General features: G+C 76.3%; 55 protein-coding genes and 1 riboswitch (2 of these 56 only partly in view). Of the genes, 35 read left to right on the forward strand and 20 right to left on the reverse strand.

The features are described from left to right. Positions 1-1090: the 3' portion of a GH25 family lysozyme gene (locus ACYVOF_RS07750; protein ID WP_460865315.1), read on the forward strand. The gene continues 209 nt to the left of window position 1, outside the view; the window shows 1090 of its 1299 coding nt (coding positions 210-1299); its start codon lies off the left edge, out of view; its stop codon occupies positions 1088-1090. Between the two features lie 83 nt (positions 1091-1173). Continuing rightward, on the forward strand, positions 1174-2016 hold the full coding sequence (locus tag ACYVOF_RS07755) for an ESX secretion-associated protein EspG (RefSeq protein WP_460865316.1): 843 nt from the start codon (positions 1174-1176) through the stop codon (positions 2014-2016). An 11-nt stretch (positions 2017-2027) separates the two neighbouring features. Here ACYVOF_RS07755 and modA read toward each other — a convergent pair whose 3' ends face one another. Then, on the reverse strand, positions 2028-2771 hold the full coding sequence (gene modA / locus ACYVOF_RS07760) for a molybdate ABC transporter substrate-binding protein (protein WP_460865513.1): 744 nt from the start codon (positions 2769-2771) through the stop codon (positions 2028-2030). A 282-nt stretch (positions 2772-3053) separates the two neighbouring features. Here modA and ACYVOF_RS07765 point away from each other — a divergent pair, with 282 nt between their 5' ends. Genes ACYVOF_RS07765 through ACYVOF_RS07775 form a run of 3 tightly spaced genes read left to right on the forward strand, consistent with a single transcriptional unit; the run spans position 3054 to position 5921 of the window. Continuing rightward, positions 3054-3824 (forward strand): LytR/AlgR family response regulator transcription factor, encoded by a 771-nt coding sequence (locus ACYVOF_RS07765; RefSeq protein ID WP_460865515.1) that lies wholly within the window; start codon positions 3054-3056, stop codon positions 3822-3824. Then, positions 3821-4183 carry a hypothetical protein gene (locus ACYVOF_RS07770; protein WP_460865317.1) on the forward strand — a complete coding sequence of 121 codons (363 nt, stop codon included), beginning with the start codon at positions 3821-3823 and terminating at the stop codon, positions 4181-4183. The genes ACYVOF_RS07765 and ACYVOF_RS07770 overlap by 4 nt, the downstream gene beginning before the upstream one ends. A gap of 37 nt (positions 4184-4220) precedes the next feature. Then, positions 4221-5921 carry a sodium/solute symporter gene (locus ACYVOF_RS07775; RefSeq protein ID WP_460865517.1) on the forward strand — a complete coding sequence of 567 codons (1701 nt, stop codon included), beginning with the start codon at positions 4221-4223 and terminating at the stop codon, positions 5919-5921. Here ACYVOF_RS07775 and ACYVOF_RS07780 read toward each other — a convergent pair. Further along, on the reverse strand, positions 5918-7192 hold the full coding sequence (locus tag ACYVOF_RS07780) for a competence/damage-inducible protein A (protein ID WP_460865319.1): 1275 nt from the start codon (positions 7190-7192) through the stop codon (positions 5918-5920). The genes ACYVOF_RS07775 and ACYVOF_RS07780 overlap by 4 nt on opposite strands. A 137-nt stretch (positions 7193-7329) precedes the next feature. Between ACYVOF_RS07780 and fdhA the strand changes: the two genes are divergently transcribed. The 3 genes from fdhA (at position 7330) to ACYVOF_RS07795 (ending at position 10807) form a co-directional block, all read left to right on the forward strand. After that, on the forward strand, positions 7330-8541 hold the full coding sequence (gene fdhA / locus ACYVOF_RS07785; protein ID WP_460865320.1) for a formaldehyde dehydrogenase, glutathione-independent: 1212 nt from the start codon (positions 7330-7332) through the stop codon (positions 8539-8541). Between the two features lie 251 nt (positions 8542-8792). Beyond that, positions 8793-9191: a DUF485 domain-containing protein gene (locus ACYVOF_RS07790; protein ID WP_460865321.1), complete on the forward strand. Its 399-nt coding sequence runs from the start codon at positions 8793-8795 to the stop codon at positions 9189-9191. Continuing rightward, positions 9188-10807, forward strand: a complete 1620-nt coding sequence (locus ACYVOF_RS07795) for a solute symporter family protein (RefSeq protein WP_460865323.1) — start codon at positions 9188-9190, stop codon at positions 10805-10807. Before ACYVOF_RS07790 ends, ACYVOF_RS07795 begins: the two co-directional genes overlap by 4 nt. Before the next feature lie 56 nt (positions 10808-10863). On the opposite strand, the gene ACYVOF_RS07800 is transcribed toward ACYVOF_RS07795, so the two are convergent. After that, entirely contained in the window at positions 10864-11808 is a 945-nt protein-coding gene (locus tag ACYVOF_RS07800; protein ID WP_460865325.1) for an esterase/lipase family protein, read from the reverse strand. Between the two features lie 82 nt (positions 11809-11890). Further along, the gene (locus ACYVOF_RS07805; RefSeq protein ID WP_460865326.1) at positions 11891-12031 is read right to left on the reverse strand and encodes a hypothetical protein; all 141 of its coding nucleotides are present in this window, start codon (positions 12029-12031) and stop codon (positions 11891-11893) included. 103 nt (positions 12032-12134) lie between these two features. Here ACYVOF_RS07805 and ACYVOF_RS07810 point away from each other — a divergent pair, with 103 nt between their 5' ends. From ACYVOF_RS07810 to ACYVOF_RS07830, 5 genes are all read left to right on the forward strand, one after another. Next, positions 12135-12488: a rhodanese-like domain-containing protein gene (locus tag ACYVOF_RS07810; RefSeq protein WP_460865328.1), complete on the forward strand. Its 354-nt coding sequence runs from the start codon at positions 12135-12137 to the stop codon at positions 12486-12488. A gap of 188 nt (positions 12489-12676) precedes the next feature. Further along, positions 12677-13603: a DUF4328 domain-containing protein gene (locus tag ACYVOF_RS07815; RefSeq protein ID WP_460865329.1), complete on the forward strand. Its 927-nt coding sequence runs from the start codon at positions 12677-12679 to the stop codon at positions 13601-13603. Beyond that, positions 13600-14487, forward strand: coding sequence for a glycerophosphodiester phosphodiesterase family protein (locus tag ACYVOF_RS07820; RefSeq protein ID WP_460865330.1), 888 nt, complete (start codon positions 13600-13602; stop codon positions 14485-14487). The genes ACYVOF_RS07815 and ACYVOF_RS07820 overlap by 4 nt, the downstream gene beginning before the upstream one ends. Positions 14488-14498: 11 nt before the next feature. Next, the gene (locus ACYVOF_RS07825) at positions 14499-15407 is read left to right on the forward strand and encodes a DUF5926 family protein (RefSeq protein WP_460865332.1); all 909 of its coding nucleotides are present in this window, start codon (positions 14499-14501) and stop codon (positions 15405-15407) included. A gap of 14 nt (positions 15408-15421) precedes the next feature. Beyond that, positions 15422-16477 carry a cellulase family glycosylhydrolase gene (locus ACYVOF_RS07830; protein ID WP_460865333.1) on the forward strand — a complete coding sequence of 352 codons (1056 nt, stop codon included), beginning with the start codon at positions 15422-15424 and terminating at the stop codon, positions 16475-16477. 16 nt (positions 16478-16493) lie between these two features. Here the strand turns inward: ACYVOF_RS07830 and ACYVOF_RS07835 are convergent, their stop codons facing one another. From ACYVOF_RS07835 to ACYVOF_RS07855, 5 genes are all read right to left on the reverse strand, one after another. Then, positions 16494-17840, reverse strand: coding sequence for an HNH endonuclease (locus tag ACYVOF_RS07835; RefSeq protein ID WP_460865518.1), 1347 nt, complete (start codon positions 17838-17840; stop codon positions 16494-16496). Positions 17841-17965: 125 nt separating this feature from the next. Then, the gene (locus ACYVOF_RS07840) at positions 17966-18445 is read right to left on the reverse strand and encodes a nucleoside deaminase (RefSeq protein ID WP_460865335.1); all 480 of its coding nucleotides are present in this window, start codon (positions 18443-18445) and stop codon (positions 17966-17968) included. 4 nt (positions 18446-18449) lie between these two features. After that, a complete protein-coding gene (locus ACYVOF_RS07845; RefSeq protein WP_460865336.1) occupies positions 18450-19676 on the reverse strand; it encodes an LCP family protein in 1227 nt (408 codons plus the stop codon). 60 nt (positions 19677-19736) lie between these two features. Continuing rightward, positions 19737-20828: an alkene reductase gene (locus tag ACYVOF_RS07850; protein ID WP_460865338.1), complete on the reverse strand. Its 1092-nt coding sequence runs from the start codon at positions 20826-20828 to the stop codon at positions 19737-19739. A gap of 125 nt (positions 20829-20953) precedes the next feature. Then, a complete protein-coding gene (locus ACYVOF_RS07855; RefSeq protein WP_460865520.1) occupies positions 20954-22147 on the reverse strand; it encodes an arginine deiminase in 1194 nt (397 codons plus the stop codon). Positions 22148-22303: 156 nt separating this feature from the next. On the opposite strand from ACYVOF_RS07855, the gene ACYVOF_RS07860 reads away from it, so the two are divergent. Next, on the forward strand, positions 22304-23329 hold the full coding sequence (locus ACYVOF_RS07860) for an NADPH:quinone reductase (protein ID WP_460865340.1): 1026 nt from the start codon (positions 22304-22306) through the stop codon (positions 23327-23329). A gap of 114 nt (positions 23330-23443) precedes the next feature. Beyond that, positions 23444-23604: riboswitch (cyclic di-AMP (ydaO/yuaA leader) on the forward strand. A 17-nt stretch (positions 23605-23621) separates the two neighbouring features. Then, on the forward strand, positions 23622-24731 hold the full coding sequence (locus ACYVOF_RS07865) for an NlpC/P60 family protein (RefSeq protein WP_460865341.1): 1110 nt from the start codon (positions 23622-23624) through the stop codon (positions 24729-24731). A 78-nt stretch (positions 24732-24809) separates the two neighbouring features. On the opposite strand, the gene ACYVOF_RS07870 is transcribed toward ACYVOF_RS07865, so the two are convergent. Beyond that, on the reverse strand, positions 24810-26333 hold the full coding sequence (locus ACYVOF_RS07870) for a flavin-containing monooxygenase (RefSeq protein ID WP_460865342.1): 1524 nt from the start codon (positions 26331-26333) through the stop codon (positions 24810-24812). Positions 26334-26412: 79 nt separating this feature from the next. Between ACYVOF_RS07870 and ACYVOF_RS07875 the strand changes: the two genes are divergently transcribed. Further along, entirely contained in the window at positions 26413-27747 is a 1335-nt protein-coding gene (locus ACYVOF_RS07875) for a cytochrome P450 (RefSeq protein WP_460865344.1), read from the forward strand. After that, positions 27744-28556, forward strand: a complete 813-nt coding sequence (locus tag ACYVOF_RS07880; RefSeq protein ID WP_460865346.1) for an SDR family NAD(P)-dependent oxidoreductase — start codon at positions 27744-27746, stop codon at positions 28554-28556. The genes ACYVOF_RS07875 and ACYVOF_RS07880 overlap by 4 nt, the downstream gene beginning before the upstream one ends. Positions 28557-28560: 4 nt before the next feature. Here ACYVOF_RS07880 and ACYVOF_RS07885 read toward each other — a convergent pair whose 3' ends face one another. Further along, complete coding sequence (locus tag ACYVOF_RS07885) at positions 28561-29397, reverse strand: CPBP family intramembrane glutamic endopeptidase (RefSeq protein ID WP_460865348.1); 837 nt, start codon at positions 29395-29397, stop codon at positions 28561-28563. 188 nt (positions 29398-29585) lie between these two features. Further along, positions 29586-30380: a DUF2470 domain-containing protein gene (locus tag ACYVOF_RS07890; RefSeq protein WP_460865351.1), complete on the reverse strand. Its 795-nt coding sequence runs from the start codon at positions 30378-30380 to the stop codon at positions 29586-29588. Between the two features lie 26 nt (positions 30381-30406). Between ACYVOF_RS07890 and ACYVOF_RS07895 the strand changes: the two genes are divergently transcribed. Genes ACYVOF_RS07895 through ACYVOF_RS07905 form a run of 3 tightly spaced genes read left to right on the forward strand, consistent with a single transcriptional unit; the run spans position 30407 to position 32778 of the window. Beyond that, entirely contained in the window at positions 30407-31180 is a 774-nt protein-coding gene (locus tag ACYVOF_RS07895; protein WP_460865353.1) for a hypothetical protein, read from the forward strand. Between the two features lie 21 nt (positions 31181-31201). Next, positions 31202-32131, forward strand: a complete 930-nt coding sequence (pheA, locus tag ACYVOF_RS07900; RefSeq protein WP_460865354.1) for a prephenate dehydratase — start codon at positions 31202-31204, stop codon at positions 32129-32131. Beyond that, a complete protein-coding gene (locus ACYVOF_RS07905; protein ID WP_460865357.1) occupies positions 32128-32778 on the forward strand; it encodes a histidine phosphatase family protein in 651 nt (216 codons plus the stop codon). Before pheA ends, ACYVOF_RS07905 begins: the two co-directional genes overlap by 4 nt. Positions 32779-32794: 16 nt before the next feature. Here ACYVOF_RS07905 and ACYVOF_RS07910 read toward each other — a convergent pair whose 3' ends face one another. Further along, the gene (locus ACYVOF_RS07910; protein WP_460865358.1) at positions 32795-33604 is read right to left on the reverse strand and encodes an ESX secretion-associated protein EspG; all 810 of its coding nucleotides are present in this window, start codon (positions 33602-33604) and stop codon (positions 32795-32797) included. Positions 33605-33727: 123 nt separating this feature from the next. Continuing rightward, complete coding sequence (locus tag ACYVOF_RS07915; protein WP_460865360.1) at positions 33728-34051, reverse strand: bifunctional 3-phenylpropionate/cinnamic acid dioxygenase ferredoxin subunit; 324 nt, start codon at positions 34049-34051, stop codon at positions 33728-33730. A gap of 216 nt (positions 34052-34267) precedes the next feature. Here ACYVOF_RS07915 and ACYVOF_RS07920 point away from each other — a divergent pair, with 216 nt between their 5' ends. From ACYVOF_RS07920 to ACYVOF_RS07945, 6 genes are all read left to right on the forward strand, one after another. Beyond that, positions 34268-35080: an IclR family transcriptional regulator gene (locus tag ACYVOF_RS07920; protein ID WP_460865362.1), complete on the forward strand. Its 813-nt coding sequence runs from the start codon at positions 34268-34270 to the stop codon at positions 35078-35080. A 26-nt stretch (positions 35081-35106) separates the two neighbouring features. Beyond that, the gene (locus ACYVOF_RS07925) at positions 35107-36636 is read left to right on the forward strand and encodes a carboxylesterase/lipase family protein (protein ID WP_460865364.1); all 1530 of its coding nucleotides are present in this window, start codon (positions 35107-35109) and stop codon (positions 36634-36636) included. Further along, complete coding sequence (locus ACYVOF_RS07930; protein ID WP_460865366.1) at positions 36633-37055, forward strand: PaaI family thioesterase; 423 nt, start codon at positions 36633-36635, stop codon at positions 37053-37055. Before ACYVOF_RS07925 ends, ACYVOF_RS07930 begins: the two co-directional genes overlap by 4 nt. Positions 37056-37164: 109 nt before the next feature. Continuing rightward, a complete protein-coding gene (locus ACYVOF_RS07935) occupies positions 37165-39561 on the forward strand; it encodes a GcvT family protein (RefSeq protein WP_460865367.1) in 2397 nt (798 codons plus the stop codon). Between the two features lie 41 nt (positions 39562-39602). After that, positions 39603-40736: an N-methyl-L-tryptophan oxidase gene (solA, locus tag ACYVOF_RS07940; protein ID WP_460865521.1), complete on the forward strand. Its 1134-nt coding sequence runs from the start codon at positions 39603-39605 to the stop codon at positions 40734-40736. Then, positions 40733-41872 (forward strand): aromatic ring-hydroxylating oxygenase subunit alpha, encoded by a 1140-nt coding sequence (locus tag ACYVOF_RS07945; protein WP_460865370.1) that lies wholly within the window; start codon positions 40733-40735, stop codon positions 41870-41872. The genes solA and ACYVOF_RS07945 overlap by 4 nt, the downstream gene beginning before the upstream one ends. A 15-nt stretch (positions 41873-41887) precedes the next feature. Here the strand turns inward: ACYVOF_RS07945 and ACYVOF_RS07950 are convergent, their stop codons facing one another. Then, entirely contained in the window at positions 41888-42088 is a 201-nt protein-coding gene (locus tag ACYVOF_RS07950; protein ID WP_460865372.1) for an antitoxin, read from the reverse strand. Between the two features lie 94 nt (positions 42089-42182). Further along, a complete protein-coding gene (locus ACYVOF_RS07955) occupies positions 42183-42347 on the reverse strand; it encodes an antitoxin (RefSeq protein WP_460865523.1) in 165 nt (54 codons plus the stop codon). A gap of 164 nt (positions 42348-42511) precedes the next feature. Between ACYVOF_RS07955 and ACYVOF_RS07960 the strand changes: the two genes are divergently transcribed. Then, positions 42512-43300, forward strand: a complete 789-nt coding sequence (locus ACYVOF_RS07960; protein WP_460865374.1) for an SDR family oxidoreductase — start codon at positions 42512-42514, stop codon at positions 43298-43300. A gap of 13 nt (positions 43301-43313) precedes the next feature. Here ACYVOF_RS07960 and ACYVOF_RS07965 read toward each other — a convergent pair whose 3' ends face one another. The 3 genes from ACYVOF_RS07965 to ACYVOF_RS07975 form a co-directional block, all read right to left on the reverse strand. Beyond that, positions 43314-44138 (reverse strand): ANTAR domain-containing protein, encoded by an 825-nt coding sequence (locus ACYVOF_RS07965; protein WP_460865376.1) that lies wholly within the window; start codon positions 44136-44138, stop codon positions 43314-43316. Between the two features lie 153 nt (positions 44139-44291). Beyond that, positions 44292-44642, reverse strand: coding sequence for a metallopeptidase family protein (locus ACYVOF_RS07970; protein ID WP_460865378.1), 351 nt, complete (start codon positions 44640-44642; stop codon positions 44292-44294). 3 nt (positions 44643-44645) lie between these two features. Further along, entirely contained in the window at positions 44646-45767 is a 1122-nt protein-coding gene (locus tag ACYVOF_RS07975) for a septum formation family protein (RefSeq protein WP_460865380.1), read from the reverse strand. A gap of 246 nt (positions 45768-46013) precedes the next feature. Here ACYVOF_RS07975 and ACYVOF_RS07980 point away from each other — a divergent pair, with 246 nt between their 5' ends. From ACYVOF_RS07980 to ACYVOF_RS08005, 6 genes are all read left to right on the forward strand, one after another. Next, complete coding sequence (locus ACYVOF_RS07980; protein ID WP_460865381.1) at positions 46014-46691, forward strand: hypothetical protein; 678 nt, start codon at positions 46014-46016, stop codon at positions 46689-46691. Positions 46692-46694: 3 nt separating this feature from the next. Beyond that, positions 46695-47861 carry a glutathionylspermidine synthase family protein gene (locus ACYVOF_RS07985; protein ID WP_460865383.1) on the forward strand — a complete coding sequence of 389 codons (1167 nt, stop codon included), beginning with the start codon at positions 46695-46697 and terminating at the stop codon, positions 47859-47861. A gap of 73 nt (positions 47862-47934) precedes the next feature. Continuing rightward, on the forward strand, positions 47935-48390 hold the full coding sequence (locus ACYVOF_RS07990; RefSeq protein WP_460865384.1) for a DUF350 domain-containing protein: 456 nt from the start codon (positions 47935-47937) through the stop codon (positions 48388-48390). An 11-nt stretch (positions 48391-48401) separates the two neighbouring features. Further along, positions 48402-50354, forward strand: coding sequence for a glycoside hydrolase family 15 protein (locus tag ACYVOF_RS07995; RefSeq protein WP_460865386.1), 1953 nt, complete (start codon positions 48402-48404; stop codon positions 50352-50354). 40 nt (positions 50355-50394) lie between these two features. Then, a complete protein-coding gene (locus tag ACYVOF_RS08000; RefSeq protein WP_460865387.1) occupies positions 50395-50691 on the forward strand; it encodes a hypothetical protein in 297 nt (98 codons plus the stop codon). A 31-nt stretch (positions 50692-50722) separates the two neighbouring features. Beyond that, entirely contained in the window at positions 50723-52075 is a 1353-nt protein-coding gene (locus ACYVOF_RS08005) for a class I adenylate-forming enzyme family protein (protein ID WP_460865389.1), read from the forward strand. Between the two features lie 34 nt (positions 52076-52109). On the opposite strand, the gene ACYVOF_RS08010 is transcribed toward ACYVOF_RS08005, so the two are convergent. Next, positions 52110-54239 (reverse strand): putative bifunctional diguanylate cyclase/phosphodiesterase, encoded by a 2130-nt coding sequence (locus ACYVOF_RS08010; protein ID WP_460865391.1) that lies wholly within the window; start codon positions 54237-54239, stop codon positions 52110-52112. A gap of 119 nt (positions 54240-54358) precedes the next feature. Between ACYVOF_RS08010 and serS the strand changes: the two genes are divergently transcribed. Further along, positions 54359-55612, forward strand: a complete 1254-nt coding sequence (serS, locus tag ACYVOF_RS08015; protein WP_460865393.1) for a serine--tRNA ligase — start codon at positions 54359-54361, stop codon at positions 55610-55612. Positions 55613-55794: 182 nt separating this feature from the next. Further along, positions 55795-56430, forward strand: partial view of a DUF559 domain-containing protein gene (locus ACYVOF_RS08020; protein WP_460865396.1) — the 5' portion only. It continues 210 nt past the right edge of the window; the window shows 636 of its 846 coding nt (coding positions 1-636); the start codon lies at positions 55795-55797; its stop codon lies off the right edge, out of view.

A 56430-nucleotide genomic window follows, 5' to 3' on the forward strand; every position in this document is an offset into this window, starting at 1 on the left:
GACCGAGGGCACGGGCTACGTGAACCCGTACTTCTCCAGCGACTGGCAGTCCATCCGGGCCGCCGGGATGGTGCGCGCGAGCTACCACTACGCCAAGCCGGGCATCTCGCCGACGGCGCAGGCCGACTTCTTCGTCCAGACCGCGGGCCCGATGAACTCCCCGGGCGACCTGCCGCCCGTGCTCGACCTCGAGAGCACCGACGGCCTCGGCCCCGCCGCCCTGCAGGACTGGACGCGCACCTTCCTGCAGCGGGTGCAGACCCTCACCGGCCGAACCCCGATCATCTACACCTACCCGTCGTTCTGGGAGAACCAGATGGGCAACAGCACGGCCTTCACCCAGTACCCGCTGTGGATCGCCGACTACAACGGCGGTGACGCCCCCCGCACCCCGCTCGTCGGCGGCTGGCCCACGTGGACGTTCTGGCAGTACACGGACTCCGGCCGCATCGACGGCATCCCGGCGGCGGTGGACCGCAACTCCTTCAACGGCGACGAGGCCGCGCTGACCTCGCTGGCCGCGGGGGGCGCACCGTCCGACGTGGCGCAGCCGTCGCTGCCCAGCCCGGTCGTCCCCGGCGCGCCGCTGCCCGTCACGAGCCCCACCGGCTCGGCCATCCTCACCAAGTGGGAGACCCTGGGCGGCAAGGGGTCCGTCATGGGCGACGTCGACGGCGGCGAGTACGACGTCGAGGGCGGCAAGGCCCAGGACTTCGACAACGGCACCATCTACTGGTCGCCCGCGACCGGGGCGCACGCCGTGCAGGGCAAGATCTCCGACGCCTACGACGGCGCCGACGGCCCCGCGTCCTGGCTGGGTCTTCCCACCACCGACGAGCTGCCCGCCGTCGACGGCGGCAGGGTGAGCTTCTTCGAGCGCGGCTTCGTCTACTGGTCGCCGAGCTTCGGCACCAGCCAGCTGCAGTCAATGGCGACCACGCTGTGGGGCTCGGCCACCGGGGCGCTGGACCGCGTCAGCGTGCCCACCGACGACCCCACCGTGGCGCCGCAGGGCCGCGAGCTGCCGCTCGCCGGCAAGGTGCTGCGCTACAACTCCACGACCGGGGTCGTCTCCTTCACCGACGAGTAGGACCGGCCCGTCCGGCCGACCCCCTGCTTCCACGCCGCTGCCCCCACCGGAACCGGTGGGGGCAGCGGTGCGTCCGAGGGGGCGTGGACGTCCTGACCCCGCTGCGCACCCCCGACGCGCCGCCCGTGCCCCGGGCCTGGCGGCTGACCGCGGCCGAGCTGGGGCTGGCGACCCGCCGGGCGGGCGTCGGCCGGGCCCCGTTCCCGCTCGCCGTCCCGCGGGTCGACGCCCGCGCCGCGGTCGCGGTCGAGCGGGGCCTGCGGGTGCGCGGCCTGCTCGACGCCGAGGGCCGACCCGAGCCCGGCCTGCGGCGGGCGCTGGGCACCTTGCTGGCCCCGCGGCGCAGCGTGGACGCGCTCGGCTGGTTCCCCGGCGGCCCGGCCGACCTCGTCCGGGTCGTCGCCGCGGCCGGCCCCGGGCGCGCGGGTGCGCCCGGCGTGCTGGCCCTGCAGCTCCCGGGGCCCGACTCCCGCACGGGTGGGGAGGTGCTGCTGCGCGAGGTCGACCCGGACCGGCTGGGGCCGGAGCTGGCTGCGTCGCTGCCCGCCGCACCGCCCGGTGCCCGTCGCGCGACGACGGTGGCGGTCACCGCCCCGGGGTCCGACGCGGACGGCCCCGCCGACGTGCACCGGTCGGCCGGGGACACCCGGCGCGCCGAGCTGGCCGACCTGCTCGGCGGGGCCCGGGCCGGGGGCGGCCAGCTCGCCGTCACCGTCCACCCCGACGGGGCCCCGCCGCACCGCGAGCTCGTGCTGCGCTGGCACGACCGCGCGGGCGACGGCCGCTACCTCGTCACCGTCGGCGCCGCGGAGGTCGGCGCCGCCCCGGCCGGCTGCCAGGAGGTCGGCGCCGCGCTCACCGCCGCGCTGCGCCGGGCGGTCGCCCGGGTGTCCGACGCCGTGGTCGGCGCCCCGCTGCAGCGCTGAGCCGCGCGTCGTCAGGGCGCGCCGAACCCGGCCGCCGCCAGCACCCCGCGGGCGTCGGGCCCGGCGAGGAAGGCGACGAGGTCGGCCGCCGCGGCCGGCGACGCCGAGCCCGACAGCGCGACCACCGGGTAGCGGTTCACCGCCGACGCCGACTCCGGGAACTCCACCCCGGTGACCTTCCCCGCCGCCCCGGCGACGTCGGTGCGGTAGACCAGGCCCGCGTCGGCCTGCCCCGAGGTGACCTTGGTCAGCACGTCGGTCACCGAGGACTCCTCGCTGACCGGGCGCAGCGTGACCCCGGAGGACCGCTCGACCGTCGTGGTGGCGGCGCCGCACGGCACCTGCGGGGCGCACACCACCACCGACGTGCCGTCCTCCGCCAGGTCGGCCAGCGAGGTGATGCCCCGCGGGTTGCCCGGGGTGGTGGCGATCTCGAGGGTGTTGGTGGCGACGACCTGCGGGCTGCCGGTGGTGACCCCGGCGTCGACGGCGCGGCCCATCGTCGTGGTGTCCGCGGTGGCCAGCACGTCGCCCGGGGCGCCCTGGGTCAGCTGGGTGACGAGGTCCGAGGAGCCGGCGAAGGTGAACCGCACCGTGGTGCCCGGGTGCGCCGCCTCGTAGCGGGAGCCGAGCTCGGTGTACGGGGCCGTGAGCGACGCCGCGGCGTACACGGTCAGCGTGGTCGACGCGGCGGACGCGGACGACCCGTCCGCGGCGGCCTGGTCGGACGAGCCGCAGCCCGCGAGGAGGGCCATCGCGGCGGCGGGGGCGAGCAGGACGGTCAGGGTGCGGCGCACGGCGGGCTCTCCAGGACGGTCGGGCGTGGGGGTCACCGCACCGTAGCGTCCGCGCCGCACCTGCGGAACTATCTGTGCGGTCAGCCCGCGCGTGCGGCGGCGTGGGAAGCTCAGGGGCCCTCGCACCGCCCGAGCCCCGCGGCCGCGGGGCATGATGACGCCACCGTGTCCTCGCCCACACCCCCCGCCGCCCCGTCGCCCGGTGCGACGCCCACGGCCCCCACCCCCCGGGGCCTCGTCGTGCTCGCCGTCGACGACGAGCCGCCCGCGCTCGACGAGCTGGCCTACCTGCTGCGCGCCGACCCCCGGGTCGCCGCCGTGCGCACCGCGGCCGACGCCACCACCGCGCTGCGGCTGCTGCGCGACGAGCCCGCCGACGCGGCGGGGGCCGCCGGGACGCCGCCGGTGGACGCGGTGTTCCTCGACGTGCACATGCCGGGCCTCGACGGCCTCGAGCTGGCCGGGGTGCTGGCCCGCTTCGCCGCCCCGCCCGCGGTGGTGTTCGTGACCGCGCACGACGACCACGCCGTGGCCGCCTACGACCTGGGCGCCGTCGACTACCTGCTCAAGCCGCTGCGCCCCGAGCGCCTGGCGGAGTCCCTCGACCGGCTGGTGGCGCGGCGCGCCCCCCGCCCGGCCCCCGCGGAGGAGGACGAGGTGATCCCCGTCGAGCTGGCCGGGACCACCCGGCTGGTGCCGCGCTCCCGGGTGCGGTGGGTGGAGGCGCACGGCGACTACGCCCGGCTGCACACCGCGGGGGAGACCCACCTGGTGCGGGTGCCGCTCTCCCAGCTCGAGGAGCGGTGGGCCACGGCCGGGTTCGTCCGCATCCACCGCTCGTACCTGGTGCCGCTGCGGCTGGTCACCGAGCTGCGGTCGGTCGGCTCCGGGTACGCGCTGCGCCTGGGCGCCCCCGGGGAGCCCGGCTCGGTCGAGCTGCCCGTGAGCCGGCGGCACAGCCGCAGCCTGCGGGAGAAGCTGGTGCCCCGCACCGCGGGTGGGCCGGCGTGAGCACCCCGCCGCGGGTGCGGGTGGTGCTGGCCGAGCCCGGCGGGCCGCGACGGCTGGTGCGCACCCGCGCGGAGGTGGAGGAGCAGACCGAGGTCGGCGACCTGCTGGTGCGCTCGTTGCTGCGCAGCCAGCTCGGCCTGGCCGCCCGGCTGGGCCTGCCGGTGCTCGGGCTGCTCGTGGCGCTGCCGCTGGTGTGGACGCTGCTGCCGGCGGTGGCGCAGGTGCGCCTGCTCGGGGTGCCCCTGCCCTGGCTGGTGCTGGGCGTCGCGGTGCACCCGCTGCTCGTCGGGGTCGGCTGGCTGCACACCCGGCTCGCCGAGCGCACCGAGGCCGACTTCGCCGACCTCGTCGACGACTGACCCCGTGACCGAGAACCCGGCGCTCACCCTCGCCGCCATGGCGCTGGTCGCCCTCGTCGCGCTGGGCACCGGCCTCTACGGGGTGCGCGTCTCGCGGACCACGTCGGACTTCCTCGTCGCCTCCCGCACGGTCGGCCCGCGCTGGAACGCCGCCGCGGTGAGCGGGGAGTACCTCTCGGCCGCGTCGTTCCTCGGGGTGGCCGGGCTCGTGGTCAAGTACGGGGCCGACGCCCTCTGGTACCCGGTGGGGTTCACCGCCGGCTACCTCGCGCTGCTGCTGCTGGTCGCGGCCCCGCTGCGCCGCTCCGGGGCCTACACCATCCCGGACTTCACCGAGTTCCGCTGGCGCGCAGCGTGGTTGCGCCGGCTGTCCACCGTGGTCGTGGTCGTCATCGGGTGGCTCTACCTGGTGCCGCAGCTGCAGGGCGCGGGGCTGGTGCTGCGCGTCCTGGTCGGCGCCCCCAGCTGGGTGGGGGCGGTGGTCGTCGGGCTGGTCGTCGTGGTCGCCGTGGCCAGCGGCGGGATGCGCTCGGTGACCTTCGTGCAGGGATTCCAGTACTGGCTCAAGCTGACCGCCATCGCCGTGCCCGCCCTGGTGCTGGGGCTGCACGTGCTCGGCAGCGGCGCCGCCGTCGGCTCGCCCGCCCCGCCCACGGTGAGCACCGAGACCACGGTCGACGTCCGCACCGCCGTCACCGTGTCGGTCGGCGCCGACGAGCCCGTGGTGCTGACGGGCACCCTGGACGGCCGCGCCGTCGGCGGGCCCCTGACCCTCCCCGCGGGCACCCACGACCTCGGGGCGGGCACCCGGCTGGTGCTGCCCGCGGGCTCGGCCGTCCCCGTGGTGGACGGCGTTCCCGCCACCGACGACGCCTGGCTGAGCCCGGGGGCCGGCCTCGGCGGGCCGCACCCGCTCTTCGCGGTGTACTCGCTGGTGGTGGCCACGTTCCTGGGCACCATGGGGCTGCCGCACGTGGTGGTGCGCTTCTACACCAACGCCGACGGCCGGGCGGCGCGGCGGACGGTGCTCGTCGTCCTCGGCCTGCTCGGCGTGTTCTACCTGTTCCCGGTCGTGCTCGGGGTGCTCGGCCGCCTCGCCGTGCCGCAGCTGCTCGTCACCGGCACCACCGACGCCGTCGTGCTCCTGCTGCCCGCCGCGCTGACCGACGGCTGGGTGGCGCAGTCGCTGGCCGCGCTCGTCGCCGCGGGGGCCGTGGCCGCGTTCCTGTCCACCTCGTCGGGCCTGGTGGTGTCGGTGGCCGGGGTCCTGTCCACCGACGTGCTGCCCGGCCGGGTGCGGGACTTCCGGGTGGCCGCGCTGCTCGCCGGGCTGGTGCCCGTCGGGCTGACCCTGGCCGTGGCCTCGCTCGACGTCTCCCAGACCGTGGGCCTGGCGTTCGCCGTGGCGGCGTCGACGTTCTGCCCGCTGCTGGTGCTGGGCATCTGGTGGCGCGGGCTCACCGCGGTGGGCGCGGCGGCGGGGTTGCTGGTCGGCGGTGTGCTGTCGGTGGGGGCCAGCACGCTGACCGTGCTCGGGGTGTCGCGCGGCGGGTGGTTCGACGCCGTCACCGGCCAGCCGGCCGCGCTGAGCGTGCCCGCGGCCTTCGCGACGATGGTGCTGGTCAGCCTGCTGACCCGCGCCCGGGTGCCCGCCGACGTCGGCCGCACGCTGCTGCTCCTGCACGCCCCGGAGCGGCTCGGCATGGGGACTGACCGCGACGTCACCCGCTGGGGCTAGCGCGACAGCAGCTCGCGGACCAGCTGCAGGGCCAGGGTCACCGAGCGCTGCCGGACGTCGTAGCGGTTGCCGGGGATGACCGGCGCGCGGCTGATCCGGCCGTCGGGCCCGGCCACGCACAGGTGCACCAGGCCGACGGGCTTGTCCGCGGTGCCGCCACCCGGCCCGGCGATGCCGGTGATGCCGACGCCCACGTCTGCGCCGTGCACGCTCCGGGTGCCCTCGGCCAGCGCCACGGCGACCTCGGCGCTCACGGCCCCGTGCTCGGCGATCATCTCCGTCGGCACGCCCAGCACCGCGTGCTTGGCGTCGTTGGAGTAGACGACGGCCCCGCCGCGCACCCAGGCCGAGGACCCGGCGCGCTCGGTGAGCCGGCCGGCGAGCAGCCCCGCGGTGCAGGACTCCCCGGTGGCGATGGTGAGCCCGCGGGAGGAGAGCAGCTCGGCCACCTGGTCGTCCACCGTGGCCCCGTCCCGGGAGAACAGGGTGTCGGCGAACTCGTCGGCCACCGCGTCGACGAACGCGTCGTAGCGCCCGGCGGCGTCGGTGCCGTAGCGGGTGACCACCTCGAGCTCGCCGTCGCGCAGGCAGGTGGTGATCTCGAGGCCGTCGAGGGTGCCCTCGAGGCGGCGCAGGGTCGCGGCGATCTCCGACTCCGGGGTGCCCCACAGCCGCAGCGTGGACTGGCGCAGCTCCGCCCGGTCGGCCAGCGCGGCGGTGACCAGGGCCGACTCGACGGCGGCCGGCCACATGCCCTGCAGCTCCGACGGCGGACCGGGCAGCACCAGCACCGGGGGGTGCGTGCCGCCGTCGCGGTCGGGGACGACGAGGCCGGGCGCGGTGCCGACGGGCTCGAGCACCTCGGCGCCGTCGGGGACCAGCGCCTGCTTGCGGGTGCCCGCGGAGGTGGCGTCGGCGTCCATCCGCCAGCCGCGGCGGGCGGCCAGCCGGGCGATGATCGCGGCGATCCGGTCGGCCAGGGCCTCGTCGACGGTGGAATCCCGGCCCTGCCAGGCCCCCACCTCGGCGGCGGTGAGGTCGTCGGCGGTGGGCCCGAGCCCGCCCGAGGTGATGACCAGGTCGACCCCGGTGGCGGCGAGGAAGTCCAGCGCCGCGGTGAGGTCGGCCGGGCGGTCCCCGACGACGACGGTGTGGCTGACGTCGACGCCGATGCGCCGCAGCTGCTCGGCCAGCCACGGCCCGTTGCGGTCGGCGACGCGACCGGTGAGCACCTCGGTGCCCGTGACGACGATCCCCGCGCGTGCACTCACCGCTCAGACCCTAGGCGCGCGGGCGGCGTCCCGCGGGTTCCACGATGCGGACGCCTCGTTCCACGTCGGTGATCAGCTCAGGCACACTGGTGTGGTCCCGGTCACCCCGGGGCGACCACCACCGCAGGAGGAAGCACATGGCTGGCAACAGAGGCGTCGCCTACATCGGTCCCGGCAAGGTCGAGGTGCAGAGCATCGACTACCCGAAGCTCGAGCTGCAGGACGGCCCGGGCGTGAACCCGGCCAACGTCGGCCGCAAGCTCGAGCACGGCGTCATCCTCAAGGTCGTCACCACCAACATCTGCGGCTCCGACCAGCACATGGTCCGCGGCCGCACCACCGCCCCGGAGAACCTGGTGCTCGGCCACGAGATCCTCGGCGAGGTGGCCGAGGTCGGCCGCGACGTCGAGTTCATCAAGCAGGGCGACCTGTGCTCGGTGCCCTTCAACATCGCCTGCGGCCGCTGCCGCAACTGCAAGGAGGGCAAGACCGGCATCTGCCTCAACGTCAACCCCGCCCGGCCCGGCGCGGCCTACGGCTACGTCGACATGGGCGGCTGGGTCGGTGGGCAGGCCGAGTACGTCACCGTGCCCTACGCGGACTGGAACCTGCTGCGGTTCCCCGACCGCGACCAGGCGATGGAGAAGGTCCTCGACCTGACGATGCTCTCCGACATCTTCCCCACGGGCTTCCACGGTGCCGTCACCGCGGGCGTCAAGCCGGGGTCGACCGTGTACATCGCGGGGGCCGGACCCGTCGGGCTCGCCGCTGCGGTGGGCGCCCAGCTGCTCGGCGCGGCCGTGGTCATCGTGGCGGACATGAACGCCGACCGGCTCGCGCAGGCCCGCACCTTCGGCTGCGAGACCGTCGACGTCGGCCAGGGCGACCCGCAGGACCAGATCGAGCAGATCCTGGGCGTGCCCGAGGTCGACGCCGCCGTGGACGCGGTCGGGTTCGAGGCCAAGGGCCACGGGCAGAACGCGTCCGAGGCGCCGGCCACGGTGCTGAACTCGCTCATGGACGTGACGGCCGCGGGCGGGGCCATCGGCATCCCCGGGCTCTACGTCACCGGCGACCCGGGCGGCATCGACGAGGCCGCGCAGAAGGGGGCGCTCTCGCTCTCCCTGGGCACCGGCTGGGCCAAGTCGATCTCGTTCACCACCGGGCAGTGCCCCGTCATGCGCTACAACCACGGCCTGATGCAGGCGATCCTGCACGACAAGGTGCAGATCGCGAAGGCCGTCAACGCGACGACGATCTCGCTGGACCAGGCCCCGCAGGGCTACGCCGACTTCGACTCCGGCGCGGCCCAGAAGTTCGTCATCGACCCGCACGGCATGGTCGCCTGACCAGGTCCTCGCGTCCCGCCCACGTCCCGCCGTCCCGGTGCTCCGGGGTCGGCGCGACGTGGGCGGTTCGCGTCCCGGGGACGTGTGAGCCACGCCACTCGTCGTGGACCGGCGACCGCTGGGCGCAGCCGCACGCCGCCCGGCGCCCACCGGCGCGGCCGACCTGCCGCACGTGACCCCGGTCTCCCTAGGTTCAGCGCCGTCACCCCAGCGGGCACCCCCGCGACAGCGCCGTCCCCGAGGAGCCACCCATGTCCACCGCCCACCAGGCCGGTCCCGCGTCCGGGGGAGCCCCCCCGACGCCGGCCGTGCCGAGCCGCGAGGCCTTCGTCGAGATGCAGGCCGACCCCGACTTCCAGGACCTGCGCCGCCGGCTGCGCCGTTTCGTCTTCCCCATGACCGGGGTCTTCCTGGCCTGGTACCTGCTCTACGTGCTGCTCGCGGACTACGCGCCGGGCTTCATGGGCACCCGCATCGCCGGCAGCAACATCACCGTCGGGCTCGTCTTCGGCCTGCTGCAGTTCGTCTCCACGTTCGTCATCGCCGGGCTCTACGTCCGGTTCGCCAACCGTGACTTCGACCCGCGCGCCGAGGCGCTGCGGCTGCGGCTCACCGACGACGCCGACGCGGCCCGGGGCGGTGCGCGATGACCACCACCACCCTCGCCGCCACCCAGATCGGCAACGCCGGCGTGAACATCGGCATCTTCGTCGGCTTCGTCGTCATCACCCTGGTGATCGTGTTCCGGGCCAGCGGCTCGACGAAGACCGCCGGCGACTACTACACCGCGGGCGGCGGCTTCACCGGCCAGCAGAACGGCATCGCCATCTCGGGCGACTACCTCTCCGCGGCCAGCTTCCTCGGCATCACCGGGGCCATCGCGGTGTACGGCTACGACGGGTTCCTCTACTCCATCGGCTTCCTCGTGGCCTGGCTCGTGGCCCTGCTGCTCGTCGCCGAGCTGCTGCGCAACACCGGCCGCTTCACCATGGCCGACGTGCTGAGCTTCCGGCTCAAGCAGGGCCCGGTCCGCACCGCCGCCGCCACGGCCACCCTCGCGGTGTCGCTGTTCTACCTGCTGGCCCAGATGGCCGGCGCCGGCGGTCTCGTCGCGCTGCTGCTCAACATCGAGGGCAAGACCGGCCAGGCGGTCGTCATCGCCGTGGTGGGCGTCGTCATGATCGTCTACGTCCTCGTCGGCGGGATGAAGGGCACCACCTGGGTCCAGATCATCAAGGCGGTGCTGCTGATCGCGGGTGCCGCGGTGATGACGGGGTGGGTGCTGACGAAGTACGGCTTCAACCTCTCGGGCCTGCTGGGCTCGGCGCAGGAGAAGGCGGACGCGGCGAAGAAGCCGCTCGACGTGCTCTCCCCCGGGGCGCAGTACGGCAAGAACGGCACCTCGAAGCTGAACTTCCTGTCCCTGGGCCTGGCCCTGGTGCTCGGCACCGCCGGCCTGCCGCACGTGCTGATGCGCTTCTACACGGTGCCCACGGCCAAGGCGGCCCGGAAGTCGGTCACCTGGGCGATCGGCCTGATCGGGCTGTTCTACCTGTTCACGCTGGTGCTGGGCTACGGCGCCGCGGCGCTGCTGGGCCCGGACCGCATCCTCGCCGCCCCCGGCGGGGTGAACTCGGCCGCGCCGCTGCTGGCGTTCGAGCTGGGCGGCACCATCCTGCTCGGCCTCATCGCGGCGGTCGCGTTCGCGACGATCCTCGCGGTGGTCGCCGGCCTGACGATCACCGCCTCGGCGTCGTTCGCGCACGACATCTACGCCAGCGTCATCAAGAAGGGCCACGTCGACGAGCGCGAGCAGGTGCGGGTCTCCCGCATCACGGCGGTGGTCATCGGCGTGCTGGCGATCGTGCTGGGCATCCTGGCCAACGGGCAGAACGTGGCCTTCCTGGTCGCCCTGGCCTTCGCCATCGCGGCCTCGGCCAACCTGCCGACGATCCTGTACTCGCTGTTCTGGAAGGGCTTCACCACCCGGGGCGCGCTGTGGAGCATCTACGGCGGGCTGGGCATCACCCTGCTGCTCATCGTCTTCTCCCCGGCCGTGTCCGGCGAGACGACGTCGATGATCAAGTCGATGGACTTCGCGTACTTCCCGCTGTCCAACCCGGGCATCATCTCGATCCCGGCGGGCTTCCTGCTCGGCTGGATCGGGTCGAAGACCAGCTCGGCCAAGGAGGACCCGGCGAAGGCCGCGGAGATGGAGGTCCGCTCCCTGACCGGGGTGGGCGTCGAGAAGGCCGTCGCGCACTAGGCCCCGCACCGCAGCAGACGACCCCGCCGGGCACGCCCGGCGGGGTCGTCGCGGCTCTACCCCCCGAAGAGCGGCAGCGCGGGCTGGCAGACGACGCGCTGGGCGGTGGTCGGGTCGAGCGCGTTGCGCACCAGCCGCTGCGCGTTCGGGTCGTAGGAGATGCCGAGGTGGTCGACGGTGTCGCCCGGGCAGACGGCCTGCAGCGTGGTGTTGGTGACGCCGGGGCTGCGCAGGAACGCGTTGGTGTACGGCATGACGACGTCGTCGTACACGGTCTGGATGACGGTGTAGCGGACCCCCGCCACGGTGTCCCCGCCGGAGTTCAGGTCGCGCAGGAACGCGGAGCCCTGCCGCTGCTGCACGCAGGCCTGGCAGCCGATGCCGGCCACCGCCTCGCCCCCCGGGAGGGCGGCGATCGCCGGGAGCACGCCGTAGAAGACGGTGCCGTAGTTCGACGGTGACAGCGCGACCAGGGAGGAGACCTTGCTCGCCCCGCCCAGGTACTTCAGGTAGTAGCGCGGCATCATCCCGCCCTGCGAGTGCCCGACGATGTCGACCGTCGCCGCCCCGGTCGCCGCGAGCACCGAGTCGACGAACGACGACAGCTGGCCCGCGCTGGCCCCGATGTCCATCGTGCCCTGGTACGGGCTGCCCGGGACGCCGCCGTAGTTCAGCGCGAACACGCAGTACCCGTCCGCCTTGAGCTGCGGGGAGAGCTCGGCCCAGTTGTCGTACTGGTTCTCCACGGTGCCGTGCACCAGGACCACCGGGCGGGGGTGCGCCGCGGTGGGAACGCACGAGTAGTCGTTGGCGCCGGGGGGCGAGGCCACCGGGACCGCGTTGGAGTACAGCAGCGCCGGTGGGAACGTGGCCTGCGGCGGGCCGGCCGGCGGGCTCGACGCCGCCGCGCTCGCCGTGCCCGTGCCGGCCAGCAGCAGCGCTGCCGCCGCTGCCGCGACGGCTGCGCTCAGCCGTGCCGTGATCCTGCCCCGTGGTGCCATCGCGCTCGTCCCCTCCTGGGCCCCGCCCTGGTGACGGGGATCACAGGCACGCTAGCCCGCGGTGCACCGGTGTGCACCGGGTTCAGGCGCGGGGGGCGGCGGGCGGTCGCCAGGTGGTGCGGGGCGAGTCGGTGCGGGCCACGACGGGGGGCAGGTCGGCGTCGACCGGACGGGTGGGGGCAGGATCGGTCGGGGTGGGCTCGCGGCGGGCGGAGATCGTCACGCGCACAGCCTGACGACCGCCCGCGCGGCGCACCACCCGGGGTGGGGGTGACCACCCGGTGCACTCACCCGTTCGTGACCGGGGTCCGTGCGAGCATGGTGGGGTGACGAACCCCGCCGGCAACGCCGTCCCCACCACCACGGTCGCGGAGCTGCCCGACCCGCTGCCCGCCGACGCCACGCTGCTCGACGTCCGCGAGGACGGCGAGTGGGCGGCGGGCCACGCGCCCGGCGCGCTGCACGTGCCGCTCGGCGACTTGCCCGCCCGGGTCGGGGAGATCCCCCAGGACGGCCCGCTCTACGTGGTCTGCCACTCCGGAGGCCGCTCGGCGCGCGCCACCGCCTGGCTGACGCAGCACGGCGTCGAGGCCACCAACGTCGACGGCGGCATGAGCGCGTGGGCGGCGCAGGGCCGTCCGCTGGAGGCCGACGGCGGCGCCACCCCGTCGGTCGGCTGAGGCCCGGCGAGCAGGTCCCGCCCGTGCACCCCGGTCCCGCACCCAGCCCTGCCGGGCCCCCGGCGCCGGTGCAGCAGTGCCACCGCTGCGGTCTGCGGGTGCCCGTCGCGGGGGCGCCGCTCACCTGGTGCCCGCGGTGCGCCGGGGTGATGTCCACGCCCGGCCGCCCTCCCGCCCGCGTGCGGTGGGTGGCCTCGCCCCCGCCCACCGCAGCCCCGGCCCGGCCGCGCGCCGTCACCCCGGGGCCGACGCCCCGCTACTGGGTGGTGCCGCGCTGGGGGCTGCGCGACGAGGTCCCGGGGCACCCCCTGACCCGGGCGGAGGCGGAGGGTCCGACCGACCTCGAGCGCGCCGTCGGCACCGCCCAGGTGCTGCAGGTGCTGCTGGGGACCCTGGTCCTGACCGCCGCCGCGGGCGCCGTGGCCGAGGTCGTCCGGTACGGGGTCGCGCTGCGGGGGCGCACCGAGCTGCTCCCGGCCGGGCTGGTCGCCACCTCCGACGCCGCCGTCGTCACCACCGGGCTGCTGGCGCCGGTGTTCGCGCTGGCCGCCGCGGTCGTGGCCGCGCGCTGGCTCGTCCGGGCCCGACGCCTCGCCGCCCGCGCGCGGGGCCGGCGCGACACCCGTCGCGGCGCGGCCGTCGTCCTCGCCGTGCTGGTGCCGGTGGTCGACCTCGTCCTCGCCCCGGCCCGGCTCGCCGAGCTGGAGCAGTGGCTCGACCGGGGCGCCGACCTCGACGAGCGGCCGCGGCCCTCACGGCTGCTGCTCGGCTGGTGGGCGGCGTGGGTCGGCAGCCAGGTGCTCGTCGCCGTGGCGCTGGCCGTGCGGGTGTGGGGCGACTCGGTGCAGGCGCAGGCCGACTCGATCGTGGTGGCCGCGTGGTCGGACGCCGTCGCCGCCACGTGCGCCGCGCTCACCCTGCTGCTGCTGCGCCGGTGGACCGCCGCCCTGCAGGGCACCGTCCCCGGCCGCCGGGACCCGCGCCGCTGGGTCGCCTCGGTCCCGACGCGGCCGGCCCCGGCGTCGGGCCGCGCGCCGGACCGCCCGGAGCACCCGGCCGACCAGCCGGCCGGTGACGACGGGCTGGCCCTGGTCACCGCCCGCGGGCGAGCGTGACGCCCGGTCCCGGGTCGGCCGCGCCCGGGCCGCGGACCGCCGCGCCCGCCGTCGTCGCCCACCGGGGTGCGTCCGCCGAGCTGGCCGAGCACACCCTGCGCGCCTACGAGCAGGCCCTCCTCGACGGGGCGGACGCGGTGGAGTGCGACGTGCGGCTGACCCGCGACGGGCACCTGGTGTGCGTGCACGACCGCCGGGTCGATCGGACCTCCACCGGCCGTGGGGTGGTCAGCGCGATGACGCTGGAGGGCATGACCGAGCTGGACTACGGCAGCTGGCACGACCCGTGGCCCGCGTCGGCCGACGCGCTGCTCGAGGACAACGACCGGGTGGCGCTGCCCCCGCCCGACCCCGGTGAGGAGACGCCCGGACCGGCGGGCCTGCTCACGCTCACGGCGCTGCTCGAGCTGGTGGCCGACAGCAGCGCGACGCTGTTCGTCGAGACGAAGCACCCGGTGCGCTACGGCGGGCTGGTGGAGTCGAAGCTCGTCGCCGAGCTGCACCGCTTCGGGATGGCGGCGCCCCCGGAGACGGAGCGCTCCCGGGTGGTGGTGATGTCGTTCTCGGCGTCCGCGGTGTGGCGGGTGCGGCGGACCGCGCCGGCCGTGCCGACGGTGCTGCTGGGTCGCAGCGCCGCGGTGCTGTCCTCGGTGGCGGTGGGCGCGGTGGGGGCGACGACGGTCGGGCCGAGCATCTCGGTGCTGCGCGAGCGACCCGAGCTGGTGGCGCGGTTCCGCGAGCAGGGGGTGGGCACCTACACCTGGACGGTCGACGACCGGGCCGACGTGGAGCTGTGCCGGGAGCTCGGGGTCGAGTGGGTGGCGACGAACCACCCGCGCACCGTGCGGGGCTGGCTGGACGGGACGTCCGGCGACGCCGGGTAGGTTCGCTGCTCGTGGCGAGGAAGAGCGGGCGCAAGGCAGGACCCAAGCCGGGCAACGACCGGGCGGAGCGCAAGGCGGCCGAGCAGGCCGAGCGGGCGAGCCGGGACGGGGCGGCGCGGCCGTTCGCCGGGCTGGCCGCCGAGTGCGACCTGGTGGCGCTGCGTGAGTTCGTGCCCGCGGCCACCGCACCCCTGGCCGTGACCGGGTCGGACCGCGACGTCCGCGTGGCGACGGTGCTGCCGGGGGCCGCGGCCGCGCTGGCCCGCACCGAGGACGGGGCCGACCGCGGCCTGGTCGCCGTGCAGACGACCACGACGACCGGGGACCTCGGTGACGACCTCGCCCGCGCCCTGGCCTGGGCCGTCGCCGCCGAGCCCGGCACCTCGCTGGAGACCGTGCTCGACGCCCCCGGTGCGCCGACGCTGGCAGAGCTGGTCGACCCGGCGGCGCCGCTCGACATCACGGTGCACGACGACTTCGCGTGGTGGTTCGCCGACGAGGCCCCGGCCCCCGAGGTGGCGGCCGCGCTCGAGCAGGCCAACGCCGCGATCATGCCGACCGCGCGCCTCGAGGGTGACGGGCTGACCGCGGCGTGGTGGGTCGACGCCGGGGAGCGCGCCCACCTGCGCTGGGTGCGGCCCGAGGACGAGGACGACGTCATGGCCGCGCTGGCCCGCGTCCACGCCGCCGGGGCGCTGACCCTGGGGGAGGGCTCGCGCTACGCCGGCTCCTTCCGCGCGCACGGCCTGCTGGTCCCGGTCTTCGACCTCGACCGGGAGTCCCACGCCCAGGAGTGGGTGGGCGGCACCCAGGCCTTGGGCCGCGCGCTGGACGAGGCGCTGGCCGAGTCCGGGCCGCTGACCCCGGCGCAGCGCCGCTCCCGCGACGGGCTGCGCACCCGTCAGGTCACCATCCGCTAGGTCAGGGGGCGCTCGTGGTCCGGTCGAGGTGGGCGCTGGCGTTCGCTCTGGTCGCGGTGGTGGCGCTGGCCGGCTGCGGTGGGCCGTCGGCCGGTGGTTCGGGCGCGGCGGCCTCGAGCTCGGCGTCCCCCGGCTCAGCGGCCCCCAGCTCGACGCCCGCCGGGGCGTTCCCGTCACCGCAGGACTACCAACGCAGCCTCGGGGCCGGGCTCGACGTCGACTGGTCCAAGACGTCGTCCGGGTTGCGGCAGTTCAGCGAGCAGACGGTGCGCGACCTCGCGGCGCGCGGCATGACGACCGCGCGCATCCGGGTGGTGGACGACGTCACCCCGCAGCTGCTCACCCAGCTCGACCAGCAGGTGCGGGCGTGCGAGGACGCGGGGGTGGTCCCCGTGATCGCCTACCAGGCCGACGCGTTCAAGAAGGACCCGTCGCCCGCCCGGCTGCAGGCGGCCGTCGCCTGGTGGCAGGCCGTCGCGGCCCACTTCGGCAGCACCGCACCCACCCTGTCCTTCGACCTCATCATCGAGGTGACCGACGCGCTGAGCTCCCAGCCCGACACCCTGAACGCGTTCTACGAGCAGGCCGTCTCCGCCATCCGGGCGGACGACCCCCAGCGGAACCTGTTCATCTCCCCGACGGTGCGGTCGGACCCCGACAACTTCGGTCAGCTCGTCGTCCCCAGCCGGGCCGACGGTCATCTGCTGGCGGAGTGGCACTTCTACGCCGCGGGCCCCGACCCCAGCGGCGGACCCAAGGGGTGGACGACCGGCACCCCGGCCGAGAAGCAGGCGATCACCGACAAGATCGCCGCCGCCACCACCTGGTCGAGCGCGACCGGCATCCCGACGTGGGTTGGGGCCTGGATGCCGAGCAACTACAACGACGGCAACTCGTACACCCCGGACCAGCAGGTGCAGTTCGCGACGTTCCTGGCCTGCTCGCTGCAGTCCGCGGCGATCCCCTACGCGGTGAACCAGCAGGACAAGTTCTACGACGGCACGACGCACACGCTCGACCCGGAGCTGGCCCCGGTGCTCGACGCCGCCCTGCGCCCGACCTGCTCCTGACCGACCACGCCCGCCGTCAGGTGTGGGCGAGCAGGATCTCGGCGAGGTGCTGCTCGACCTGGCTGGGTCGGATGATGTCGACGGTGATCGGGCCGGCCGGCGCGGGCTGGTCGGTCTGGGGGTTGCGGGCTGGGGTGGGGGGTGCGGGGGCCCGGGACCGGTAGCGGTGCCCGGTGGGGGTGGTGGTGAGCACGGTGTGCCGGTCGGCGGGGATCGTGCGGGCGGTCCATCCGGGGGTCTGCTTGGTGTGGTTGCACGCCTCGCACAGGCCCTGGGTGTTGGCTGCGGTGGTGGGTCCGCCGCGGGCGGCGTCGTGGACGTGGTCGTCGTGGCGGGCGGGGGCGTCGCAGTAGGGGGTGCGGCACAGGCCCTGGTCGCGGATGCGGAGCAGGGCGGCCAGCCCGGTGGGGGTGAACCGGGACCGGCTGGTCAGGGCCACCAGCTGCCCGGTGGGGTCGGCGTACACCCGCCGCCACCACGTCGCACCCGTGCCCGTGCTGGTGTCGGCGTCGAGGGAGTCGGCGATCATCTCCCGCGCCACCTGGGCGGGTACCGGCCCGTGCCCGGGGATCACCGCCGGGTCGTGCCCGGACCCCAGCAAGGCGGTGTCGGAGATGACGACCTCGACGGTGACCGGGACCTGCGCGGCCCGGGACTGCCCGGTGATCCGCTCCACCAGCAGGTCGGCCATCACCTGCCCCCGCGACCGGTCCCCCGCACCAGCCACCCCGACGGTGGTGCGGGTGGTGTCGGCGTCCCGGGACAGCGCCGCGTAGGCGGCGACACCTTGGGCGACGGGGAGCAGGGCGGTCAGGTAGGTCATGGTGTCCGGGGCCGGGCGCAGCGAGACGTGCCGCTCCGAGGCGGCCTTGCGGGCCCGGCGGGTCACCGCCGCCGGGTCCTCGGCGCACACCCGGCGGCGCACCTCGGCCACCAGGCGGGCCGTCCCCACCCCGTCGAGCAGCTCGGGGTCACCGCACACCGCGGCGTCCACCACCGCCCGCCCCGCCCGGTCCAGGCAGCCCGTCTCCCGGGCCACCAGCATCGCGGCGTGCTCGCTGAGCCGGCCCTCCCGCAACGCCCGCCGGGTCGCCGGCAGGTCCGCGTGCAGGTCCCGGGCCAGGCCGAGGAGCATCTGGCCGCGGTGCGGGGACTCCCGCCGCGCCAGCCCCACCTGCGACCCCACCCCGCGGCCCCGCCGGGCCGCGGGCACCCCCGCGGTGGCCTCCCGGGACCGGGTCGAGACGTCCAGGGCCACCGCCAGGTCGGCCTGCGCTGCGCACACCGCCGACTTCACCGCCTCCAGCTCGGCGAGCAGGTCCACCCGGGCCGCGTCGTCCACCACGTCCGCGCCGGTCGGCAGGGCCCCGGACAGCAGCAGGTCACGCCACCGGCGCACCTCACCCCGCTCCAGGACCCGACCCACCCCACCAGACTATCGAACACATGTTCGAACGGCAAGGTCCGGGGCCGCTGGACCTGCGTCGGCTAGTAGCGGGCGCGGCCGGGGAGGACCTGGAACTTCCTCCACACCTCGACCATCTCGTCGCGCAGCAGCGGGTAGAGCGGCACGGAGCGCTCGGCGTAGGGCAGCGTCAGCGCGTGGTCGATGGCGTCGTCGTCGAAGTCGCCGTACTCGCGGGCGTCGGCGTAGGTCGAGGCGTAGTAGATGTGGTCGATCCGGGCCCAGCACGCCGCGGCGTAGCACATGGGGCAGCACTCGCCCGTGGTGTACATGACCGCGCCGGTCAGGTCGTGGGTGCCGAGGGTGCGGCAGGCGTCGCGGATCGCGGACACCTCGCCGTGCCACGTGGGGTCGCGCTCGGCGATCACCCGGTTGACGCCCTCGCCGACGACCTCGCCGTCCTGCACGACCACCGCGGAGAACGGGCCCCCGGCCAGCTCGACCAGCGCCGTCCCGGAGGCGAGGTCGATGGCCCGCCGCATGTGGGTCTCGTGCTGGGTCACGGGGTCAGCCCGTCGTGATGAGGTCCGGCGGCACCTGGCGGTCCTCGGCGAGCGCGCCGAAGAACTGCGAGGCCTTGGCCTGGTCCCACAGCAGCGCGTTGCCGGCGTCGGTGTCCTCGAACCCGCCGACCGGCACGGTGGTGGTGACGAGGTCGCCCCGCACGGCCCAGGCCAGCCCGGCCAGGTTCCAGATGTGGTCGCCGGAGTCGACGGTCAGCGACCCGGTGGCGCTGGTGGCCAGCGGCAGGATGCGGAACGGGTTGAGCAGCGTCGACGGGCTCGTCGCCTTGTCCAGCAGCGCGGTGAGGAACTTGCGCTGGTTCTGCACGCGGGTGAGGTCGGCGTTGGCGAACGTGTACCGGGTGCGGACGAAGCCCAGCGCCTGCGGGCCGGTCAGGTCCTGGCAGCCGGGCTGCAGGTTGATGCCGGCCAGCGGGTCGTCGATGGCCTGGTCGAGGCAGAGGTTGACCCCGCCCACTGCGTCGACGATGCCCGCGAAGCCGCCGAAGCCGACCTCGGCGTAGTGGTCGAGGTGCAGGCCGGTGGCCTCCTCGACCGTCTGGACCAGCAGCGTCGGCCCGCCCAGGGTGAACGCGGCGTTGACCTTGTCCTCGCCGTAGCCGGGGATGGGCAGGTAGGAGTCGCGCGGGATGGACACCAGCGTCGACGCCCCGCCCCCGGCGGGCACGTGCAGCACCATGATCGTGTCGGTGCGCTGCCCGCCGGCGTCCTGCGCGGAGCCGGTCGACAGGTCCGCCTGCTGCTGGGCGTCGAGGCCCTCGCGGCTGTCCGAGCCCACCAGCAGCCAGTTGGTGCCCGGGGTGTCGGCGACGCGGCCGGGGTAGTCGCCCAGCGCGTCGGTGCGGCCCAGCGTGCTGTCCAGGTACGCGACGAACCCACCGAGCAGCAGGACGAGCACCAGCAGCACGATGCCGATGCGCCGGCCCCACCGGGGACGCCGGCGCCGCGGCCGGGTGCCGCTGCCGCGCCGGGGAGGCTCGCCGTCGCGGTAGGGCTGCGGGGTCTGCCGCGGGGCGTACTGCGTGCGGTCCTGGCCGTCGCGGTCCCAGGTCTGCGTCGGGGGCGACTGACGGGGCCCGTCGGCCCAGCCCCGCCCGCCCGCCGGCCGCTGCTCCGCGGGCCGCGGCGGCGGGGGGGCACCGCGGCCCTGGTCACCGGCCTGCGACCACGCCCGGTTGCGGGGCGCGCCGCCCTGGGTCCACCCGTCCACGGAACCGACCATACGGCCCGCCCGGTGCCGCGGCGGTGAGCCACGGCACCGGGGTCGACCTCAGGCGCGGGCCGCGGCCATCGTCGGGTAGTCGGTGTAGCCCTCGGCGCCGCCGCCGTAGAAGGTGTCGCCGTCGGGGGTGTTCAGCTCGGCCCCGGCGACCCAGCGGTCGACGAGGTCGGGGTTGGCCAGGAACGGCCGCCCCACGGTCACCGCGTCGGCGGTCCCGTCGGCGACGAGGCGTGCGACGGAGTCGCGGTCGGACTCGAGGCCGAAGCCGGTGTTGAGCACGAACGGTCCGGACCACCGCTCCCGCAGCGACGGCAGCAGCGCGTCGGTGGGCTCGAGGAGCACGTGCAGGTAGGCCAGGCCGAGGCCGTCGAGCTGGTCGAGCAGCGCCGAGTAGGTGGCGGCGTAGTCCTGCTCCGTCATGGCCCCGGCGCCGTGCCCGGGGGAGATGCGGATGCCGACGCGGCCCGCGCCGATGGCCTCGGCGACGGCCTGGGTGACCTCGACGACGAAGCGCGCCCGGTTCTCCGGGGTGCCGCCGTAGGAGTCGGTGCGGTGGTTCTCCCCGTCGGAGAGGAACTCGTGCAGCAGGTATCCGTTGGCGGCGTGCACCTCGACCCCGTCGAGGCCCGCGGCCACCGCGCGCCGGGCGGCGTCGACGAACTCGGCGACGACCCCGGGCAGCTCGTCGGTCTCCAGCGCCCGCGGCACGGGGATGTCCTTCATCCCGTCCTTGGTGAACATCTGCTGGCCCTGCGGCGCGATCGCCGACGGGGCGACGGACCCGACGCCGGAGTTGTCCGGGTGCGACATGCGGCCGGCGTGCATGAGCTGGACGACGATGCGGCCGCCCTCGGCGTGCACCGCGTCGGCGATGCGGGCCCACCCGGCCTGCTGGGCGTCGGTGTGGATCCCGGGGGTGTTGGTGTAGCCCTTGCCCACCTGGGACGGCTGGGTGCCCTCGGCGATGATCAGCCCGGCCTGGGCGCGCTGCCGGTAGTACTCGACCTGCAGGTCGGTGGGCACGCCGTCGTCCTGGGCGCGGCTGCGGGTCAGCGGGGCCATGAGGACGCGGTTGGCGGCGGGGATGTCGCCGAGGGTGATCGGCTGCAGCAGGGGCGAGTCGGGGGCGAGCTCGGGCACGACGGGTCCTCCGGGTGGCTCGGGTGGAGCAGTGGGTTGCACCGCCCAGAACCCCGCCGGCGTGGTCGTCGATGCCCCCGGTGGCCGGGCTCACACCTCGGCACCGGCACGGCACCGGCCCCGGGTCAGCCCAGGGGGTCGCGCAGCACCGGGCAGGACATGCAGCGCGGCCCGCCCCGGCCCGAGCCCAGCTCGGAGCCCGCGATGCGCAGCACCTCGATGCCCTGGTCCTCCAGCCGGGTGTTGGTCTCGACGTTGCGCTCGTAGGCCACGACGACCCCGGGGGCCACGGCCAGGGTGTTGTTGCCGTCGTCCCACTGCTCGCGCTCGGCCGTCACCGGGTCGAGCCCCGTGTCGATGCGGCGCAGCTTCTCGATGCCCATGGCGGCCGCGGCCGCGACGAGGAACGGCTCGGGCCCGGTGACGTGCACCGCGTCCCCGGCCGGGGTCATCGTGAACGCGGCCAGCGAGTCCTGGATGGCCGGGTACATGACCACGGCGTCGCGGTCGACCATCGTGCACACGGTGTCGAGGTGCATCGACGCGCGCGACTGCGCGATCGGCACCGCCAGCACGGTGTGGGCCAGGCCGTCGGCGAAGGCGCTGCGGGCCACGGCCTCCGCCCCGGCGGGCGTGGTCCGCTCCCCGACGCCCACGGCCAGCACGCCCGGGGCCAGCAGCAGCACGTCGCCGCCCTCGAGCGGGGCGGAGTGCGCGCCGTAGGCCCGGGCGGTGCCGCGGAAGCGGGGGTGGTGGGCGTAGACGAGGTGGGTCAGCGACGTCTCGCGGCGCCGTGCGGGCAGCGCCAGCGACGTCACCGCCACCCGGTCGCGCAGCCACACCGACGAGTCCCGGGTGAACAGCAGGTTCGGCAGCGGGTCGACGACGAAGTCCGAGCCGGAGTGCATCCGCCGCACCAGCGACACCCCGGCCGCACCGTCGCCGAACGGCAGCTCGTCGAACGTCATGCCCGCCATCAGCACGGCGGCCAGCTCGTCGGGCCCGGTCCCGCCCAGGTGCTCGGTCAGCGAGTCGGCCAGCCCCTCGCCGAGGCGGCGCGCGTCCACCGCGGCCGCGGCCCCCAGCCGCCGCGCCGCGGGGTCGGCCAGGGTCTCGCGCAGCAGGTCCGCCAGCAGCAGCACCTCCACCCCGCGGCCGCGCAGGGTCTCGGCGAACGCGTCGTGCTCCTCCTGGGCGCGGGCCAGCCACGGCACGCCGTCGAACAGCAGCCCGTCGTTGTTGCGCGGGGTGAGCCGGGCCAGCTCGGCCCCCGGGCGGTGCAGCACCACCGTGCGCAGCCGGCCGACCTCGCTGTCCACGTACGGGGCGGGCGGGTCGACGGGGTCCGTGCCGGGGGGAGTGCTCACCGCGCGAACCTAGCGGGTGGCCCTGCGCACGAGGGCGCCTGCGCGGGGCAGGATCGGGGCCGTGACCGCACCCGTCGTCCCCGCCCTCGCCCCGTCCGGCGCCCGCTGATGCGCGCCGTCGGCTACGCCCGCGCCGGGGACCTCGACGTCCTCGAGCTGCTCGACCTGCCCGAGCCCCACCCCGGCCCCGGCGAGGTCCGGGTGCGGGTGGCGCTGTCCGGGGTCAACCCCACGGACTGGAAGTCGCGCAGCACCTCCCCGCACACGGCCATCCCCGAGGGCGCGCACCAGGTGCCGCACCACGACGGCGCCGGGACGGTCGACGAGGTCGGCGAGGGCGTCGACCCGGGCCGCGTCGGGCAGCGGGTCTGGGTGTGGCTGGCCGCCTACCAGCGACTCACCGGCACGGCCCAGGAGCTCGCCCTGGTGCCCGCCGAGCTCGCGGTCCCGCTGCCCGACGCGGCGTCCTTCGAGCTCGGCGCGGACCTCGGCGTCCCGTTCCTCACCGCGGCCCGCTGCCTCACCGTCGCCGAGGGCGGGCCCAGCCGGCTCGCCGCCGGCGCGCTGGCCGGGCGCACCGTGCTGGTCGCCGGGGGCGCCGGGGCCGTGGGCAACGCGGCCATCCAGCTCGCGGTGTGGGCCGGGGCGCAGGTCGTCACCACCGTCAGCGGCCCGGCCAAGGGGGAGCTGGCCCGGGCGGCGGGGGCGCACCACGTCGTCGACTACACGGCGACCGACGTCGCCGCGGCGGTCCGCGGGCTCGCCCCCGACGGCGTGCACACCGTCGTCGAGGTCGCCCCGGCGCAGAACGCCGCGATCGACGCGGCCGTGCTGGCCCCGGACGGCGTCGTCGCGATCTACGCCAACAACGGCGGGGACTCCCAGGGCTGGGGGGTGCGGCCGCTGATGACCGTCAACGCCCGGCTGCAGCACGTGCTGCTCTACACCGTGCCCGCGGCGGCCAAGGCCGAGGCGGTGGCCGGCGTGGTCGACGCCGTCGCCGCCGGCGCGCTGCGGGTGGGCGAGGAAGCGGGCCTGCCGCTGCACCGCTACCCCCTGGCGGAGACGGTCGCCGCGCAGCGCGCGGTGCAGGACGGGGCCGTCGGCAAGGTCCTGGTCGACCCGACGCGGTGACGGCGCCCCGTGACCGCGCCGTGACCGGAGGGGGGTGGTGGTGGACGGGACGGGGGTCGATCCGTAACCTTCTCGAGACCTGGCGGAGGTCAGTCGTCCCGAACGGGGTGACGCCGCCGGGTACCGCCGAGTCGGCCCCGTCGGGGGTGCCGAGCCGGGAACCCAGGTGTCGTTGGGGTGAATCGACCGCTGCCCGCGTGCGGGCCGTGGTGGTAGGGCCGATCTTCCCGGCCCGAACCCGTCAGCTAACCCGGTAGGCGGAGTTCGAGGAAGAAGGAGAACACCCCTCACCGTGGCGCCACCCTCACCCGCGCGCGTCCTGCGCCGCTCCCTCGTCGCCGGCCTCGTGGCCGCCGGCGTCGCCCTCCTCCCGTCGGTCTCGCCCGTCGCGTCCGCCGACCCGGTGGTCCCGGCCACCGCCTCCGAGGCCGAGCAGCAGCTGGCCCAGATCAGCCACCAGGCCGAGGCGCTCAACGAGCAGGTCCTCGTGGCACAGGAGGACCTGACCGCCAAGCGTGCCGCCGAGCGCACCGCGCAGGACCAGGTGGGCGCCGCGCAGGCGTCCCTGGACCAGGCGCACGCCACCCAGGCCGAGTTCCAGGGCACCGTCGACAGCCTCGCCTCGGCCAGCTACCAGGGCGCCCGCGTCAGCTCGCTGTCCGCGCTGATGCTGAGCAAGTCGCCGCAGGAGCTGCTCGACCAGATGTCCGGCCTCGACGTGCTGGCCGCGGACACCAACGCCCGCGTCGCCGCGTACTCCGCCGCCGAGCAGCAGGCGACCCAGGCGCAGGCCGACGCGGCCGCCGCCGCCCGGGCCGCCAGCGACGCCGCCACGGCCGCGCAGGCGACCGAGGACCAGCTGGCGGCGAAGAAGGGCGACCTCGACGCCCAGGCCGGCCAGGTGCGCGCCAAGCTCGCCTCGCTGACCGCCGAGCAGCGCACCAGCTACCTCGGCACGCCGGTCCCCGCCGGCTTCTCCGCCCCCGCCGGCAGCCCCGCGGCCGCCACCGCGACGGCCGCCACCTCGGCCGCGCCCGCCTACACCGCCCCGGCGGGCACCGGCGTCGGTGCCGCCGCGCTGCAGTACGCGCTGAGCAAGGTCGGGAGCCCGTACTCCTACGGCGCCGCCGGCCCGGACAGCTTCGACTGCTCCGGCCTCGTCATGTGGGCCTACGCCCAGGCCGGGGTCAGCGTGCCCCGCACCTCCGGCGGCCAGGCCGGCGCCGGGAGCGCGGTCTCCCAGTCCGACCTGCAGCCCGGCGACATCGTGATCTTCTACGGCGGCGGTCACGTCGGCCTCTACGCCGGCAACGGCATGGTCGTCCACGCCCCCACCGAGGGTGACGTGGTCAAGGTCGCCCCGATGCAGTACATGGACTACTCCGGGGCCCGTCGCATCTGACGGCTCGCAGGACCCGCAGCACCGGACCCGTGACGAGGGCCGCACCCCCACCGGGGTGCGGCCCTCGTCGCGTCCGGCCTAGCGCCGCCCGAAGAAGCGCATGTGCTCGGTGACCGAGCCGCGGCGCAGTGCCTTCCGGTCGGTGAGGTAGCGCATCGTCACCGACCACGGCGCGGTCTCGCCCTGCACCGGGAACGAGCCGATCGAGCGCTGCACGTAGCCCGCGGCGAAGTCCAGCAGCGGCCGGGTGGGCACCGAGGCGTCGGCGACGGGGGCGCACGCCGCCCACCCGCCGGCGTCGAGGTGGTCGAGCAGCCGCACCACGTACTCGGCGACGAGGTCGACCTTGAGGGTCCACGACGCGTTGGTGTAGCCGAGGGCGAAGGCGAAGTTGGGCACCCCGGCGAGCATGAGCGACTTGTAGGCCACGGTCTCGGGCAGCGACACCGGCGAGCCGTCGACCACCAGCGTGATCCCGCCGAGGGCGAGCAGCTCGAGGCCGGTCGCGGTGACGACGACGTCGGCGGGCAGCTCCCGGCCCGAGCGCAGCCGCACCCCGGTGGGGGTGAACCGGTCGACGTGGTCGGTGACGACCTGCGCGCCGTCCTCGCGGATCGCGCGGAACAGGTCGCCGTCGGGCACGAAGCACAGCCGCTGGTCCCACGGGTCGTAGGTCGGGGTGAAGTGGGTGGCCACGTCGAAGCCCGGCGGCAGCGCGGCGGTGACCTGCTTGAGCAGCAGGCGTCGCACGGCCCGGGGCCAGCGGCGGCTCGCGCCGTAGAGGCCCTTCATCTGGGCGATGTTCTTCCAGCGCACCACGGTGGTGGCCGCCCGGGCGGGCAGCACCCGGCGCAGCAGCGCCCCGAGCGCGTCGTGGCGCGGCACGGCCAGGACGTAGGACGGGGAGCGCTGCAGCATCGTCACGCTGCGCGCCGTGGGGGCCAGGGCGGGGACGAGGGTGACGGCGGTGGCGCCGCTGCCGATGACGACGACGTCGCGGCCGGTGGTGTCGAGGTCCTCGGGCCACTGCTGCGGGTGCACCACGGTGCCGGCGAAGTCCTCGACCCCGGCGAAGTCCGGGGTGTACCCGGCGTCGTAGCGGTAGTACCCGCTCGCGGAGACCAGGAAGCGGCAGGTCAGCGTCTCGGTGGTGGCCGCGTCCGAGCCGGGCCCCGCTCCCGCGTCGGTGCGCTCGACGGTGAGCGTCCAGCGGGCGTCGGCCGACGACCACTCCGCCCGGGTGACCTTGCGGGAGAACCGGACGCGGTCGGTGATGCCCTGCTCGTCCGCGGTGCGGGCCACGTAGTCGCGGATGGCGGGGCCGTCGGCGATGGCGGAGGCCTCCGGCCACGGGCGGCGGCGGTAGCCGAGGGTCATCATGTCGGAGTCCGAGCGGATCCCGGGGTAGCGGAACAGGTCCCAGGTGCCGCCGAGCCGCTCGCGGGCCTCGAGGACGAGGTAGCTGCTCCCCGGCCGGGACGACTGCAGCTGGTCGGCGATGCCCACGCCGGAGAGCCCGGCCCCGACGACGACGACGTCGACGTGCTCGGGCGGGGTGTCGGCGGCGGCGGTGGGGGAGGCGCCGGCCTCGGTGGTGGTCACGTCGACGACGGTAGACAGCCACCCGGTCGATCGCACGTGATCGGTTGATCAGTGAACGTGTGTCGACTAGCGTCGCGCCATGGCCGACCTCACCTCGCTGCCCCGCCTCGCGCTGCGCTGGGCGTCCCTGCACGGCACCGTCCGGGTGCTCTCGGGACAAGCGGCGCGCGCGGGGGACCCGCAAGCCATGCTCATCGCCGACCCGGCCACCCGGGCGGACCCGCTGGGCACCTACACCCGCATCCGCGAGCAGGGGGCCCTGGTGCGGACCCGCGTCGGCCGCATCACCGTCGACCACGCGGTCGCCTTCGCCCTGCTGCGCTCCGACGACCTCGCCGTCACCTCCGTGGGCGTGGCGGCCCCCGCGCCGCTGCGCGCGATCGAGCGGCTGACCCGCGGCAGCGCCCTGCACCCGCTGCAGGAGCCCTCGCTGCTCTCGGTCGAGCCGCCGGAGCACACCCGCTACCGCACCCTGGTCTCCTCGGTGTTCACCGCGCGGGCCGTGGCCGGGCTGCGGGACATGGTGCAGGCCACCGCGGACCGGCTGCTCGACGAGCTCGCCGCGGACGCCCGCGCCGGCCGGACCGTCGACCTCGTCGAGCGCTACTGCGCCCAGCTGCCGGTGGCCGTCATCAGCGCGATCCTCGGGGTGCCCGAGTCCGAGCGGCAGCGGGTGCTGCGCTTCGGCGAGCTCGCCGCACCCAGCCTGGACATCGGCCTGACCTGGCCGCAGTTCCGCCAGGTCGACGCCGGGCTGCGGGGCTTCGACACCTGGCTCGGCGAGCACCTCGCGAGCCTGCGCCGCAACCCCGGTGACGACCTGCTCAGCCAGCTCGTCGCCGCGCGCGAGGACGGCGTCGGCCTCGACGACCGCGAGCTGCGCGCCACCGCCGGGCTGGTGCTCGCCGCCGGGTTCGAGACCACCGTCAACCTGCTCGGCAGCGGGGCCCGCATGCTCGTCGACCACCCCGACCAGCTCGAGCGGCTGCGCGCCGACCCCGCGCTGTGGCCGACCGCGGTCGAGGAGACGCTGCGGCTGGAGTCCCCGGTGCAGCTGACCGCCCGGATGGCGCGGCGCGAGACCGAGGTGGCCGGGCACCGGCTGGCCGCGGGCGAGATCGTCATCCTCGTGCTGGCCGGCGCCAACCGGGACCCGCAGGTGTTCGAGAACCCCGACACCGTCGACGTCGGCCGGCGCAACGCGAACCGCCACCTCGCCTTCTCCGGCGGGCGGCACTTCTGCCTGGGCGCGGCGCTGGCCCGGCAGGAGGGCGAGGTGGGCCTGCGGACGCTGTTCGAGCGCTTCCCCGACCTCGCCGTCGCCGGGCCCGGCACCCGCCGGCCGACACGCGTGCTGCGGGGCTGGGCGACCCTGCCCGTCGAGCTCGGCGCCCCGGCACCCGTGCCCGCGTGAGCGGCGCGCTGGTCACCGGCGGCGGCCGGGGGCTGGGACGGGGCATCGCCGCGCTGCTCGCGCAGCGGGGGCACACCGTGCACGTCACCGACCTCGACGGGGACGCCGCCCGGGCCACCGCGGCCGAGATCGGCGGCGGCGCGTTCGGCTCCGCGCTCGACGTGCGCGACGAGGCCGCGTGCCGGGCCGCCGCCGAGGAGACGGTGGCGCGCGCCGGCTCGCTGGAGGTGTGGGTGAACAACGCCGGGGTGCTGGTGCTGGGCCCGGCGTGGGAGCAGGACGAGGCGGCCCGGCGGCTGCAGCTCGAGGTCAACACGCTCGGGGTCGTGCACGGCACGCTCGCCGCGCTCGAGGTGATGCGCCCGGCGCGGCGCGGGCACGTCGTCACCGTCGTGTCGCTGGCGGGCCTCGTCGCGGTCACCGGGGAGGCGGTCTACTCGGCCTCCAAGCACGCCGCGCTGGCGTTCACCCTCGGCACCCTGGCCGACCTGCGGGTCGCCGGGGAGCGCGGGGTGGACCTGAGCTGCGTGTGCCCGGACGGCATCTGGACCCCGATGCTGCACGACACCCTGGACGACCCGTCGGCGGCGCTCTCCTACTCCGGCGTGCTGCTCGAGGTCGACGACGTGGTGCGGGCGGTGGGCCGCGTGCTCGAACGCCCCCGGCCCGTGCTGACGGTGCCGCGGTGGCGCGGGGCGCAGGTGCGGCTGTTCGACGCGCTGCCCGGGCTCGCGGTCCGGCTGACCCCGCTGGTGCTGGCCGACGCCCGGCGCCGCCAGCGCCGCCACGCCCGCCGGCTGCGCGGCTGACCGCTCAGGACGGCAGGCCGAGGCGGGCGCCGAGCAGGGCGTAGCCGACGAACGCGACGACGTCGATGAGGGTGTGGCCGACGACGAGCGGCAGCACCCGGCCGGTCCGCTGGAACACCCGGCCCAGCACCAGGCCCATCACCAGGTTGCCCAGGAACCCACCGAAGCCCTGGTAGAGGTGGTAGCTGCCGCGCAGCACGGCCGCGCCGAGCAGCGAGCGGTTCTCGCCCACCCCGAGCTGGCGCAGCCGGGTCAGCAGGTAGGCGACGACCAGCACCTCCTCGGCCCAGGCGTTGCCCGCCGCGGAGGCGACGAGCACCGGCACCCGCCACCACGTGTCGTCGAGGGTGGCGGGCAGCACGGTGAGGTTGAGGCCCGCGGCCCGGGCCAGCAGGTAGAGCCCCAGGCCGGGGATCCCGATGAGCGCGGCCAGGCCGGCGCCCCCCGCGGCGTCGGCGGCGGGGCGGCGGCGGTCCAGGCCCACCGCGCGCAGCGCCGCGCGGCCCCGCGGGGCGGTGCCCACCCCGCGCCAGAGCAGGTAGGCCCCGAGCGCACCCCACGCCACCAGCCGGGTGACCGACAGCAGCTGGGCGGCGAGGTCGAGCAGCCCGACCTGCGCCTGCGGCGCGTTGAGCGCGACGGTCTGCTGGGCCAGCGGGGTGGGCGAGGCCAGCGAGTCCAGCAGCGAGACCAGGCTGCGCAGCCCGGAGAGCCCCAGCGTGACCAGCAGGACGACGACGACCTCGACGACGACGCCCCGGCGGCGCTCGGGGGCCACGGTCTCGACCGGCGCCGGGGCCGGACGCAGCCACGCCGCGAGGCGGCCCGTGGCGGTGGTCACGCCGCGACGGTAGCGCGGCCGTGATCTGTTGCGCGCAACTCGGTCTCGCCTTACCTTTTCCTCGCCCGTCACGACGCCAGCGGCGCCGCGACGTCGTCGGACCCCGACCCCGGTTCAGCAGCGAGCCCGGGTCGGGGTCCGCTCCACCCTCACCTCGGGCTGGGGGAGAGGGCCGGGGCCGGCCCGGGTCAGGGCGTGGGCCGGGCGCTGCGCGCGGTCAGCCCGCGCCGCAACGGGCACCCCGCCAGCGCCCGCAGCGCCGCCTGCAGCGAGGCGGTGTCGCGGACCGGGGCGGCGAACCCCAGCCGGACGTCGACGTCGGGCCCGGACCCGGGCGGCGCCTCCACCCGCAGCGTCAGGCCCCACCGGTCGAGGGCGAGCGGGCGGGGGACGCCCCGGTGCCGCGTGGGCGGCAGGTGGCGGGCCAGCGCGCCGATGAGGTCGCGGTGCGTCGTGTCCAGGTGGCGCAGCCAGGCGTCGGCCACGTCGGTGAAGGGGTCCGGCGCGGCCGCGGCCAGGTCGGCGGCGGTGACGGCGGCGGCCCCCGAGGCGTCGGCCAGCACGGCGGACCCGACGACCACCCGCAGCAGGGTGGCCCCGCGCCCGACGTCGAGCAGGGCGTCGACCGGGTGGCGTGCGGCGAGGAGCAGGGCCAGCGACCGCTGCTGCCGCGGCGCGACGGCGTGCACGGTGCCGCGCAGCCAGGCCAGGCCCCGCACCGGCTCGCGGAGCGCGACCGGCGCCGTGTCGGTCACCTCGAGGAGGCCCGTCCCGCCCGGGTGGCGCCCCGCGAGCTCCGCGACGGGGTGCTCGCGGGGCGCGAGGAGCAGCACCTCGGGCGCGCCGCCGGACCCGTCCCGCAGCAGGTGCACCGGGGAGGCCAGCGGGTCGGCGCCGCCCAGGGCCAGCACCGCCCCCGCCGTCCGCGCGCTGACGGTGCGGACCTGCTCGGCGTGGCTCGGCGTGGTCGCGGGGTGCCTCATGGCCTGAGGTTAGCCTGCCCTAAGTCATGAGCCAAGAGGTCGGCGTGGGTAGCGTCGGCCCCCGTGGCAGCACCGGTGGTCCCGTGCCCGTCGCGCTGACCCTCGGGCTGCCCCCGCGGTCCGCCGGCGGGCTGCTGACGGCGCTGCTCGACGACGCCTCCGGCGGCGGACCCCACCCCGGCGCGATCCACGGCGTGCCGGTGCGCGACGCCGCCGACCCGCGGCTCGGGCCCGGCCTCGGCCCGGTCGCGGTGCGGCTGGACCCGCACCGCGAGCCCGGCGGGCCCGTGCCCGGTGTGGTGCGCCGCGAGGTGGACGTCGACGGGGGTACGGGCGGGGACCTGGCCGCGGTGCTCGCCCACCCCGACGAGCTGGTGGTGTTCGTCGCCCCCGGCCGCACCTGGCACGCCGACGTCACCCGGGTCGTGGCCGCCGGGCACCGGGCGGGCCTGCCGGCGCACCTCGGCGACGGCCCCGGCGACGACCCCGGCGACGACCCCGGCGACGACACCGGGGCAGCGGGGCGGGCCGCGGACTTCCTGGCCGTCCTCGCCCACGCCGACCGGCCGTTCGTCGCGCGCGCCGACGGCGTCGACGGGGTGCTGGCCGTGCTCGCCGCGACCGTGGCCGCGCTGCGCGGGGCCGACGTCCGCGCTGCGTGGGCCGCGCCGGACGTCGCGGCCCTGGCCCGCCTGGGGGAGGCCGCGGGCGCCGCCGTGCGGGAGGTGCTCGGTTCGGTGGCGGTGCCGGACCCGGTGGCGGTCGCCGCGGCGCTCGCCGCCCGGGGGCTGGCGCCCTGACCCGCGGATAGGGTGGCCGACGTGCTGCGCGTCGCCTACCTCGGTCCCCGCGGCACCTTCTGCCAGGCGGCCCTCGAGCAGCTCGCCGAGGTGTCCGTCGACCGGGGCGGGCTCGCCGGGGAGGACGTCGAGGCGGTCCCCGCGACCACCCCGCCCGAGGCGCTGGACCTGCTGCGCGCCGGGGACGTCGACGCGGCCTGCGTGCCGATCGAGAACTCCGTCGAGGGCCAGGTGACCCCGACGATGGACGCGCTGGCCACCGGCGCGCCGCTGCAGGTCGTCGCCGAGGCGGTGCTGCCGGTGAGCTTCGCCGTGCTCGTCCGCCCCGGCGCCGCCGCGGCCGACGTCCGCGCCGTGCGCACCCACCCGCACGCCGCCGCGCAGGTCCGCCGCTGGGTGGAGGCGCACCTGCCCGGCGCGGTGCTGGAGACCACGTCGTCCACCGCCGCCGCCGCCGAGGACGTCGCCGCGGGGCGGGTCGACGCCGCGGTGGCCACCGCGCTCGCCGGCCGGCAGCGCGGGCTCCTGGCCCTGGCCGAGGGGGTGGCCGACGTCGCCGGCGCGCAGACCCGCTTCGTGCTCGTCCGCCGGCCGTGCCCGCCCCCGGCGCGCACCGGGCACGACCGCACCGCGGTGGTCCTCGAGCTCACCAACGTCCCCGGCGCCCTGGTCGCGGCCATGACCGAGCTGGCCGTGCGCGGCATCGACCTCACCCGCATCGAGTCCCGGCCCACCCGGACGGGCCTGGGCACCTACTGGTTCGCCCTGGACTGGGTCGGCCACGTCGCCGACCGGCCGGTGGCCGAGGCCCTGGCCGCGCTGCGCCGCAGCGCGGCCGACGTCCGCTACCTGGGGTCGTGGCCGGCCGCGGAGCCCGCCGGGACGCCCCCGCCCGACGACGCGGACGCCGCCGCCGGGTGGGTCGCGGGCCTGCTCACGGGCCGGCCGTGACCGGGCGGCTGCTGCTGGTCCGCCACGGGGAGAGCACCGCCAACGTCGCCCACCGGCTCGAGACCCGCCCGCCCGGCGCGCCGCTGACCGAGCGCGGGCAGGCGCAGGCCCGTGCGCTGGTCGAGGTGCTGGCCGGGCACGCGGTGACGGCCGTGCACGCCTCCGTCGCCACCCGGGCGCAGCAGACCGCGGCCCCGCTCGCCGCCGCGTTGGGCCTCGGGGTGGCCGTCGAGGAGGGCACCCACGAGACGGACGCCGGTGAGCTCGAGGGCCGGGCGGACGAGGCCGCCCACGAGCGGTTCACCGAGGTCTACGCGCGCTGGCTCGCCGGGGAGCGGGGGGCCCGGGTGCCCGGCGGGGAGTCCGCGGCGGAGATCCTGGCCCGCTACCTGCCGGTGGTCGAGCGGCTGCGCCCGGCCGGCCCCGGGGACGTGGTGCTCGTCAGCCACGGGGCGGTGGTGCGGCTGGTGGCGGCGGCGCTGACCGGGGTCGACCCCCGCTTCGCCCTCGACCGGCGGCTGGACAACACCGAGCGCATCGAGCTCGCCCCCCGGGCCGACGGGGGCTGGGAGTGCCTGCGGTGGGGCGCGCACACGCCACCGTTCGTCGCGCCGCCGCCGGACGAGGAGCCGCCGGACGCGCTGTAGCACCCCGGCGGCTGTCTCAGCCGCGGGCGTCCGTCAGCAGCTCCGCGACCGCGCGCGTCACCTGGGCGGGCGTGGCCGGGCGCAGCGTCGCCCACGGGGTGCCGTCGGGTGCCGGCCGCTCGGTCAGCACGTAGCGCCCGGCCTCGGTGTCGTGGACCAGGACCACGTGCGGGTGCGCGGTGCGCTGCCCGTCGCGCGTCATCGCCACGCCCAGCTGCGTGCTCGCGCCGGTGGTGGCCAGCGCCCGGGCCAGGGTCGTCGCGTCCTCGCGGGTCGCGCCGAGCCGCCGGGCCACCACCGTGAACCCGTCGGGCCCGTCCTGGCCTGCGGCGAAGGCCTCCGCCAGCGCCGCCGAGGGTGCGCTGAGCTGCCCGCCGTCCCCCGCCGGGGCCTCGGGCAGCAGGGCCACCGCGGCCGCGGCCACGCCCCCGGGGTGCACCGGCGTCAGGGTGACCGTCCCGTCGGCGAGGACGGCGCGCACGCAGACGTCGGGTGCCGTGGCCGGGCCCGTCGCGTCGGGCCCGCGGACCACGCTCGCCCGCAGCACCCCCGTGGTGGCGACGCGGCGGACGTGGACCTCCTCGGCGGGCGCGGCCAGGGTGCGCAGCCACGCCGCGACCCGCGGGGTGACGTCGGGGCCCTCCAGGACGCCGTCGGCCAGCAGCTCGGCGCGCGCGGCGTCGAGCAGCCGCACCCGCTCGAGGTCGGTGGCGCCGTGGGAGAGCAGCGGGAACACCAACGGGTAGGCGCCCAGGCCCAGGCGTTCCCACAGCAGGTCGAACCCCACCGTGGACATGCGGACCCGTCCGCCCACCGTGCTCGTCACCGTCGTGCTCCCCGCCCCCGTGCCGGCCACTCCTGGTCCCCCGACCGTCGCGAACGGTAACAACCCCGGCCCGGGGGGCGGGCCCGATCGGCCGGGCCGGTGGTGCCGGTGCGGGGTGGCGGGTCAGGGCGCCAGGTAGACGGTCCCCTCGTGCACCGCGACCACGTGGGTGCGCACCCCCTGGCTGGTGGGTCCGCCGCTGGTGGCGCCGGTGCGCAGGTCGAAGCACGCGGCGTGCAGCGGGCACTCCACCGCGCAGCCCTCCACCCAGCCGTCCGCCAGCGAGGCGTCCTGGTGGGTGCAGGTGTCGTCGATCGCGAACAGCTCGCCGTCGACGTTGAACACGGCGACGGGCTCGGTGACGGCACCGGGCAGGTCCACCCGCAGCGCGGTGCCGGGCGGCAGCTCGTCGACGGAGCAGACGGGGATCTGCGAGATGACGGTCATGGCCGCTCCCTCCGGGGGTGGCGCCGAGGACGCCGTCTGGTGCTCCTGTCGCAACAGTCGCTGTGCACGCAACAGCGTGATCGGTTCCGACGGGCGGCGTCAAGCACCTGTGACCCACGCCGTCCCGCCCGGGCGTGTCGGAGCCCGGGCGCGACCGCCGTGGCCCGCGGCCGTTCCGGTCGAACCGGGCAGCGGCACCGCCTAGGTTCGGACCCCGTGAGCCCCACCACCGCCGATGCCGCCGGTCCCGCCAGCTCCGCCACCGACCCCGTCGCGCCGGTCCAGTCCGTGGACCGCGCGCTCGCCGTGCTGGAGATCCTCGCCGCGCGGCAGCCCGCCGGGGTGACCGAGCTGGCCGAGGAGCTGGGGGTGCACAAGTCCACCGTGTCCCGGCTGGTGGCCGTGCTCGAGCACCGCGGGTTCGTCGAGCAGCTCAGCGAGCGCGGCAAGTACCGGCTGGGCTTCACCCTGGTCCGGCTGGCGGGGGCGACCATGGCGCGCCGCGACGTCGCCCGCGAGGGCAGGCGCGCCTGCGAGGGCCTGGCGGAGGTGCTGGGGGAGACGGTGAACCTGGCCATCCTCGACGACGGCCGCGCCATCAACATCCTCGAGGCCAGCGGCCCGGCGGGGGTGGCGCTGCAGACCTGGGTGGGCCAGGCGACCCCGCTGCACGCCACGTCGACGGGCAAGTCCCTGCTCGCGGGCCTCGACCCCGCCCAGGTGGTGGCCGTGACGGGGGAGCACCTCACCGCCTACACCGGCCGCACCGTCACCGACCACGCCGTGCTCGCCGCCCGCCTGGCCGAGGTGCGCGCGGCGGGCTGGTCGTGCGCCGAGGAGGAGCTCGAGGTCGGCCTCAACGCCGTGGCCGCGCCGGTCCGCGACGAGACCGGTGCCGTCGTCGCCGCGCTCAGCGCGTCGGGCCCCGCCTACCGGCTCGGCCGCGACCGCTTCGAGGTGGTGGCCCCCCACGTCGTGGCCGCGGCCGCGGAGGTCTCCCGCCGGCTCGGCCACCTGCCCGCCCCCTGACCCGGACCACCCGCGATGATGGCCGGGTGCGCCTGCCCCTGACCCCGCCCCGGCCCGCCGCGGACCTCGTCCGCCCCACCACCGCCGGGGAGGTGCGCGGCGCCCGTCGCGGCGGGCTGCGCACCTGGCGCGGCATCCCCTACGCCGCCCCGCCGGTGGGCCCGCTGCGCTTCCGCGCCCCGCAGCCGCCGGTGCCGTGGTCCGGGGTGCGCGACGCGGTGCACCACGGCCCGGTGCCGCCGCAGCAGCGCCAGCTGGCCACGCTCGGGGCGGGGCGCTTCACCCGGATGAGCGAGGACTGCCTCACCCTCGGCGTCACGGCGCCCGACGACGACGGCCCGGCGCGGCCCGTCGTGGTGTGGGTCTACGGCGGGGCCAACACCATCGGGGCGAGCTCGGCGTCGAGCTACGACGGGGCCGGGCTGGTCCGCGCCGCCGACGTCGTCCACGTCTCGTTCAACTACCGCATCGGCGCGCTGGGGTACCTCGACTTCACGGCCTTCTCCGGGGAGCACGCCACGTTCGAGTCCAACCTCGGCCTGCGCGACCAGGTCGCGGCCCTGGCCTGGGTCCGGGACAACGTGGCGGCCTTCGGCGGGGACCCGGAGCGGGTGACGGTGTTCGGGGAGTCCGCGGGCGGCACTGCGGTCACCACGCTGCTGGCCACCCCCTCGGCCCGCGGGCTGTTCTCGGGCGCCATCGCGGAGAGCCCCGCACCCGGCGCGGTGTTCTCCGCCGAGCGCGCCGCCGGGTGGGGCCGGACGTTCGTCGAGCTGCTGGGGGCCGACGTCGCCGACGGCGAGCTCGCGCTGGCCACCGCGCCCACCGACGTGCTCGTCCGCACCGCCACCCGCTTCTTCACCCAGGGCCCGCGGGTCGACGAGGGCACCACCAGCTTCTCGCCCGTCGTCGACGGCGACCTGCTGCCCGCCCACCCCGTCGACGCCGCCCGGGCGGGCGGCACCCACCCGGTGCCGCTGGTCATCGGGACCAACGACCGGGAGGGCGCCTTCTTCCCGCGCGTCATGGACATCCTGCCCACCAGCGAGGAGCGGATCCGGGCCCTGTTCGACGGCACGGACCCGGAGGCGCGCGAGCGGGTGGTGGCGGCCTACCCCGGCTACCCGGGCAAGCGGGCCTGCGAGGACATCGGTGGCGACTACGCCTTCTGGCACCCGAGCATCCTGGTTGCGGAGGGGCACTCGCAGGTCGCGCCGACGTGGTTCTACCGCTACGACTTCGCCACCCGGGCCAACCGCGTGGCCGGCCTCGACGCCACGCACGGCACGGAGCTGGCCGCGGTGTTCGGCACGCTCAACGCCCCGCTCGCGCTGCTGCAGACCTCGATGGGCGGCCGCGGCGACCTCCGGCGGGTGAGCACGCGGGTGCAGGCGCGGTGGGCGGCCTTCGCCCACGACCGCGACCCGGGGGCGGGCTGGCCCCGCTACACCGACCCGGGCCGGGCCACCTACGTCTTCGACCGCGACGACCACGTGGAGGACGACCCGCGCGCGGAGCGGCGCCGCGCGTGGGAGAGCTACCAGGGCTACCGGTGACCGCGCCGCGGGAGGTCACCGCGGCCCGCGCGGAGGGCCTGCTCGAGATCCCGCTGCACCGCTACCTCGGGCTCACCTTCCTCGACCCGGCCGACCCGGCGCAGGGGGTGCGGATGACCGTGGGCGCGGCGTCGGTCAACAACGTCGACGTGCTGCACGGCGGCATCCACGTCGCCCTGCTCGACGTGGCCTGCTACCTCGCCGTGCTGCCCCACCTGGGTGCGGCGGAGAACGCGCTGACCCACGACTGCGCGGCCCAGCTGATGCGCGGGGTGCCCCGTGACGGCGTGGTCGAGGTGCGCGGCGAGCTGCTGCGCCGCGGCCGCACGCTGGCGTTCCTGCGCGCCGAGGTCACCGCGGCGGGGCGCGTGGTCGCGGCCGGCCAGGTGACGAAGTCGGTCGTCGCGCTGCCGTCCTGAGCGACACACCGGTGATCACCACCCTTGACGGCGGGGGCACCCGTGATCCACGCTGCTGTTGCGCACTACGAAGGAGTTGCGCGACAAGCAACAACGTGGGGTGGTTGAAGTGCGCAACCCGAGCGTCGTCATCGTCGGGGCGGGGATCGTCGGCTGCTCGCTCGCCGACGAGCTGACCGCCCGCGGCTGGACGGACGTCACCGTCCTGGACCGGGGCCCGCTCCCGCTCACCGGCGGCTCGTCCTCGCACGCCCCGGGCCTGGTGTTCCAGACCAACCCGTCGCGCACCATGGCCCACCTGGCCCGGTACACGGCGACCAAGCTCGGCGCGCTGGGCGTGGACGGCCGCCCCTGCTTCACCCCCGTCGGCGGCCTCGAGGTCGCCACCACGCCCGAGCGCTGGGCCGACCTGCACCGCAAGCACGGCTGGGCGCAGGCCTGGGGCATCCCCGCCGAGCTCGTCGACGCCGCGGACGCCGCCGCGCGCCACCCGCTGCTCGAGGCGGACCGCATCCTCGGCGCCCTGCACACCCCGACCGACGGCCTGGCCGACGCCCCCGCGGCGTGCGAGGCGCAGGCCCGCCGGGCCACCGCCCGCGGCGCCCGCTTCGTCGGCGAGCAGGAGGTGCTCGACGTCGTCCACGCCGGCGGCCGCGTGACGGGCGTCCGCACCGCCGAGGGCGTCGTCCCCGCGGACCTCGTGGTGTGCGCGGCCGGGTTCTGGGGCGCCGAGCTCGGCCGCCGCCTCGGCATGACCGTGCCGCTGACCCCCATGGCCCACCAGTACGCGACGACGACGCCGGTGCCCGCGCTGGCCGGCACCCCGGGCACCCACGGCGGCGGCCTGCCCATCGTCCGCCACCAGGACCGCGACCTCTACTACCGGGTGCACGAGGGTGACCGGGTCGGCATCGGGTCCTACGCCCACCGCCCCATGCCCGTCGCCGCGGCCGACCTCGACGGCACCGGGACCGCGATGCCGTCCATGATGGACTTCACCCCGGACGACTTCGCCCCCAGCTGGTCCGATGCGGTCGGCCTGCTGCCGCGGCTGGGGGAGTCCCGGGTGGACGGTGCCTTCAACGGCATCTTCTCCTTCACCCCCGACGGCGCCCCCGTCATCGGCGAGCACCGCGACGTCGCCGGGCTGTGGGTGGCCGAGGCCGTGTGGGTCACCCACTCCGCCGGGATCGCCCGCGCCGTCGCCGAGTGGCTCGTCGACGGCGCACCGGGCGTCGACCTGCGCGAGGCCGAGCTCTACCGCTTCGCCGACGCCGAGCTGGCCCCGGAGGTGGTGCTCGCCCGCAGCACCCGCAGCTTCGTCGAGGTCTACGACGTGCTGCACCCCCTCGACCCGCCCGCCGAGCCGCGCAACCTGCGGGTGAGCCCGTTCCACTCCCGCCAGGTGGCCCTCGGCGCGGTGTTCGGGGTCGGGGCGGGCTGGGAGCGCCCGCTGTGGTTCGAGGCCAACGCCGACCTGCCCGCCGGGGCGCCGGAGCGCGACGAGTGGGCGGCGCGCAACTGGTCCCCGACCGTGGTCGCCGAGGCCCGGGCTTGCCGCGAGGCCGTGGGCCTGGTCGACATGACCGCGCTGCAGCGCCTCGAGGTCAGCGGCCCCGGTGCGCTGGCGCTGCTGACGGCGAGCACGAGCAACGCCCTGGACAAGCCCGTCGGCAGCGTCACCTACACCCTGCTGCTCGACGCCGCGGGCGGGGTGCGCAGCGACCTCACCGTGACCCGGCTCGCCGCCGACCGCTTCCAGGTGGGCGTCAACTCGCCCCGCGACCTCGAGCAGCTGCGCCGCGCCGCGCCGGCAGGCACGACGGTCCGCGACGTCACCGGGGCCACCTGCTGCCTCGGCCTGTGGGGCCCGGCCGCCCGCGACGTGCTGGCCCCGCTCACCCCGGCCGACGTGAGCCACACCGGGCTGCGCTACTTCCGGGCCGTGGAGACCACCGTCGCCGGGGTCCCCGTGCTGCTGCAACGCGTCTCCTACGTCGGCGAGCTCGGCTGGGAGGTCTACGCCGCCGCCGAGGCCGGGCCCCGGCTGTGGGACGCGCTGTGGGAGGTGGGTCGCGGGCACGGCCTGCGCGCCGTCGGGCGGGGTGCGGTGGAGACGCTGCGCATCGAGAAGGGCTACGCCAACGCCTCCCACGAGCTCACCCCCGAGCAGGGCCCGGCCGCGCACGGCCTGGACTTCGCGGTGCGGGCGGCGGAGCGCACCGGCGTCGCCCCGGAGCGGCGGCTGGTCACCCTCACCCTCGACGACGCGAGCGCGGTGGTGCTGGGCCACGAGCCGGTGCGCCGCGGCGACACCGCGTGCGGGTACGTGACCTCCGCCGCGTGGAGCCCCACCGTGGGCCGCTGCGTCGCCCTGGCCTGGGTGCCCGCCGCGTGCGCCGAGCCCGGCACGGCGCTGGCCGTGGAGTACTTCGGCAAGCAGCTCGGCGCCACCGTGGCCGCCACGCCGCTGGTCGACCCCGACATGACGAGGATCCGGAGGTAGTGGTGGCCCAGCAGAGCGTCCTGGTCGTCGGTCTCGGGGGGATGGGCAGCGCCGCCGCGCAGCACCTCGCCGAGCGGGGGGTGCGGGTGACCGGCCTGGAGCGCCACACCCCCGCCCACGCCCTGGGCTCGAGCCACGGCGGCTCGCGGGTCGTGCGGCAGGCCTACTTCGAGGACCCCGCGTACGTGCCGCTGCTGCTGCGCGCCTACGAGCTGTGGGACCGGCTCGGCGCGGACTCGGGCGCCGACGTGCTCGCCCGCACCGGCGGCCTGTTCTGCGGCCTGCCGAGCTCCGAGACCGTCAGCGGGGCCCTGCGCTCCGCCCGCGAGTGGGGCCTGGCCCACGAGCTGCTCGACGCCGCCGAGATCCGGGCGAGGTTCCCCACCTTCGCCCCCGGGGACGACGAGGTCGGGGTGTTCGAGACCGAGGCCGGCTTCGCCCGCCCCGAGGTGACCGTGGCCGCCCAGCTCGAGCTCGCCGCCGGCGCGGGGGCCGACCTGCACTTCAGCGAGCCCGCGCTGGCGTGGGGCGAGACCCCCGGCGGCGGGGTCTGGGCGCGCACGGCCGCGGCCACCTACACCGCCGACCACCTCGTGCTGTGCCCGGGAGCCTGGGCGCCGCAGCTGCTCTCGGACCTGGCCGTGCCCATGACCGTCGAGCGGCAGGTCATGCACTGGTTCGACCCCGTCGGCGGGGTGCGCGACTGGGTGGACCACCCCGTCTACGTCCACGAGGACGCCACCGGCAGCCAGGTCTACGGCTTCCCCGCCCACGACGGCCCCGCCGGTGGGGCCAAGATCGCGTTCTTCCGCCGGGGCACCGAGGCCGACCCGGACGCCCTGGACCGCACCGTCTCCGCCGAGGAGGTCGACGTCATGCGTCGCCGCGCCACCGCCATCCTGCCCGGCCTGGACGGGCCGAGCCTGCGCGCCGTCGCGTGCATGTACACCACCACGCCCGACCACCACTTCGTCGTCGCCCCGCACCCGGGCCACGACGCGGTCACCGTGGCGTGCGGCTTCTCCGGGCACGGCTTCAAGTTCGTGCCCGTCATCGGGGAGGTGCTGGCCGACCTCGCGACCACCGGCACGACGGCGCACCCCGTCGGGCTGTTCGACCCGGCGCGGTTCGTCGGGGCTGCGGCGCCCGCCGGGAACGTCGCGGTGACGGCGTGACCGCCGAGGCGCTCGACCCGGGGCCCGGGAGCCTGCTGCGCACGCTGCCGGGGCGGTACTACACCGACCCGGAGATCTTCGCCGCCGAGCAGCGCCAGGTGCTGGAGCGCATGTGGTTCTGCGCGGTGCGCTCCGACGACCTGCCCACCCCCGGCTCGTTCCGCACCGTGCAGGTGGGCACCGAGAGCGTCCTGGTGGTGCGCGGCCGTGACCAGGTGCTGCGGGCGTTCCTCAACATCTGCCGGCACCGCGGGGCGCGGCTGTGCACGGAGGCGGAGGGCTCGGCCGGCCGCAGCCTGCAGTGCCCGTACCACGCGTGGACCTACGGCCTGGACGGCACGCTGGTCGCCGCGCCCAACCTGACCAAGATGCCCGACGTCGACCGCCGCGAGAACGGCCTGCTGCCGGTGGCCCTGCAGGAGTGGCTCGGCTACGCCTGGGTGTGCCTGGCCGACGAGCCGCCCTCGTTCGCCGAGGAGGTGCAGGGCGCGGTCGTCGAGCGCCTCGGCGACCTGGCCAGCATCGAGCGCTACGACGTCGGCTCGCTCGCGCTGGGTCGGCGCATCACCTACGACGTGGCCGCCAACTGGAAGCTCGTCGTGGAGAACTTCATGGAGTGCTACCACTGCGCGACGATCCACCCCGAGCTCACCGAGGTGCTGCCCGAGTTCGCCGACGGCTTCGCCGCCCAGTACTTCGTCGGCCACGGCGCCGAGTTCGGCAGCGGGGTCGAGGGTTTCACCGTCGACGGCTCCGCCGGGTTCGCGGCGCTGCCGGGCATCGACCCCGACCAGGACCGCCGCTACTACGCCGTCACCGTGCGGCCCACGGTGTTCGTCAACCTGGTGCCCGACCACGTCATCGTCCACCGGATGGTGCCGCTGGCCGCCGACCGCACGGTGGTGGAGTGCGACTGGCTCTACGCCCCGGCGACGCTCGAGTCCGGTGTGGACCTCAGCGCCTCGGTCGAGCTGTTCCACCGGGTGAACCAGCAGGACTTCGACGCCTGCGAGCGCTGCCAGCCGGCCATGGCGTCCCGGGCCTACGCCGGGGGCGGGGTGCTGGTGCCCTCGGAGCACCACATCGCGGACTTCCACGCCTGGCTGCTCGCCCGGCTCGGGCCGCACGCGGCCTGAGCCGGGGGAGGGGCGTCAGGGCCGGTCGGTGCGGTGCTCGCGGGCGGTCTCCGCGCCGCGGCCGGTCATCTCCTGCGCCTTGTCGACGGCCTCGTCGATCTGGGCGTCGTGGCCGGCGAACCGCTTCTTCGCCGCGTCGCCCACCTTGTCGAGGGCCTGGTCGACCTTCTCCTCGTTGTCGTCGATCGCCTTCTTGGCCTTGTCGAACAGCGACACCGTGAGCCTCCGTCTCGTCTCCTCGCCCGCGACGGACGCCGCCGGGCGTCCCCCGATGCTAGGAGACGCCGCGACGGCGGTCAGGTGCTGCCGGTCAGGGGCGGTCGGTGGGGCGGGTGGTGTCCTGCGCCTTGCGGACCACCTTGTCGATGGGGCCGTCGTGGCCCGGGCTCTTGCGCTTGGCGGCGTCGCCGGCCTTGCCCAGCCCCTGGTCGACCTGCTTGTCGTGCTTGCCCATCATCTGCTTGACCTTGTCCATGAACGCCACGACGGTCTCCTCGGTCTCGGTGCGGGCCGGTCGGCCCGACGATCTTGGACGACAGTAGGCGGGCGGGACGTGCGCGGCGGTGCGAGCGGTTCCCTATGCTCCGGTGCACAACCGTGCTACCGATCAGTAGGGACACCCATGAGCAGGCAGACCGCGTGACCGCCGGACCGCGCACCATCCTCATCACCGGGGCGGGCAACGGCATCGGGGCCGCCGCAGCGCGGCAGTTCCTGGACCGCGGCTGGCGGGTGGGTCTCTACGACCTCGACGGCGAGGCCTGCGAGCGGGTGGCCGACGGGCACTCCCGCGCGGTGACCGGCGAGCTCGACGTGCGCGACCCCGAGGCGTGGGACCGCGCGCTGGCCCAGCTCTGCCCGGACGGCGCGCTCGACGCGCTGTCGAACAACGCGGGGGTGCTGGTCTCCGGGCCGCTCGCCGAGCAGACCGTGGCCCAGCACCGCCTGCAGCTCGACGTCAACGTCCTGGGCGTGGTCCTGGGGGCCTCGGCGGGCCTGCCGTACCTGCGCCGGGGCCGCGACGCCGTGCTGGTCAACACCGGCTCCGCCTCCGCGCTCTACGGCCAGCCCGACATCGCCCTCTACGCCGCGACCAAGGCGGCCGTGCGCTCGCTGACCGAGGCCCTCGACCTCGAGTGGGTCGACGAGCCGGTCCGGGTGCGCAGCCTCATGCCGCTGTGGGTGCGGACGAACCTCATCGACGAGGCAGCGCACGCCCGCAGCGTGGGCAACCTCGGGGTGCGGCTGACCCCGGAGGGCATCGGACTGGCGATGGTGAAGCTGGTGCTGCGCGAGGGCCCGGGGGAGAAGATCCCGATGCGGTCCCCGCACCGCGTCGTCGGCACCCAGGCCAAGCTGCAGGCCGCCGCCCGCGCGGTGGGTCCGGACTGGATCACCCGGTTCACGGTGCGGCGCCTCTCGACCTAGCCGGCCGGCGGGGTCACGGGGCGGGGTCGGGGGGCGGGGTCGAGGACGGTGCTGCCCCGCCCGCCCCGGCGGAGAGGCGCTCCACCAGCTCGGCCGCCACGACGGCGAGCTTGCGGTTGGTGTCCTGGGACTCGCGGCACAGCATCGCGAACGCGGCGTCCGCGTCGATGCCGTGGACCACCATGAGCATGCCCTTGGCCTGCTCGATCGGCGCCCGGGTGACCAGCGCGTCGCGGATGGTGCGCGCGCTGCGCTGCGCGTCGGTCAGCGCGACGAAGCTCGAGAGCACCCGCGACGTCGCCGAGCACAGCACCTCGAGGAAGTCGACGTCGACGTCGTCGAACGCCCGCGGCGCCCGGCCGTAGAGGTTCAGCGCCCCGATGGCGCTGCCGTCCACCGAGAGCGGTGAGGCGAGGAAGGAGTGGAACCCCTCCCGGCGCGCCGCGGCGGTGAAGCGGGGCCAGGGGTCCTCGGTCGTGCCGCCCGCGTCGTCGTCACCGGGCTCCGCGTCCTGGCCGTCGACGTCGACGAGCACGGTGCGGTCCTCGCGCGCCGCCGTCAGGCACGGCCCGTCGCCCACCCGGTACTGGTCCTCGTCGATCTCGAGGGTGCACTCGTGGGTGAAGCTGGCGGTGTAGGTGAGCCCGCCCACGTGGATGGTGGTGCCGGCGCAGTCCACCCCGGGCAGCTGCTCGTGGGCGACCTCGGCCACCCGTTGCAGCAGCACGACGATGCCGCCCTCGTCCTCCAGGCTGCCCGCCAGGGTCGTCAGCAGTGCGCGCACCGCTCCGAGCGCCCCGTCGGGGCGCAGCGGCTGCCCGTCCGTCAGTGCACTCATGGGCGCCGAGTATCACTGACGCCGCCCGGTGGGTGCACCACCGGGCGCCTGCTGCCTCGCTGCTGAAGCAGCAGGCAGCCGCAGCGTGTCAGGTCCGGGGGGGCGGTGCCCGACGAACGACAGCCCGACGAACGACAGCCCGCCGGGCGGCGCTCAGCCCCAGCCGAGCTCGTGCAGCCGCGCCTCGTCGATGCCGAAGTGGTGGCCGACCTCGTGGACCACGGTCACCGCCACCTCCTCGACCACCTGCTCGCGGCTGTCGCACACCTCGAGCAGGGCGTCGCGGTAGAGGGTGATGGTGTCGGGCAGCGCCCCGCCGTAGCTGGAGTCCCGCTCGGTCAGCGCGATCCCGCGGTAGAGGCCGAGCAGGCCGGGCTCGTCGGGGTCGCGGCCCTCCACCAGCACCACCACGTTGTCCATCGCGGCGGTCAGGGCCGGGGGGAGCAGGTCGAGCGCGTCGGCGACGAGGTCGTCGAACTCGGGCTCCGGGACGGCGACGGGCACCGCTCAGCCCCCGGGCGTCGTGGTCGCGGCCGGGGTGGTCGCGGGGGCGGGCGTCGTCGTGGGGACGGCCGGCGTGGCGGTGGCACCCGGCGTGGCGGTGGTGCCCGGCGTCGTCGTGGTGCCCGGCGCACCGGGGGCCGGGGCGGCCGGGGGCGCGGCGGGGGTGCCGCCGGCCCGTGCCGAGCCCGTCAGCGGGGCGAACCCGCCGCCCGCCAGCTGCTGGCCGACGTAGCAGTTGACCCGCGTGCTGCCCGCCAGCCAGCTCGCCGGGCGCACGTCGTCCCAGAACACGGTCAGCTTCGCCGCGGCGGCGCCGCCCGGTGCCCCCGTGTAGTCGTCGGAGGCCTTGGTGCAGGCGGCCTCGAGGACCTTGTCCTGGTCGGCGTCCGACGGTGGGTCGCCGGGCACCTGGCCCGCGAGGTCGACGACCGCGATCGTCTCCGAGGCGTGCGCGGCGGAGCAGTCGACGGGGTCGCCGGGCAGCGTGGCCTCGATGCCCGCGCAGGTGCCCACCGCCGTCACGTCGGACTGGTCGAGGTCGGCCACCCGTCCGACCACCGGGGTGAGGGTCCCGGTGCGGCCGGCCTGCTGCAGGCCGCAGCGCAGCGTCCGCTCCCCCGCCGCCCACGCCGCCTCGCCGGGGTTGACCAGGCCCACCGAGTACAGGCCGTACGGGTCGAGGCGGCCGTCCAGGTAGTCCTGGGCGACGGGCTCGCACACCTCGTCGCGCAGCTGGGTCAGCCGCACCGTGCCCGGGAACGGTGCGCTGGGGCCGAACTCCGTGCCCGGGTAGCGGGCGAGGTCCACGCTGCCGGCCACCTCGACGAGGTGCGGCTCGGTGCACGGGACCTGCGCCAGGTCGCTGAGGTCCGCGGCGGCCCAGGTCAGGCAGGTGCCCGCCGTCGCCGTGGCGAAGGCGCTGCCCGAGACCGCCCCCGTGCGCGGCACGCTGCCCGTCGCGGCCAGCGGGCTGCTGGCCACCGCGGTGCTGCTGGTGCCCGGCCGGCCCGTGGTCAGCGTCAGCGCGGCCGCCACCAGCAGCGCGCCGACCGCGAGCGCGACCAGCAGGCCCCGGGTGGTGGCGGGGCCGGTGGGCGGGCCGCCGGGGGTGGACGTAGTGGACATCACCGACCATGATGCCCGCTGGCACACCGTGACGGTGGGGCCGGTGCCGGCCGGGGGGCGCGGGCGCGACGAGCGGGGGTGCCGGCGCTGCGGCGCCGGGCGACGGGGGTGCGGGGCGTGGTGGACGGGCGGCAGGACGGCGATCCCGGGCAGGGGTCGCAGGGTGACCCGCCGCCGACCTGGTCGTGGCCGCCGCCCGGGACCCCCGGGAGCGCGACCCCGTCGCCGGCGGGCCGGGGCCCGGCCATGTACCCGGCTCCGGGCGGCCCGCCCGACCCGCCCGGCCCGCCCGCGGCGACGCCCCCGGACGACCCCGCCTCGCGCGTGCGGTTCCAGGAGGCCGGCGTCACCCAGCCGCGCCCGCCCACGGTCGCCGAGGCGCGCGCCCGGGACAAGGCCCGCGAGCGACGTCAGCAGGCCGACCTGGCCGACGCCGAGGCCCGGCGCCGCAGGTCCCGGCGCACCAAGATCCTCATCGGCTCCGGCGCCGTCGTCGGGGTGGTGGGCTTGGTCGCCGTCGCCTACGCGGTGGTCGGCTCCGACGACGAGGTGACGGCGAGGTGCACCACCAGCGACGGCGTCGTCGTGGAGGACCGGTTCTGCGACGGCTCGCCGAACACCTCGGGGATCTTCCTGGTCGGGGGCCGCTCCTACCGCTACAACTACGGCGGCTACGGCTCGCTCGGGCAGCGGGTCAGCGGCGGCAGCACGGTCTACCCGCGCGGCGCCAGCGTCAGCACCTCCTCCGGCGCGGACGTCTCCAGCACCGGCACCACCACCCGGCGCAGCGGCTCGGGGGGTTCCGGCTCGGGGGGTTCCAGCGACGGCGGCGGGTCCTCGGCGGGCTCCGGGTCGAGCTCGGGGTCGGGGTCGGTGTCGCGCGGCGGTCTCGGGTCGAGCTCGGGCAAGAGCAGCGGGAGCTGACGCGTGCGACGCGAGCGCTCCGCGCCCCGGCCGGGGTGGGAGCAGACGGTGGCCGCCCAGGGCCTGGTCTACGGCACCCCCGCGCGTCAGGGCGACGGCTCGGCCCGGCCCTACTGGGACGAGTCGGTGCACTACGTGTTCGACATGGCCGAGGTGCTCGCCCTCGAGGCCGACGTCGAGGTGCTGCACTCGATGTGCCTCGACGCGGTCGAGCAGGTCGTCCTCACCGAGCGCTACCGCGACTTCGGCCTGCCCGAGTGGAGCTGGGAGGCGGTGGCGGCGTCGTGGCGGCGCCGCGACCCGCACGTCTACGGCCGCTTCGACCTGCGCTACGACGGGTCCGGCCCGGCCAAGCTGCTCGAGTACAACGCCGACACCCCCACCACCCTGCTCGAGGCCTCGATCCTGCAGTGGCACTGGCTGACCGACGCCCACCCCGGTGACGACCAGTGGAACTCGCTGCACGAGCAGCTCGTCGCCCGCTTCGGCGAGCTGCGCGCCCAGCTTCCCTCGGCCGCGGTGCACTTCACCTGGTCCGGCGCGGAGCGGACCGGGGAGGACCACGTCACCACCGCCTACCTGCAGGAGACGGCGGCGGAGGCGGGCTTCGACACCGTCGGGCTGCCCATCGAGGACATCGGCTGGGACTCCGACCTGGCCCGGTTCGTCGACCTCGAGGAGTCCCCGATGGACACCGTGGTCAAGCTCTACCCCTGGGAGTGGGTGCTCGACGACGACTTCGGCCGCCACGTCGTGGCCGAGCTGCCGCGGACGCAGTGGGTGGAGCCGCTGTGGAAGGCGCTGCTGAGCAACAAGGCCATCCTGGCCGTGCTGTGGGAGATGCACCCCGGGCACCCGAACCTGCTGCCCGCGTTCCTCGACGACCCCGGCGTCCTCACCGAGTACGTCCGCAAGCCCAAGCTCGGCCGCGAGGGGGCCAACGTCACCGTCGTCGGTGCGGGCCACGAGGTCTCGACCGGCGGGGTCTACGGCGAGGAGGGCTTCGTCTACCAGCTGCTCGACCCGCTGCCCGTGTTCGACGGCATGCGGCCCGCGCTGGGGGCATGGGTCGTCGGGGACACCTCGGCGGGACTGGGCATCCGGGAGACCGCCGGGCTCGTCACCGACGACGGCGCCGCCTTCGTGCCCCACCGCATCCCCACCGGCTGACCACCCGAGCCCGACCCGCCCGAGCCCCGACCCACCCGAGCGTGACCCACCCGAGCTGAGGAGCCCGTCCCCGATGACCACCACCACCCTGGCGCTGCAGGCCGGCTTCGGCTCGACCCTGGGCCGCGGCGTCGGCGCGATCGTCGCCTACGCCGTGCTCGGCACCGTCCTCATGATCGTCGGCTTCGTCGCCCTCGACCTGACCACGCCGGGCAAGCTCACGGTGTTCGTCCGCGAGGGCAGGCCCAACGCGGTCGTCGTCACCGCCGCGGGCCTGGTGTCGATGGCCTTCATCGTCGTCGTGGCCATCTACGGCTCGGGCGGCGCGCTGCTCGAGGGCCTCATCGCCACCGCCGTGTTCGGCCTCGTCGGCATCGTCGGGCAGGTCCTGGCCGTCCGCGCCCTGGAGGCGGTGAGCCGCATCGACATCGGCGCCGTGCTCGCCGACACCACCGCCCGCTACGCCGCCCGGGTCGTCGCGGGCGCGCACGTCGCCGTCGGACTGGTCGTCGCCGCGGCCGTGCTGTAGGCACTGCAGGCGTGGACCCAGCCGAGCGCGACACGACCCTCACCGGCGGGGCCCCCGCCCAGCACGACCCGGTCGACGGGAACTCCTCCGCGGCGACGTCGGGGCAGAGCCGCATCGAGGACTACGCCATGATCGGCGACCTCGAGACCGTGGCCCTGGTCGACCACGAGGGGTCCATCGACTGGCTGTGCCTGCCGCGCTTCGACGGCGGCGCCTGCTTCGCCGCGCTGCTCGGCGACGAGCAGAACGGGCACTGGCAGATCACCCCGACCGGCGAGGTCACCTCGTGGCGTCGCTCCTACCGGGGCGAGACGATGGTCCTCGACACCGAGCTGACCACCGCCACGGGCACGGTGCGGCTGACCGACTTCATGCCCCCGCGCGACGACTCCATCGACGTCTACCGCGTGGTGGAGTGCCTCGACGGCGAGGTCGAGCTGGAGATGCGCTTCACCATGCGCTTCCACTACGGCACCGTCGTGCCCTGGATGAGCCGCCACGGGAAGCGCAACCCGGCTGGGGACGGCGACCGCAGGCTGGTGGCCACCGCGGGCCCGGACGCGGTGGTGCTGCGTGGCGACGTGCTGCCCAAGCCGGTCGACTCCACCGCCGTGCACGCGGCCACCTTCACCCTGGCCGCGGGGGAGCGGCGCAGCTGGTCGCTGCAGTGGTTCTCCTCGGTCACCGACCCCCCCGCTGCGCCGGACGTGGTGGCCAAGCTGGCGGACACCACGGCCTTCTGGCGGGAGTGGTCCTCCCGCGGGGAGTACGCGGGCCCCTACCGCGAGGCGGTGCAGCGCTCGCTGCTGACGCTCAAGGCGCTGACCTTCGCCCCCAGCGGGGGCATCGTCGCCGCCCCCACCACCTCGCTGCCGGAGGTCCTGGGCGGGGAGCGCAACTGGGACTACCGGTACTGCTGGCTGCGGGACTCCACGCTGACCCTCTCGGCGCTGGCCGGCAACGGCTACACCGACGAGGCCGTGGCCTGGCGGCGCTGGCTGCTGCGCGCGATCGCCGGCTCGCCGCGCAACATGCAGATCCTCTACGGGGTGATGGCCGAGCGGCAGGCCGTGGAGTGGGAGGTCGACTGGCTGCCCGGGTACGCGGGCTCCACCCCGGTCCGGGTGGGCAACGCCGCGTCGGGCCAGCTGCAGCTCGACGTGTTCGGCGAGGTCATGGACGCCCTGTACCTGGCCCGCCGCGCCGGCATGGACGGCTCGCGGCTGGCGTGGTCGCTGCAGCGCTCCCTGCTGGAGTACCTGACCGAGGTGTGGCAGCGCGAGGACCGCGGCATCTGGGAGGTCCGCGGCCCGGAGCGCAGCTTCACCCACTCCCGGGTCATGGTGTGGGTGGCCTTCGACCGGGCCGTGAAGATGGTCGAGGAGTTCGACCTCGAGGGCCCTGTCGACACCTGGCGCGAGCTGCGGGACCGGGTGCACGCCGAGGTGTGCGAGAAGGGCTGGAACGACGAGGTCGGCGCCTTCACCCAGTACTACGGCGGCACCGAGCTCGACGCGGCGCTGCTGCTCGTCCCGGCGGTGGGGTTCCTGCCCGGGGACGACGAGCGGGTGCGCTCCACGGTGGCCGCGGTCGAGCGGACCCTGCTGCGCGGTGACGTCGTGGACCGGTACACCACCTCCGACGAGCAGGGCAGCGACGGGCTCTCCGGCCGGGAGGGGGCCTTCCTGGCCTGCTCGTTCTGGTACTCCGACGCGCTCGTGCTCACCGGGCGGGTCGACGAGGGCCGGGCGCACTTCGAGCGGCTGCTCGCGCTGCGCAACGACGTGGGCCTGCTGGCCGAGGAGTACGACCCCGAGGCCGGCCGCCAGCTGGGCAACTTCCCGCAGGCCTTCAGCCACCTCGCGCTGGTCAACACCGCGCTGCTGCTCGAGCACGGGGCCGGCCTCGCGGGCGACCGCACCGCGCCGCGCGACCAGGTTGCCGAGGGGGCCGCGGCGAGCTGAGCCGGCCGGAGTTGTCGGGGGTCGGTGCGAGCGTGCGCGCATGGACCTGCACGAGGTGTTCGACGAGCTCGCGGCGCTGGACCCGGCCGCGCTGACCGAGGACGACCGGGCCGCGCTGCTGGGGTGCGTGCGCCGGCTGGTGGGCCGGCGCGCCCTGCTCGCCCCGGTGCCGCCGGCGGGGCCGGGACCGGGGCCGGCGGACCCGTGCTGCGAGCACGCCGCCGCGGCCCTGCCGGCCCCCGAGCCGGCCCGGCCGGAGCCCGCGTGGCCCGCCCACCACCCGGCCCTGCGCCGCCGCGCCCGGCCGGTGCTGCGGCTGGTGCCCGGCTCGGCCTGAGGCGCGGGCCGGGCCTGCCTAGGGTGGCGGCATGACCGGTGCGACGGCGATCCCCCCGACCCCGGACCGGGTGACGGCGGCGGAGGCGGAGCAGCTGGCGGCGCGGGTCGCCGGCGGGCTGGCCCACCTCGACCGCGGTGACCGGGTCGCCCTCGTCGTCGGGCCCAGCACCCGGCTGGTGACGGCGGTGGGCGGGGCGCTGCGCGCCGGCGTGGTGCCGGTGGTGCTCGACCCGGCCACCCCGCGCACCGAGCTCGACGCGCTGCTCGCCGACGCCGCGCCCGCACTCGTCGTGGACACCCCGGAGGCGCTCGCCGCGCTGCACGACCACCCGCCGGCGCCGCTGGCCCCGGTGCCGCTGGGCCGGCCCATGCACTACACGTCCGGCACCACCGGGCGGCGCAAGGGGGTGTGGAGCGGAGTGCTCGACCCGGCGGCGGCTCGCGCGCTGTGGGAGGAGGAGACGCAGCTGTGGTCGATGGGCCCCGCGGACGTGCACGCCGTGGTCAGCCCGCTGTACCACTCCGCCCCGCTGCGGTTCGCCCTCGCGACGCTGCTCGCGGGCGGGGACGTCGTCGTGGTGGGCAAGTTCGGCGTCGACGGCTTCCTCGCGGCGGCCGAGCAGCACCACCCGACGACGATGTTCACCGCCCCCGCCCAGCTGCAGCGCCTGCGCGAGGCCGACGACCCCCGCACGGCCGCGGTGCTGGGCCGGCTGCGGCTGCTGGCCCACGCGGGCGCCCCGTGCCCCGACCCGGTGAAGCGCTGGGTGCTCGAGCGCACCGCCCCGGGCGCGGTGTGGGAGTTCTACGGCTCAACCGAGGGCCAGTTCACCGCGTGCCCGGCCGCCGACTGGCTCGCCCACCCCGGCACCGTCGGCCGGGCCCGGCCCGGGCGCACCCTGCGCACCGACCCCGACGGCACCATCTGGTGCGTCGTCCCCGAGCACGCGCGCTTCACCTACTTCGGCGACGAGGAGAAGACCGCGGCCGCGTGGCGGGAGACCGCCGACGGCCCCGCGTTCAGCGTCGGCGACCTGGGCCGCCTCGACGACGAGGGCTACCTGCACCTCGACGGCCGCCGCGACGACCTCGTCATCTCCGGCGGGGTCAACGTCTACCCGGTCGAGGTGGAGCGGGTGCTCGAGTCCAGTGGCCTGCTGCGCGAGGTGGCCGTGTACGGCGTGGACGACGAGAGGTGGGGCCAGCGGGTCGAGGCCGCGGTGGTGCTCGCGCCGGGCGCCGGCACGGAGGCGCTCGACGAGCACGCCCGCACCCACCTGCTCGCCGCGCAGCGCCCACGCCGCTGGCGGGTGCTGGCCGAGCTGCCCCGTACCAGCACCGGCAAGGTGCGTCGCACGGAGCTGCGCCGGGCGGCGGGCTGACCGGGCCGCGGGGGCTGACGGGGCCGGCCGGGCCTCACGGGGGCAGCGCGGACCCCCACCACGACTCGAGCTCCGCCGCGGCGAGGGCCGGGCTGACGAGGAACCCCTGCACCGCGCTCACCCCGAGGCGCCGCAGCAGGGCCAGCTGCTCGGGCAGCTCCACCCCCTCCGCGACGAGGTAGGCGCCCAGGGCGGCGCACAGCGCGACGATGCCCGCCACCACCTGCCGGGCCCGCTCGGCGCTGGCGGGGTCGGTCAGCGCGGTGACGAAGGCGCGGTCGAGCTTGACCGCGTCCACCGGCAGGGTCATGAGGTAGCCCAGCGCGGAGTACCCGGTGCCGAAGTCGTCGACCGAGATGTTCACGCCGTCCCCGCGGAGCTCCCGGAGCCGGTCCGTGCCGCCGGCGACGTCGTCCATCACCCCCGACTCGGTCACCTCGAGGTACACCGCCCCGGCGGGCAGCCCGGTCTCGGCCAGCGCCCCCGCCACCACGGCCCGCAGGTCCCCGTCGCGCAGCTGGACGGTCGAGACGTTCACCGCGACGTGCAGGTCCTGCGCCCCCGGCAGCTCCCGGCGCCACCGGGCGACCGTGCGGAACGCCTCCCGCAGCACGTGGGTGCCGATCTCGTGGATCAGGCCGGTCCGCTCGGCCGACGGCACGAACTCGTCCGGGCCCACGAGCCCGCGCGTGGGGTGCTGCCACCGGACCAGGGCCTCGACCACCACGACCCGTTCGTCGTCCCCGCCCAGGGCGACGGCCGGCTGGTAGTGCACGACGACCTCGCCCCGGCCGACGGCGCCGCGCAGCGCCACGGCGGTGTCGAGCCGCTGCGCCACGTCGGCGGCGAGGTCGGCGTCGAAGACCACCAGCTGGTGCGGGCCGCGGTTCTTGGCGCGGGTCACCGCGGTGTCGGCCTCGCGCAGCACCGCGTCCCCGTCGCGGCCGGCGGCACCGGAGGCGACGCCGGCGCACGCGCTGACCGCCACCCGCAGCCCGTCGAGGGCGAACGGCTGCTCCAGCAGGGCCAGCGCCTCGCGCCCCACGTCGGCCGCCCGGTCCGGGGGGCAGTCGCGCCGGACCACCACGAAGCTGTCCCCCCCGAACCGGGCCAGGGTGTCGCCGGGCTCCAGCACCCGCTGCAGCCGTCGGGTGACCTGGCGCAGCAGCTCGTCGCCCGCGGCGTGGCCCAGGCCGTCGTTGACCAGGGTGAACCCGTCGAGGTCGACGAACACGCAGGTCACCACCCGGCCGGGCGCCACCGTGGCCAGGGCGTGGTCGAGCCGCTCGGTCAGCGCCGTGCGGTTCGGCAGGCCGGTGAGCTCGTCGTGGTGGGCCAGGTGCTCGAGCCGCTCGGCGGCGAGGTGCGCCTCGGTGACGTCGACGACCTGGGTGAGGAAGACGGGCTGCTCGTCGTCGTCGACGAGGGTGACGCTGCGGTCGACCCACCGGGTGCTGCCGTCCGCCCGGACCACCCGGTGGCCGGCGCGGAAGGTCTCGACCTCCCCGGCCAGCAGGGCGACGCGGGGCTCGACCGCGGCGGCCAGGTCGGCGGGGTGGACGAACGTGGTCCACGGGCGGCCGACGATCTCCTCCGGCGCGCGGCCCAGGATGGCGGCGTAGGTGGGATTGACGGTGAGGACGGTGCCGGTGACGTCGGTGATGCCCACGCCGAGCATCGAGCGCTCGAACCCGACGCGGAGGGTCTCCTCGGCCCGGTCGCGCTGACGGCGGGTGCGGTGGTCGTCGGTGACGTCGACGATGACCCCCACCAGCGCGCAGGTCAGCCCCGTCCCCGGGTCGGGCTGGGCGGTGGTGTGGACGACGACCCGGCGGACCTCGCCGTCCGGGCGCAGCACGCGGTGCTCCGTGGTGGCGCTGCCGCCCGCGGCGACCACCCGGTCGACGACCGCCACGACGGCGTCGTGGTCGTCGGGGTGCACCAGGTCCCGGTAGCGGGGCGGGTCGTGGTGGCCGGGCTCGAGACCGAGCAGGCGCCAGCAGTTGTCCGACCACCGGGCGCGGCCGGTGGCCAGGTCGACGACCTCGAAGGTGCCGACCCGCGCCGTCGCCCGCACGGCGGCGTCGCCGTCCCCCGAGGACGCGGTGGCGAGGTCGCGGGGCCACCCCCGGGCGACGCCCAGGTCGCCGCTACCGCTCGTCATCGTCCACCCCCCGTGAGTGACGACGACTGTCCCACGACGGCAGGGGTCCGACCAACGGGCGGGCCGTCGCTCGCCCCGCGGCGTCCGGCCGCCCGGGCGCCGCGGCTACCGTGACGGGCGTGATCGACCTGCGGCTGCTGCGTGACGACCCCGAGCTGGTGCGTGCCTCCCAGCGGACCCGGGGCGAGGACCCGGCCCTGGTGGACGCGCTCCTCGACGCGGACGCCGCGCGCCGGGCCGCGGTGCTGGCGGCGGACCGGCTGCGCGCCGAGCAGAAGACGCTGGGCAAGCAGGTGGGCCGGGCCTCGGCCGAGGAGCGGCCCGCGCTGCTCGAGGGGGCCAAGGCGCTCTCCGACCGGGTCAAGGCGGCCGAGGCCGAGCAGGCGGCGGCGGACGCGGCGCTCGACACCGCGCACCGCGCGCTGTCCAACGTCGTCGAGGGTGCCCCCGCCGGCGGCGAGGACGACTACGTGGTGCTGTCCCACCACGGCGAGGTCCCCGACATCGCGGACCCGCTGGACCACCTCGAGCTCGGCGAGCGGCTCGGCATCATCGACATGGACCGCGGGGCCAAGGTCGCCGGGGCCCGCTTCTCCTTCCTCACCGGGGCGGGGGCGCTGCTGCAGCTGGGCCTGCTCAACCTGGCCGTGCAGAAGGCCGTCGGCCACGGCTTCACCGTCGTCGTGCCGCCGGTGCTGGTGCGCCCCGACGTCATGGCCGGCACCGGCTTCCTCGGCCAGCACGCGGCGGAGGTGTACCACCTCGAGGACGACGACCTGTACCTCGTCGGCACCTCCGAGGTGCCCCTGGCCGGGTACCACGCGGGGGAGATCCTCGACCTCTCCGCCGGGCCGCTGCGCTACGCCGGGTGGTCGTCGTGCTTCCGGCGGGAGGCGGGCAGCTACGGCAAGGACACCCGCGGCATCATCCGCGTCCACCAGTTCGACAAGGTCGAGATGTTCTCCTGGTGCCGGCCCGAGGACGCGCCCGAGGAGCACCAGCGGCTGCTGGGCTGGGAGCAGGAGATGCTGGCCGCGGTGGAGGTTCCCTACCGGGTGATCGACGTGGCCGGGGGCGACCTGGGCTCGTCGGCCGCGCGCAAGTTCGACTGCGAGGCGTGGGTGCCCAGCCAGCAGACCTACCGCGAGCTGACCTCGACGTCGAGCTGCACCACCTTCCAGGCGCGCCGGCTGAACGTGCGCTACCGCGACGAGGACGGCCGCACCCAGGTCGCGGCCACGCTGAACGGGACGCTGGCCACCACGCGGTGGCTGGTGGCGATCCTGGAGAACCACCAGCAGCCGGACGGCTCGGTGCGGGTGCCCGCGGCGCTGGTGCCCTTCGTCGGCACCGACGTGCTGCGCCCCCGCTAGCCCCGGCCCCGCTGGTGGGACGTCCCGGCCCACTCCTCGTGACCCCGACCGGACGAGGGGCCCCTAGCACCGATCCGGTGGTCCGGGACGTCCCGTCGACGACCTGGGGACACCCGGATCGGCCCGTCCCCAGGTGACGACGAGCGCCCTCCCTCCCGCCGCCGCTGCCCCAGCCTGGTGCGGTGCCCACCCCGATCCGCACCCTCGCCGAGCTGGCGGCCCTCGGCGTTCCCGCCAGCACCGCCCGCTCCCGGGTCGCCCGCGGCCGCTACCGGCGGCTGCTGCCCGGGGTCTACGCGGTCCGCCCGCAGGACGTCGACACGTGGTCGCTGTGCGTGGCCGTCACGCGGTGGCGTCCCGACGCGGTGCTCAGCCACGCGACCGCGGCGTGGCTGTGGCGCGTCACCGGCGAGCCCGACGTCATCGAGGCGACCGTGCCGCGTCCGGTGCACCTGCGCACCCCGCCGTGGCTGCGGCTGCACCGCCGCGCGCTCCCGCCCGCCTGGGTGACGACGCACCGGGGTGCGCCGGTCCTCACGCCGGAGCGGGCCCTGGTCGACGTGCTGGGCACCCGGTCCCTGCCTGACGGGGTCGCGTTGGCGGAGGCGGCCCCGGCCGCGGGGGTGAGCCTGCGGACGGCCCGGGTCGACCTGGCGCGGGGCGTCGGGTGGCGGGGTGCGCCCTCGGCTCGCGCCGCCCTGGACAGCGCGGCGCCCGGGGCGGCGTCGCACCCGGAGCGGCTGCTGGGCCGGGCCCTGGCGCGCCGCGGCCTGCGGCTGGTGGCGAACGCTTCGGTGGGGCCGTTCAGGGTGGACCTG

The organism is Rhodococcus aerolatus (genome assembly GCF_054783215.1).

Bases quoted from the DNA above. Each gene is read 5' to 3' on its own strand.
- solA (WP_460865521.1), top strand. From the start codon at position 39,603: ATGGGCAGCGCCGCCGCGCAGCACCTCGCCGAGCGGGGGGTGCGGGTG.
- ACYVOF_RS08000 (WP_460865387.1), top strand. From the start codon at position 50,395: ATGGACCTGCACGAGGTGTTCGACGAGCTCGCGGCGCTGGACCCGGCC.
- ACYVOF_RS07895 (WP_460865353.1), top strand. From the start codon at position 30,407: ATGAGCCAAGAGGTCGGCGTGGGTAGCGTCGGCCCCCGTGGCAGCACC.
- ACYVOF_RS07860 (WP_460865340.1), top strand. From the start codon at position 22,304: ATGCGCGCCGTCGGCTACGCCCGCGCCGGGGACCTCGACGTCCTCGAG.
- ACYVOF_RS07915 (WP_460865360.1), bottom strand. From the start codon at position 34,051: ATGACCGTCATCTCGCAGATCCCCGTCTGCTCCGTCGACGAGCTGCCG.
- ACYVOF_RS07955 (WP_460865523.1), bottom strand. From the start codon at position 42,347: ATGGACAAGGTCAAGCAGATGATGGGCAAGCACGACAAGCAGGTCGAC.
- fdhA (WP_460865320.1), top strand. From the start codon at position 7,330: ATGGCTGGCAACAGAGGCGTCGCCTACATCGGTCCCGGCAAGGTCGAG.
- ACYVOF_RS07795 (WP_460865323.1), top strand. From the start codon at position 9,188: ATGACCACCACCACCCTCGCCGCCACCCAGATCGGCAACGCCGGCGTG.
- modA (WP_460865513.1), bottom strand. From the start codon at position 2,771: ATGGCCCTCCTCGCGGGCTGCGGCTCGTCCGACCAGGCCGCCGCGGAC.
- ACYVOF_RS08005 (WP_460865389.1), top strand. From the start codon at position 50,723: ATGACCGGTGCGACGGCGATCCCCCCGACCCCGGACCGGGTGACGGCG.
- ACYVOF_RS07990 (WP_460865384.1), top strand. From the start codon at position 47,935: ATGACCACCACCACCCTGGCGCTGCAGGCCGGCTTCGGCTCGACCCTG.
- ACYVOF_RS07965 (WP_460865376.1), bottom strand. From the start codon at position 44,138: ATGAGTGCACTGACGGACGGGCAGCCGCTGCGCCCCGACGGGGCGCTC.
- ACYVOF_RS07800 (WP_460865325.1), bottom strand. From the start codon at position 11,808: ATGGCACCACGGGGCAGGATCACGGCACGGCTGAGCGCAGCCGTCGCG.
- ACYVOF_RS08010 (WP_460865391.1), bottom strand. From the start codon at position 54,239: ATGACGAGCGGTAGCGGCGACCTGGGCGTCGCCCGGGGGTGGCCCCGC.
- ACYVOF_RS07975 (WP_460865380.1), bottom strand. From the start codon at position 45,767: ATGTCCACTACGTCCACCCCCGGCGGCCCGCCCACCGGCCCCGCCACC.
- ACYVOF_RS07775 (WP_460865517.1), top strand. From the start codon at position 4,221: ATGGCGCTGGTCGCCCTCGTCGCGCTGGGCACCGGCCTCTACGGGGTG.
- ACYVOF_RS07790 (WP_460865321.1), top strand. From the start codon at position 8,793: ATGTCCACCGCCCACCAGGCCGGTCCCGCGTCCGGGGGAGCCCCCCCG.
- ACYVOF_RS07980 (WP_460865381.1), top strand. From the start codon at position 46,014: ATGTACCCGGCTCCGGGCGGCCCGCCCGACCCGCCCGGCCCGCCCGCG.
- ACYVOF_RS07875 (WP_460865344.1), top strand. From the start codon at position 26,413: ATGGCCGACCTCACCTCGCTGCCCCGCCTCGCGCTGCGCTGGGCGTCC.
- ACYVOF_RS07890 (WP_460865351.1), bottom strand. From the start codon at position 30,380: ATGAGGCACCCCGCGACCACGCCGAGCCACGCCGAGCAGGTCCGCACC.